This window comes from Emticicia sp. MM, from assembly GCF_001649495.1.
Map to the genome: position 1 here is coordinate 1 of NZ_LXHX01000024.1, position 57,671 is coordinate 57,671.

39 protein-coding genes (1 of these 39 running past the window's edge) are annotated in these 57,671 nt (G+C 36.9%); 14 read left to right on the forward strand and 25 right to left on the reverse strand.

Features of this window, described 5'->3' with window-relative positions; all coding sequences use genetic code 11:
• Together A6M55_RS17390 and A6M55_RS03405 are read left to right on the forward strand one after the other, a co-directional pair.
• Window positions 1-246: hypothetical protein (locus A6M55_RS17390; RefSeq protein ID WP_197491651.1), on the forward strand; the 246-nt coding region annotated here is incomplete at its 5' end.
• A gap of 403 nt (window positions 247-649) precedes the next feature.
• Window positions 650-1,681: a glutamine synthetase beta-grasp domain-containing protein gene (locus tag A6M55_RS03405; protein WP_064196470.1), complete on the forward strand. Its 1,032-nt coding sequence runs from the start codon at window positions 650-652 to the stop codon at window positions 1,679-1,681.
• A 168-nt stretch (window positions 1,682-1,849) separates the two neighbouring features.
• Here A6M55_RS03405 and purL read toward each other — a convergent pair whose 3' ends face one another.
• Complete coding sequence (gene purL, locus A6M55_RS03410) at window positions 1,850-5,518, reverse strand: phosphoribosylformylglycinamidine synthase (protein ID WP_064196471.1); 3,669 nt, start codon at window positions 5,516-5,518, stop codon at window positions 1,850-1,852.
• A 278-nt stretch (window positions 5,519-5,796) separates the two neighbouring features.
• On the opposite strand from purL, the gene mtaB reads away from it, so the two are divergent.
• Window positions 5,797-7,128, forward strand: coding sequence for a tRNA (N(6)-L-threonylcarbamoyladenosine(37)-C(2))-methylthiotransferase MtaB (gene mtaB, locus A6M55_RS03415; RefSeq protein ID WP_064196472.1), 1,332 nt, complete (start codon window positions 5,797-5,799; stop codon window positions 7,126-7,128).
• 86 nt (window positions 7,129-7,214) lie between these two features.
• Here the strand turns inward: mtaB and A6M55_RS03420 are convergent, their stop codons facing one another.
• Both A6M55_RS03420 and A6M55_RS03425 read right to left on the reverse strand, forming a co-directional pair.
• The gene (locus A6M55_RS03420; protein WP_064196473.1) at window positions 7,215-7,844 is read right to left on the reverse strand and encodes an L-threonylcarbamoyladenylate synthase; all 630 of its coding nucleotides are present in this window, start codon (window positions 7,842-7,844) and stop codon (window positions 7,215-7,217) included.
• A 75-nt stretch (window positions 7,845-7,919) separates the two neighbouring features.
• On the reverse strand, window positions 7,920-9,278 hold the full coding sequence (locus A6M55_RS03425) for an amidohydrolase (RefSeq protein WP_064196474.1): 1,359 nt from the start codon (window positions 9,276-9,278) through the stop codon (window positions 7,920-7,922).
• Window positions 9,279-9,952: 674 nt separating this feature from the next.
• On the opposite strand from A6M55_RS03425, the gene A6M55_RS03430 reads away from it, so the two are divergent.
• On the forward strand, window positions 9,953-14,014 hold the full coding sequence (locus A6M55_RS03430; RefSeq protein WP_064196475.1) for a hybrid sensor histidine kinase/response regulator: 4,062 nt from the start codon (window positions 9,953-9,955) through the stop codon (window positions 14,012-14,014).
• Between the two features lie 20 nt (window positions 14,015-14,034).
• On the opposite strand, the gene A6M55_RS03435 is transcribed toward A6M55_RS03430, so the two are convergent.
• The 5 genes from A6M55_RS03435 to A6M55_RS03455 all read right to left on the reverse strand — a co-directional run bounded on the left by A6M55_RS03435 (window position 14,035) and on the right by A6M55_RS03455 (window position 20,250).
• The gene (locus A6M55_RS03435) at window positions 14,035-14,910 is read right to left on the reverse strand and encodes a glycerophosphodiester phosphodiesterase family protein (protein ID WP_064196476.1); all 876 of its coding nucleotides are present in this window, start codon (window positions 14,908-14,910) and stop codon (window positions 14,035-14,037) included.
• 40 nt (window positions 14,911-14,950) lie between these two features.
• Window positions 14,951-16,279, reverse strand: coding sequence for a hypothetical protein (locus A6M55_RS03440; RefSeq protein ID WP_064196477.1), 1,329 nt, complete (start codon window positions 16,277-16,279; stop codon window positions 14,951-14,953).
• Window positions 16,280-16,396: 117 nt separating this feature from the next.
• On the reverse strand, window positions 16,397-17,575 hold the full coding sequence (locus A6M55_RS03445; protein ID WP_064196478.1) for an acetyl-CoA C-acyltransferase: 1,179 nt from the start codon (window positions 17,573-17,575) through the stop codon (window positions 16,397-16,399).
• Between the two features lie 30 nt (window positions 17,576-17,605).
• Window positions 17,606-18,829 (reverse strand): sugar MFS transporter, encoded by a 1,224-nt coding sequence (locus A6M55_RS03450; protein ID WP_064196479.1) that lies wholly within the window; start codon window positions 18,827-18,829, stop codon window positions 17,606-17,608.
• A gap of 77 nt (window positions 18,830-18,906) precedes the next feature.
• The gene (locus A6M55_RS03455; protein ID WP_064196480.1) at window positions 18,907-20,250 is read right to left on the reverse strand and encodes a Gfo/Idh/MocA family protein; all 1,344 of its coding nucleotides are present in this window, start codon (window positions 20,248-20,250) and stop codon (window positions 18,907-18,909) included.
• 335 nt (window positions 20,251-20,585) lie between these two features.
• Between A6M55_RS03455 and A6M55_RS03460 the strand changes: the two genes are divergently transcribed.
• The 4 genes from A6M55_RS03460 (at window position 20,586) to A6M55_RS03475 (ending at window position 23,535) form a co-directional block, all read left to right on the forward strand.
• Window positions 20,586-20,981: a 6-carboxytetrahydropterin synthase gene (locus tag A6M55_RS03460; RefSeq protein WP_229235471.1), complete on the forward strand. Its 396-nt coding sequence runs from the start codon at window positions 20,586-20,588 to the stop codon at window positions 20,979-20,981.
• A complete protein-coding gene (gene folE / locus A6M55_RS03465) occupies window positions 20,962-21,642 on the forward strand; it encodes a GTP cyclohydrolase I FolE (protein WP_064196482.1) in 681 nt (226 codons plus the stop codon). The genes A6M55_RS03460 and folE overlap by 20 nt, the downstream gene beginning before the upstream one ends.
• A 135-nt stretch (window positions 21,643-21,777) precedes the next feature.
• Entirely contained in the window at window positions 21,778-22,479 is a 702-nt protein-coding gene (locus A6M55_RS03470) for an SDR family NAD(P)-dependent oxidoreductase (protein WP_064196483.1), read from the forward strand.
• A 126-nt stretch (window positions 22,480-22,605) separates the two neighbouring features.
• Window positions 22,606-23,535 (forward strand): SPFH domain-containing protein, encoded by a 930-nt coding sequence (locus A6M55_RS03475; protein ID WP_064196484.1) that lies wholly within the window; start codon window positions 22,606-22,608, stop codon window positions 23,533-23,535.
• A 68-nt stretch (window positions 23,536-23,603) separates the two neighbouring features.
• Here the strand turns inward: A6M55_RS03475 and A6M55_RS03480 are convergent, their stop codons facing one another.
• Entirely contained in the window at window positions 23,604-24,224 is a 621-nt protein-coding gene (locus A6M55_RS03480) for a LysE family translocator (RefSeq protein ID WP_064196485.1), read from the reverse strand.
• A 1-nt stretch (window position 24,225) separates the two neighbouring features.
• The gene (locus A6M55_RS03485; RefSeq protein ID WP_064196486.1) at window positions 24,226-24,774 is read right to left on the reverse strand and encodes an NUDIX hydrolase; all 549 of its coding nucleotides are present in this window, start codon (window positions 24,772-24,774) and stop codon (window positions 24,226-24,228) included.
• A 194-nt stretch (window positions 24,775-24,968) separates the two neighbouring features.
• Here A6M55_RS03485 and A6M55_RS03490 point away from each other — a divergent pair, with 194 nt between their 5' ends.
• Window positions 24,969-27,563, forward strand: a complete 2,595-nt coding sequence (locus tag A6M55_RS03490; protein ID WP_064196487.1) for a glycosyl hydrolase family 95 catalytic domain-containing protein — start codon at window positions 24,969-24,971, stop codon at window positions 27,561-27,563.
• Window positions 27,564-27,565: 2 nt separating this feature from the next.
• Here A6M55_RS03490 and A6M55_RS03495 read toward each other — a convergent pair whose 3' ends face one another.
• Both A6M55_RS03495 and A6M55_RS03500 read right to left on the reverse strand, forming a co-directional pair.
• On the reverse strand, window positions 27,566-29,041 hold the full coding sequence (locus tag A6M55_RS03495) for a DUF1501 domain-containing protein (RefSeq protein WP_064196488.1): 1,476 nt from the start codon (window positions 29,039-29,041) through the stop codon (window positions 27,566-27,568).
• Window positions 29,038-31,791 carry a DUF1553 domain-containing protein gene (locus tag A6M55_RS03500; protein ID WP_064196489.1) on the reverse strand — a complete coding sequence of 918 codons (2,754 nt, stop codon included), beginning with the start codon at window positions 31,789-31,791 and terminating at the stop codon, window positions 29,038-29,040. Before A6M55_RS03500 ends, A6M55_RS03495 begins: the two co-directional genes overlap by 4 nt.
• 153 nt (window positions 31,792-31,944) lie before the next feature.
• On the opposite strand from A6M55_RS03500, the gene A6M55_RS03505 reads away from it, so the two are divergent.
• The 5 genes from A6M55_RS03505 to A6M55_RS03525 all read left to right on the forward strand — a co-directional run bounded on the left by A6M55_RS03505 (window position 31,945) and on the right by A6M55_RS03525 (window position 41,818).
• Window positions 31,945-33,261: a Gfo/Idh/MocA family protein gene (locus tag A6M55_RS03505; RefSeq protein WP_064196490.1), complete on the forward strand. Its 1,317-nt coding sequence runs from the start codon at window positions 31,945-31,947 to the stop codon at window positions 33,259-33,261.
• A gap of 81 nt (window positions 33,262-33,342) precedes the next feature.
• A complete protein-coding gene (locus tag A6M55_RS03510; protein WP_064196491.1) occupies window positions 33,343-34,884 on the forward strand; it encodes a S10 family peptidase in 1,542 nt (513 codons plus the stop codon).
• Between the two features lie 235 nt (window positions 34,885-35,119).
• A complete protein-coding gene (locus A6M55_RS03515) occupies window positions 35,120-38,374 on the forward strand; it encodes a TonB-dependent receptor (RefSeq protein ID WP_064196492.1) in 3,255 nt (1,084 codons plus the stop codon).
• A gap of 27 nt (window positions 38,375-38,401) precedes the next feature.
• Entirely contained in the window at window positions 38,402-40,165 is a 1,764-nt protein-coding gene (locus tag A6M55_RS03520; protein WP_064196493.1) for a RagB/SusD family nutrient uptake outer membrane protein, read from the forward strand.
• A 141-nt stretch (window positions 40,166-40,306) separates the two neighbouring features.
• Complete coding sequence (locus tag A6M55_RS03525; protein ID WP_064196494.1) at window positions 40,307-41,818, forward strand: c-type cytochrome domain-containing protein; 1,512 nt, start codon at window positions 40,307-40,309, stop codon at window positions 41,816-41,818.
• Window positions 41,819-41,840: 22 nt separating this feature from the next.
• On the opposite strand, the gene A6M55_RS03530 is transcribed toward A6M55_RS03525, so the two are convergent.
• The 13 genes from A6M55_RS03530 to A6M55_RS03590 all read right to left on the reverse strand — a co-directional run.
• Entirely contained in the window at window positions 41,841-42,263 is a 423-nt protein-coding gene (locus tag A6M55_RS03530; protein ID WP_064196495.1) for an FdtA/QdtA family cupin domain-containing protein, read from the reverse strand.
• Window positions 42,264-42,538: 275 nt separating this feature from the next.
• Window positions 42,539-43,570: a glycoside hydrolase family 43 protein gene (locus A6M55_RS03535; protein WP_064196496.1), complete on the reverse strand. Its 1,032-nt coding sequence runs from the start codon at window positions 43,568-43,570 to the stop codon at window positions 42,539-42,541.
• A 31-nt stretch (window positions 43,571-43,601) separates the two neighbouring features.
• Window positions 43,602-44,405 (reverse strand): SDR family NAD(P)-dependent oxidoreductase, encoded by an 804-nt coding sequence (locus A6M55_RS03540; RefSeq protein ID WP_064196497.1) that lies wholly within the window; start codon window positions 44,403-44,405, stop codon window positions 43,602-43,604.
• Window positions 44,402-46,510, reverse strand: a complete 2,109-nt coding sequence (locus A6M55_RS03545) for an alpha-glucuronidase family glycosyl hydrolase (RefSeq protein WP_064196498.1) — start codon at window positions 46,508-46,510, stop codon at window positions 44,402-44,404. The genes A6M55_RS03540 and A6M55_RS03545 overlap by 4 nt, the downstream gene beginning before the upstream one ends.
• A gap of 25 nt (window positions 46,511-46,535) precedes the next feature.
• Complete coding sequence (locus tag A6M55_RS03550) at window positions 46,536-46,931, reverse strand: VOC family protein (protein WP_064196499.1); 396 nt, start codon at window positions 46,929-46,931, stop codon at window positions 46,536-46,538.
• The gene (uxuA, locus tag A6M55_RS03555) at window positions 46,928-48,142 is read right to left on the reverse strand and encodes a mannonate dehydratase (RefSeq protein WP_229235472.1); all 1,215 of its coding nucleotides are present in this window, start codon (window positions 48,140-48,142) and stop codon (window positions 46,928-46,930) included. Before uxuA ends, A6M55_RS03550 begins: the two co-directional genes overlap by 4 nt.
• 89 nt (window positions 48,143-48,231) lie before the next feature.
• Window positions 48,232-49,398, reverse strand: a complete 1,167-nt coding sequence (locus A6M55_RS03560; protein WP_064196500.1) for a Gfo/Idh/MocA family protein — start codon at window positions 49,396-49,398, stop codon at window positions 48,232-48,234.
• Window positions 49,399-49,486: 88 nt separating this feature from the next.
• Window positions 49,487-50,866 (reverse strand): Gfo/Idh/MocA family protein, encoded by a 1,380-nt coding sequence (locus A6M55_RS03565; RefSeq protein WP_064196552.1) that lies wholly within the window; start codon window positions 50,864-50,866, stop codon window positions 49,487-49,489.
• A gap of 127 nt (window positions 50,867-50,993) precedes the next feature.
• Window positions 50,994-51,887, reverse strand: a complete 894-nt coding sequence (locus A6M55_RS03570; RefSeq protein ID WP_064196501.1) for a PmoA family protein — start codon at window positions 51,885-51,887, stop codon at window positions 50,994-50,996.
• 81 nt (window positions 51,888-51,968) lie between these two features.
• Window positions 51,969-53,303: a putative oxidoreductase C-terminal domain-containing protein gene (locus A6M55_RS03575; protein ID WP_064196502.1), complete on the reverse strand. Its 1,335-nt coding sequence runs from the start codon at window positions 53,301-53,303 to the stop codon at window positions 51,969-51,971.
• Between the two features lie 187 nt (window positions 53,304-53,490).
• Window positions 53,491-54,861, reverse strand: coding sequence for a hypothetical protein (locus A6M55_RS03580; protein ID WP_064196503.1), 1,371 nt, complete (start codon window positions 54,859-54,861; stop codon window positions 53,491-53,493).
• On the reverse strand, window positions 54,861-57,536 hold the full coding sequence (locus A6M55_RS03585; RefSeq protein WP_064196504.1) for a sialate O-acetylesterase: 2,676 nt from the start codon (window positions 57,534-57,536) through the stop codon (window positions 54,861-54,863). Before A6M55_RS03585 ends, A6M55_RS03580 begins: the two co-directional genes overlap by 1 nt.
• 52 nt (window positions 57,537-57,588) lie before the next feature.
• Window positions 57,589-57,671, reverse strand: partial view of a glycosyl hydrolase 115 family protein gene (locus A6M55_RS03590; RefSeq protein WP_156510973.1) — the 3' end only. The gene runs 2,494 nt beyond the window's last position; the window shows 83 of its 2,577 coding nt (coding positions 2,495-2,577); the start codon falls outside the window, past its right edge; it ends in the stop codon at window positions 57,589-57,591.

Consider the following 57,671-nt stretch of genomic DNA (forward strand, 5'->3'; position numbering starts at 1 on the left):
GAGGAAGAAGAGGAAGAAGAGGAAGAAGAGGAAGAAGAGGAAGAAGAGGAGGAAGAAGAGGAGGAAGAAGAAGAAGAGGAGGAAGAAGAAGAGGAAGAAGAAGAGGAAGAAGAAGAGTATGAAGAAGAGGAAAGTGAAGGGGAAGAAGAGTACGAAGAAGAGGAAAGTGAAGAGGAAGAAGAAGAAAGCGAAGAGGAGGAAGGAAGTAGTGAGGGTGAAGAGGAGTCTGAGGAAGAAGAGCGTTAAAATTAAGTCACAGGTTGAAAAGCCTGTGACTTTTTTATTGAAAACAGAAAACAATTAAGAATTGATTTCTGAGAATATTTATACTATATAAAAATTTGATTTCGTTCAATATAGGTTTAAATTTGAGTGTAAATACTCATTAATATTTCAAATACTCAATAAATAGGTTTGAAATGGTGTAGGTATTTGCAAAAAAAATGCAAGTTTTTTAAATAATTGGCTTAGATGTTACCTTAGAAAAATAACAAAACCAAACAAATCCTACAAAAAGTTGTACTTTATAAAGAATTTAGAATATTCCACTAAAATAATTGCCTTTTGAAGAATAATATATTGTTTTCGTATTATATATTTGTATCATATTCTTTGATTGATAACCGCAATACATTAAAAAATTACAACAATGGCAAACGTTCCAGTAGCAAAATTAGAGTACATTTGGCTTGATGGTTACAAACCAACACAAAGCCTTCGCAGCAAAACTAAAATTGAAAAAGACTTCAGTGGAAAATTAGAAGATTGCGGAATGTGGTCTTTTGATGGTTCATCTACACAACAAGCCGAAGGTGGTTCTTCTGACTGTTTATTGAAGCCAGTATTCATTTGTCCAGACCCAACTCGTCTTGGTACAGGCTTCTTAGTAATGTGTGAAGTTTTGAATGCAGATGGAACGCCTCACGAATCTAACGGTCGTGCTACCATTGATGATGAAGATAATGATTTCTGGTTTGGTTTTGAGCAAGAATATTTCTTGTGGAATCCAGAAACTAATAAACCACTTGGTTTCCCAGCAACAGGTTACCCAGCTCCACAAGGACAATATTATTGTTCAGTTGGTGCAGCCAATGCTTTTGGTCGTGACATGGTTGAAGAACACCTTGAAGTTTGTTTACAAGCGGGTCTTAACATTGAAGGTATCAATGCTGAGGTTGCTGCTGGTCAGTGGGAATTCCAAGGTTTTGCTAAAGGTGCAAAACAAGCAGGTGATGAAATGTGGATTGGCCGTTATTTATTAGAAAAAATTGGTGAAAAATATGGCGTAGCTATTAACTGGCACTGTAAGCCATTAGGCGATACAGACTGGAATGGTTCAGGTATGCACGCTAACTTCTCAAACACCTTGTTGAGAACTTCAGGTAAAAAAGAAGATTACGATGCAGTTTGTCAAGCATTTGCTCCTTTCGTAAAAGAACACATTGCTGTTTATGGTGCAGATAACCACTTACGTTTGACAGGCAAACACGAAACACAATCAATTGATAAATTCTCTTATGGTGTTTCTGACCGTGGTGCATCAATCCGTATTCCGATTGCAGCTGTACAAAAAGGCTGGAAAGGATGGTTGGAAGACCGTCGTCCAAACTCAGCTGCTGACCCGTACAAAGTTGCAGCTCGTATCATCAAAACTGTTAAAACAGCCAAAGTACCGGCTTAATAATAAAGACTTTTTTTCGAATAATATTTTGTTCACAAAGCCCCATGACTCTGTCGTGGGGTTTTTGTATTTATATCTGTGAACAAACTTCCGAATTTACCGATATAAAAAACGTCGGCAGCGTTCAAAACGCTGCCGACGTTAAACAACTTATGAAAATATGTATAATTACTTCACTGCCTCAACCCACTTACGGGCATTCACGAAAGCTTCTAACCATGGTGTAACTTCATCATTCTTGCGTTCAGGATAATTTGCCCAATTCCACGGGAATGTTGAACGTTCAATGTGAGGCATCATTACTAAATGACGTCCAGTTTTATCACACATCATGGCAGTATTATAATCCGAGTCGTTTGGATTGGCTGGATATTCGGCGTAACCGTATTTTGCTACAATATTATATTGGTCTTCTGAATAGGGAAGATTGAATTTCCCTTCTCCGTGCGAGACCCAGACTCCCAAAGTTGCACCTTCGAGTGTCGAAAGCATTACTGAATTATTTTTCTGCACTTTCACCGAAGTAAAAATACTTTCGTGTTTATGAGATTTATTGTGGTGGAGCTTGCCATGAATTTCGTGTTCAGGGTTAATTAATTCCAACTCCATTAACAGCTGGCAACCATTACAAATACCAACCGAAAGTGTATCTTCACGTTCAAAGAAATTTTTGAGTGCTGTATTTGCTTTTTCGTTGTATAAAAATGCTCCAGCCCAGCCTTTTGCCGAACCTAAAACATCCGAATTAGAGAATCCACCAACCGCACCAATGAACTGTATATCTTCGAGCGTCTCACGACCAGAAATTAAATCGGTCATGTGAACATCTTTTACATCAAAACCGGCCAAATACATAGCATTCGCCATTTCTCGCTCAGAGTTACTGCCTTTTTCACGAATAATAGCTGCTTTTGGTCTCGGTTTGCTCGCATCAATTACTGGTTTTTTTCCATCAAATTGAGTTGGGAAAGTAAACTTCAATGGTTGATTTTTATAATTATTGTATCTTTCAGCTGAAACTCCGTTTTTAGCCTGTCTGGAATCAAGTAAGAAAGAAGTTTTATACCAAGTATCTCTTAGCTGAGGAATGTTAAATATTAGCTGATTTATGTTTAATTCAGTTCCGTCACAAGTAGAACCAATTTTGAAAATCTCAATATTATTTTCAGCAAAAACAGACTCAATTTCTTCACTTGCTTGAATTACAACTGCAATATTTTCAGCAAATAATACTTTCACAAGGTCAGTTTCTCCCAAATTACTCAAATCAATCGTTGCACCGAGATTTACTTCAGCGAAACACATTTCGAGCAAAGTCGTAATCAAACCACCACTACCAACATCATGTCCTGCTGAAATTTTATCTGCTTTAATCAAATCTTGTAGTGTATTGAAAGCTTTTTTGAAATATTCTGCATCTTTGATTGTAGGTACCTCACTACCAACTTTATTCAAAATCTGAGCGAAAGAACTTCCACCCAATTTAAACGAATCTTGCGACAGGTTCAAATAATAAATATTTTCACCGTTTCTTTTTAAAACTGGCTCAACAACCTTTGTAATATCTGAACAATTTCCACCTGCGGAAATAATCACCGTTCCTGGGGCAATCACTTCATCATTTGGATATTTTTGCTTCATCGAAAGCGAATCTTTTCCTGTTGGAATATTAATTCCGAGTTCAATGGCAAAATCTGAACAACCTTTTACTGCTTCATAAAGTCGAGCATCTTCACCTTCATTTTTGCAAGCCCACATCCAGTTTGCTGAAAGTGATACTGATTTTAATCCTTCTTTCAAAGGGGCAAAAACAATATTTGATAATGATTCTGCAATGGCGGTTCGAGAAGCAGCAACTGGGTCAACCAAAGCCGATACAGGCGAATGACCGATTGTTGTGGCAATTCCTTCCTTTCCTTTAAAGTCCAAAGCCATAACACCAACATTGTTCAAAGGCAGTTGTAAAGGCCCCGCACATTGCTGCTTTGCAACCCTTCCGCCTACACAACGGTCAACTTTATTGGTCAGCCAATCCTTACACGCAACGGCTTCGAGTTGAAGTACTTGGTCTAAGTAAATAGCTATGTTTTCGGTAGAATATACTAAATCTGAATAGTTTCGTTCTACAGTTTTGTCGTCCATGATGAACTTTGGCGAACTACCAAACATATCTTCAATCGCAAAATCCATTGGTTTTATACCAGTCGATTTTGATTCAAACGTAAAACGATGGCTTCCTGTAATATCACCCACTTCATACATCGGCGAGCGTTCACGGTCGGCAATGCGTTTGAGGGTTTCAATATCTTTTTCTCCAATCACAAGGCCCATTCTTTCTTGCGATTCATTTCCAATAATTTCTTTGGCCGAAAGGGTAGGGTCGCCAACTGGTAATTTATCCAAATCGATCAAACCGCCTGTTTCTTCTACTAATTCAGACAAACAGTTGAGGTGTCCACCTGCACCGTGGTCGTGAATCGAAACGATTGGGTTGTGGTCACTTTCAACCAAGCCACGAATGGCATTAGCAGCACGTTTTTGCATTTCTGGATTTGAACGTTGAATGGCATTTAACTCAATTCCTGAACCAAAAGCACCTGTATCTGCTGAAGAAACCGCTGCACCACCCATACCGATTCGGTAGTTTTCACCGCCGAGAATTACTACTTTATCACCAACACTTGGTTTTTGTTTAATAGCTTGTTCGGCTTTCCCGTAGCCAATTCCACCCGCCATCATGATTACTTTATCGAAACCAAGTTTTCGTGCATCTTCCTCATGTTCAAATGTCAAAACCGAGCCAGTGATGAGCGGCTGTCCAAACTTATTACCAAAATCAGAAGCACCATTTGAGGCTTTTATCAAAATATCCATTGGAGTTTGGTACAACCACGGGCGTTCTGACATACCTTTCTCCCACGGGCGGTTTTCTTCCAAACGAGAATATGAAGTCATGTAAACTGCTGTTCCTGCCAAGGGTAAAGAACCAATTCCACCAGCCAAACGGTCACGAATTTCACCTCCCGAACCAGTAGCAGCACCATTAAAAGGCTCAACTGTTGTCGGGAAATTATGCGTTTCTGCTTTTAAAGAAATCACAGAATCAAATTCTTTTTCAGCATAAAAATCTGGTTTATCGGCACTTAAAGGAGCAAATTGCGTTACTTTCGGCCCTTTTACGAAGGCAACATTATCTTTATATGCTGAAACAATATCATTTGGATTGGTTTCGGATGTTTTCTTGATTAATTTGAAAAGTGAAGTCTCTTTCGCTACTCCATCAATGACAAATGTTCCATTGAAAATTTTATGGCGGCAGTGTTCTGAATTAACTTGTGAGAAACCAAATACTTCAGAATCGGTTAATTTTCTGCCCAGTTTTGTAGAAAGGTTATTTAAATACTCAACTTCTTCAACACTGAGCGAAAGCCCTTCTTGTTTATTGTAAGCAGCAATATCTTCGATTTCAATGATTGGTTCAGGCTTAATATTAATGGTATAAATTGTCTGATTAAGCTGAGTATATTTCTGCGAAAGCATTGGGTCGAAGCCCGTAAAATCTTCTGTAACAGTTTTAAATTCTTCGATACGAATAATGCCCGAAATTCCCATATTTTGAGTGATTTCTACGGCATTCGTACTCCAAGGTGTAATCATTGCAGCACGTGGGCCAACAAAATAGTCGTTTAATGAAGCGTCTTTGGTATTTGTAAGCGTGTATTTGTGGTCTGCTTGGCTATTAAAAAGCCAAAGGAGTTTTTTGATGTCTTCATTTGAAAGGTTGTCTTGCGTTTGAACCGCAAATACTGTGTCTTGGCTTCCGAAGAAATGAATCATTTTGTTGCTATTTTGTAGAGGTTTTTGAAAACGCAAAATTAATTCAATTAAATGAAGAATGCGAGAAATAAAACATTAGAAAACTTCAAAATCTGAGATTCATGGAATAAGAAAAGTTTGTTTATAATTCTTCTTGGAATAATACATTTTTTGTTTTTGCTGAATATCGAAAATCAGATTTTCTGCTAAAAACGAACTGTTTTTTAGCTAACTTTGTAGTTTGAAAGAGAAAAAGGAAGTTTTCACTCGAAGTGAAGACTTCCTTAATCATTTGAAACATGAAAAAAGTAGCATTTTATACACTGGGTTGTAAATTAAATTATTCAGAAACTTCGACAATCGGACGAATGTTTGAAAGTCGTGGGTATCAGAAGGTAGAATTTAATGAAACTCCAGATATATTTATTATCAATACTTGCTCGGTCACAGAAAACGCTGACAAAAAATGTAAAAAAATTGTCAAAGAAGCCAACCGTGTAAATCCTGATGGTTATGTGGCAATTATTGGTTGCTATGCACAGCTAAAACCGCAAGAAATTTCGGAAATTGAAGGTGTTGATGCCGTCTTAGGTGCAGCTGAAAAATTTCGTTTGGTAGATTTATTGGGCGATTTTGTAAAAGAACCTCGTGAAAAGTCTGAAAAAGCGACAATTTTCAATTCTAAAATTGAAGAAGCCGTTGATTATCATACATCTTATTCCCTTAATGACCGTACTCGTACTTTTTTAAAAGTGCAAGATGGTTGCGATTACCCTTGTTCGTACTGTACAATCCCATTGGCTCGTGGAAAAAGTCGCTCTGATTCGATAGCAAATGTGGTAAAGGCTGCGAAAGAAATTGCACAGAGTGGTGTAAAAGAAATAGTATTAACAGGAGTAAATATCGGTGATTTTGGCTTACAGAATGGTATCAGAGTTGAAACTTTCTTTGATTTGATTAAAGAATTAGACGAAGTTGAAGGAATTGAAAGATTCCGCATTTCGAGTATCGAACCTAATCTTCTGACTGATGATATTATTGAATTTGTAGCAAAATCAAAGAGATTTGTACCTCATTTTCATATTCCATTGCAATCGGGTTCGAGTAAGGTTTTGGCATTGATGAAACGCCGTTATAAACGTGAACTTTATGTTGAAAGAGTCAATAAAATCAAACAATTAATGCCAGATTGTTGCATTGGTGTTGATGTAATTGTTGGACATCCAGGCGAAACTGAAGAAGAGTTTTTGGAAACCTATAATTTCTTGAATGAATTGAATATCAGTTATTTACACGTATTTACTTATTCGGAAAGGCCAAACACAACGGCAATTTCCATTAAGCCTACTGTGCCACAAAACAAACGTGCCGAACGCTCAAAAATGCTTCATATTTTATCAGATAAGAAAAAAAGATATTTTTATGAAAGTCAAATCGGAAAGAAATTTTCGGTGCTTTTTGAAGAAGATATTGAAGAGGGAAATATGCACGGATGGACAGAAAATTACGTGCGTGTAACTGCCAAATACGACCCAATGCTCATCAACGAAACAAAGCAGGTAAGTTTATCTTCGATAAATGATAAAATGTTAGTTGAGGTGGAAGAGGTTGAAGAATACATAACTCATTAAAAACAGTTGTGCCACATCTCATAGATGTGGCACAACTTAAAGCTTTTTAACACAGTTTGAGAAGCGTTCCTCAGACTACAAATACATTACAAAAACTCGCTCAAATCTCCCACGCCTTCACGTATTACTTCAAAGTCGTCATCAACTGCCAAAACTACGGTTGAAGGTTCGATTCCACACCAGCCTCCATCAATAATAATATCAACTTTTTCGGCATTCTGCGAGTAAATTACTTCAATTTCGTTAGGGTATTCTAAAATATCATCAATGTCATCTTTTACTGAAGTTGTGATGATTGGATTACCCAACATTTCAATAATTTTTAAAGGAATTTCGTGGTCAGGAATTCTGATACCAATTGTTTTACGTTTAGTTTGAAGCGTTTTGGGTAAATCGCTTGTTGCAGGAAGAATAAATGTAAAAGGGCCAGGTAAAGCTCTTTTTAAAAGCCTGAATGTATTATTTGAAACTTTGGCATAAGTTGAAATATTACTTAAATCATGGCAAACAATCGAAAAATTATTATGTTGCAGTTTTATTCCTTTGATTTTACTCAATTTCTCTACTGCTTTGGTATTGAAAATATCACAGCCCATCGAATAGACAGTATCAGTCGGATAAATGATGATTCCACCATTTTTAAGGCATTCCACTATCTGACGAAGTTTTCTTTCATCCAAATTCCCTTGATATAATTCAATAATTTCTGCAGACATTTTTAGTCGATGGTCAATAGTTGGCAGTCCACGGTTTGAAAGACAATTGACCGTGGACTGTTGACTATGGTCTAATTATTTACTCTTTTTTGCTTTTTTGTTACCGATGGCTGTTGCTTGATTATCTTTTGGAGCATTCATTTCCATGTAATCTACTGTCAAAGCAGCTAAAGATTTGATACCGAGTGTAAAACCTGATTCGTCGATATAAAAATCTGGTGTATGGTGTGGGGCAGGAGTGGTGCTTCCTTTTGGTTTTCCTCCTAAAAAGTAGAAGAATCCTGGTACTTTTTGTTGGAAGAAACTAAAATCTTCTGCTCCAGTTTGTACTGGCTGTACTTTTACATTTTCTTTTCCTGCAACGCCTTCAACCGAAGCAATCATTTTTTCAGTCAAAGCTGGGTCATTATACGTTACTGGATAACCAGTGTCGATAGTAACATCAGCTTTTGCACCTGCACTTTCTGCAATATTTGTAGCTACTTCTTTAATTCTACGATGAACCAATTCTCGTTGTTCAGTTCCAAAAGTTCTGATTGTGCCAATCATATCTAAGTTTTCTGAGATAATATTTTGGCGAATTCCACCATGAATTGCCCCAACTGTTACGATTGCTGGGTTTTCTGTAATATTTACATTTCGGCTAACAATTGTCTGCAAACCCATTACGATTTGTGAAGCCGTGGTGATTGGGTCGATACCAGACCAAGGATTCGCACCATGTGTTTGTTTCCCATTTATTTTTATAGCCAGTTGGTCAACGGCCGCCATAGTAGCACCTGGACGGTAGCCAATAGTGCCGACTTCGGTAACTGAACTAATGTGCAAGCCAAAAACTGCATCAACTTTTGGATTTTCCATAACACCTTCCATGACCATTAATTCAGCACCTGATTTTCCATTTTTCAAAAGTTTTGGGTCATAAACGCCCTCTTCTGCAGGCTGAAACAAAAATTTAACTGTTCCCGCTATTTCGCTTTTCATCGAAGCTAATACTTCGGCAACTCCCATTAAAATAGCTACGTGAGAATCGTGACCACAAGCGTGCATAACGCCTGTTTTTTGGCCATTATAAATGGTACTAACAGTTGATTTGAATGGAATATCAACTCTTTCGGTTACAGGAAGTCCATCCATATCAGCACGAAGAGCTACTACTGGGCCAGGTTTTCCGCCTTTCAAAATTCCAACTACACCTGTTACGGCCACATTTTCTTGTACTTCTATACCCAATGAACGCAGATGGTCGGCAACGATATTTGATGTGCGAAACTCCATATTGCCTAATTCAGGATTTTGGTGAAAATCACGACGCCAAGTAATAACTTTTTTTTCAATAGCATCAGCTCCTGCATTAATTCTTGGTTTTAGAGAAGATTGCCCGAAAGCTAATCCATAAGAAATTGCTAATAAGGTGGTTAAGGTTTTTTTCATTGGTAAGTTTAGTTTATGATTGTTCAAATTTAGTCAAAAAAAAGTATTTTAGCTTAGTAAAACACCTATTTGTTGAAATTTATGCTCAGTTCATTAATAATGTAAAAGAGTTGATAAACAAAGACATTATTTTTTAGAAATGAAATTTTATTAAAGAATATTTACGTATAATATAGTGCATATTACAATTATTGAACCGCCATGAATGAATTAGTATTACAATGTTTTTAGTTTTGACTATTGCAAAGAATATATCTTGTTCTCAAGGTAGTCGAATATTTTACTAAGAAAAACTAATTTTAATCTTCCTATGAGGAGGAATTAATCGGCCAAATTAAATGATTTATACACTAATAAAGACAACAAAATATTTCATATTAAAAACACATTTATATTTTCTTATCAATACGCTCAGAAGAGAATTAGAACAGTACGCTTGGCATAATTTTTGCTATATTTTTCCTGATAAATGTTATATTTTTGGTTTATCTTTTAACTTTGTGTCTTAGAAATAAATTTGCCTTGCTTTTTTTAGAAAGTGCGTGCTATTGAGTTTATTATTAATGTTTTCCTTATTAATGCCTGCTTTCTTACCTATGAAATATTCCTTCCTTTTCTTTTACTTATTATTTTGCCTTCATTCATCATGGGCACAAAACCAGAAGTTTTCGTTTATGCGGATTTCTACGAACGAAGGACTTTCTCAAAGCCATGTTAGTGCAATTCTTAAAGATAGACAAGGTTTTATGTGGTTTGCAACGGAAGAAGGGCTAAATAAGTATGACGGTTATCGTTTTACTACATACAAGCACTCACACACTGACCATTCGACCCTCAATGATAATTATGTATATGATATTTTAGAAGATAATCAGGGAAATTTATGGGTAGCTACTGCCAGTGGATTAAATAAATTTGACCGAGGAACAGATAGTTTTTCTCATTTTTTTAGCGAAAATACAAAATTATCTATACGTGATATTTTTCAAGACAGCAAGCATCGAATTTGGTTAGGAACCACCACAGGCCTTTATTTACTTAATGTTCAAAAAGGAACTTTTACCCTTTTTCAACACCATTCAAACCAACCAAATAGTTTGAGCAGTGATTTTATTTTTCAAATAGGAGAAGATAAATTTGGTAACATTTGGGTTGGAACAAGAAATGGATTGAACAAATTTGATTTTGATAAAAAACAATTTACGCAGTTTTTCAATGACCCTAAAAATCCAAAAACCATTGGTTCGAATTGGGTTAGAGCCATATACAAAGATATAAATCAGAACCTTTGGATTGGTACTACGAAGGGTGGTATTTCAAAATATAATGCAAATGATAATACGTTTACAACTTTTAAACATGATCCCAAAAACCCCCAAAGCCTTGCTTTTAATACTATCCTTTCTTTCATGAATGACAATGAAGGGAATTTGTGGATAGGGACAGAAAATGGGGGTTTAAGTTTGTATAATGAGAAAAACAATAAATTTACAACCGTTGAGTATGATATCAACGATAATAATAGCCTTAGTAACAACTCAGTTTATAGTATCTATTTAGACGATATTGGAAATATGTGGGTGGGAACATATTCGGGAGGAATAAATTTCTTGCCAAAATTTGGTAAAAAGTTTACGCTTTATAAGCAAGAAAAAAAAGGACTGAATTCAAGCATCATCTTATCAATCGCTGGAGAATCAGACAATGAAATTTGGTTGGGTACTGACGGTGGTGGATTGAATTATTTTAATAGAAAGAATAAAACTTTTGCAGCCTATAAGAAAAATCCCAATGATAAGAATAGTATTGGTTCAGATTATGTGGTGTCGGTAATTGAAGTAGAAAAAGATATTTTAGCTGTAGGTTTATATTTGGGTGGTTTTGATTTGTTCAACAAGAAAACAGGGCAATTTACGCATCACTTACAGAATAGTAAAGACCCAAATAGTATATCTGCTTCAAGTGTGTTTACTATTCTCAAAAGTAAAGATACAAATCTTTGGTTAGGCACTTGGACAGGCGGTTTAAACTATTATGACCGAAAAACAAATCGCTTTACATCATATATGCACAATCCAAATGACCCTACCAGTATTTGTGATAATTATGTGAAGGCTTTGTGGGAAGATGAAGAAGGTAATTTGTGGGTAGGTACCGAAAACGGTTTGGATTATTTTAACAAAAAAACAAAAACATTTACCCATTATGTCAATAACCCTGCCGATAAAGAAAGTTTGAGTAATAATAATGTACAGACAATTGTTGAGGCTGGAAAAGGTTATTTGTGGATAGGTTCAATGGATGGATTAGGTTTGTTTAATTTGAAAACAAAGAAATTTCAGACAATAACCGATAAGGATGGATTAGCAAATAACCTGATTCACAGTATTTTAAAAGATAAAAAAGGCAATCTTTGGATAAGTACAAATAAAGGTATATCCAAGTATAATCCTACTACAAAGGTTTTTAGAAATTATGGTGTTTCAGATGGCTTACAAGGAAATGAATTCAAACCTCGTGCGGCTTTCCAAACACGAGATGGCGAAATGTTCTTTGGTGGAACCGATGGCTTAAATACTTTTTACCCTGAAAATCTGCATGACAATACTTTTATCCCACCAGTTTATATTACTGATTTTCAGGTTTTTAATCAATCAATTATTTCACGCAAGCAAGGCTCTGGCTCTCCTCTTACTAAGCCCATCAGCGAAACTAAAGAAATTACGTTATCTTATAAACAATCGGTTTTTTCATTTGAATTTTCGGCATTAAACTATACATTATCCAATAAAAATACCTATGCTTATAAATTAGAGGGTTTTGATAAAGATTGGAATTATATTGGGAATCGACGAACTGCAACTTATACTAATTTGGACGCTGGCACGTACACATTTCGTGTAAAAGCTGCGAATAACGATGGGTTGTGGAATGAACAAGGTACATCTCTTACTTTGATTATTTTGCCACCTTTCTGGGAAAATTGGTGGTTTAGGTTACTAATAATTTCTATTGCTTTGGGTTTAATTTATTTTTACTACAGATATCGACTTAATTTAATAGAAATGCACAAGAAGCGTCTTGAAAAACAGGTCGAATTGAGAACAAAGCAACTGAATAAATCTATAATAGAAGAACTCAAAGCAAGAGAAGAAGCTGAAATGGCTAATCGGGCTAAAAGTATTTTTCTGGCTACGATGAGTCATGAAATTCGTACACCCTTGAATGGGATTATCGGTATGACTTCTTTGTTAGAAGAAACAGACTTAAATGAAGAGCAGAAAGGCTATACCGACACCATCCAAATATGTGGAGAAGGGCTTCTAACGGTGATTAATGATATTCTGGACTTTTCCAAAATTGAATCTGGAAAGATGGAATTGGAAGAAAAAACCTTTGACCTAAGAAATTGTATCGAAGAAACATTAGATGTTTTTGCGGCCAAAGTTGCTCAATTAAAAATTGAGTTATTATATCAAATTGATTTGGATGTGCCTACTCATATCATTGGTGACCAATTACGCTTACGTCAAGTGTTGCTGAATTTGATTGGAAATGCGATTAAATTTACTGATGAAGGTGAAATTTTCATTAAAGTATTCTTAAAAGAAACGTTTGATAACAATCAAGTTAAATTAGGTTTTAAAGTTAGAGATACGGGCATCGGAATACCAGCAGATAAATTAGATAAGTTATTTAAGGCTTTTTCTCAAGTAGATTCTTCCTCAAGTAGAAAGTACGGTGGCACTGGACTTGGCTTGATTATTAGTGAAAAAATAGTAAATTTAATGGAAGGCGATATTAGCGTTGAAAGTGAAGTTGGAAAAGGGACAACTTTTACTTTCACTATAAAAACAACGATGAGCGAGGTTGCATTTTCAATTCCTCCTTTTAATTTAGAAAGTTTAGAGAATAAAACAATATTGGTTATTGATGATAATATTACCAATTTAAGTATTTTGAAAGGGCAGTTAGAACGATGGAAAATGATTCCTACTTTGACTGATTCTCCTCAGGAAGCTTTAAAACTCGTGAAGGAAAACCATGTATATTCTTTGGTCATTGCTGATATGCAATTTCCGACCATGGATGGTTTAGAACTGGCTTTAGAAATTAAAAAAATTAATCCTCAACTACCGATTATTTCACTAAGCTCTATTGCTGATACGTATTACAAAGAGCATCCAGATTTGTTTTGCTCGGTTTTGACAAAACCTGTCAAACAACATATTTTATGCCGAACCATTCATAATGAATTAGCACCGAAAGTAGTACCGATATTGGTAGAAAAAAATGCTGAAAAAAAATCTGAAAATAGACTTTCTGTCGATTTTGCAAAAGAGTTTCCAATGGAAATTTTAGTTGCAGAAGACAATAAGATGAATCAGAAATTTGCCTTAAGACTCTTGAGTAAATTAGGTTTTGAAGCAGATTTGGCCGAAAATGGCGAAGAAGTATTAGAAGCAATTTCTAAAAAAGAATACCAAGTTATATTGATGGATGTGCAAATGCCAAAATTGGATGGTTTACAAACAACCACCCAAATAAGGACTCAAAATATTGAACAACCCATAATCATTGCAATGACAGCAAATGCTTTACAAGAAAGTAGAATAGAGTGTGAAGAGGCTGGTATGGATGATTATATCAGCAAGCCTATCCAAATGGAATTATTTATAAATATGTTGGAAAAATGGGGCAAAGTGATAAAACAAAGACTCAAAACTTGGAGATAGTGACAATGTGATGATAACTACTATTTTTTATTAATAGCATTGAAGGCTTCGATAGCTCTATCAGTTGATAGAATATCAGCCCCATTTTGTACCCAGTCGTTATAAATCTTATCTCCTTTAGTAATTGCCATTTTGTCCAAATTTCCTAAAGTTCCTAAAATCGTGCAGATGCCTTTTTTGTGCAAAAAATCATTAAATTCTTTGTTTGGCTCACGAGTTCCGATAAATGCTATCATATTTTCATCTGGAATTCCAGCGTTTTGGTAGCGTTCATATTCTTTCAAATCACGTATTGTTACCGAAATCATCAATTTTGGATTAAGTTTATAAACCTCTTTCGCTTGATTGACATCGTAAGTTATGATGACAGAATATTCTTCGGCTTTCAATTTTTCAACCATTTGTATTACTTTTCGGTAAGGTGTATTTCGTTTTACATCAAGTGTAAAAATCACCTTGTTCCTGCCCCAATTTAAGACTTTTTCAAGCGTCGGAATTTGAAAATTTGTCAATTTTCCGGCATTATCTTTCAATTTTGCATCTTTAAAAGTTACCCAATTTTGTTCAATAATTTTCCCTGTTCCAGTTGTTGTGCGATTCAGCGAATTATCGTGCATCATAATCAACACACTATCTTTCGTATATTCAATGTCACATTCAATAATTACAGGCATTTGTTTAGCAAGAAAATCAAACGATTCTATACAATTTTCAGGATAACCAGCAATATCGCCACCGCCTCGATGAGCCGAAATCATAGGCTTGAAGTTTTCGTTGTATTTCAAAAAAGACATTAAGCCTTTTTTGGGTACAGGTACATAAGTGCTTGATTGTGAGGTTTTACAACCATAAATCAACACAATTAATACGAATGCAGATGTAAATATTTTTTTCATTTATGTTGCGAAGTGTAATGTAAATAGTGGATTTCGGCAATTACTCAAAGAAAACTAAAGAACTCTGATTAGTTTGTTGTTGATATTCTTCAAAAAGTTGTTTGGCTGATTCTAAACCTTTTTGGCCATAAACCATCAAACAAACAGTTCCACCACTACCTCCACCAGTAATTTTTGCTCCGTAAATATTATTTTCAATACCTTTCTGTCTTGCCATGGTTACAATTTTGTCGGTCATTTCATTGCCCAAACCACAATTATTATAACTTTCATGCGACTGAAACATTAATTCTCCCATCAATGATAAAATATCTTCATAATTTGTTACATTAATTGATTTCAAAAGTTGTGTAAAAGATTTTACGCGATGATTTTCGTAAATTGGATGCTTGGCACAGGCTTTGATATTGTAAAAGGTGTCAGGTTTTATGATTGAAAGTTTATCGGTTACAACGCCAAAATCATTGATAAAATCTTTACCGTACATTGAGTTGAGACTTCGAGCAAAGTCGGCTTCAAATGATGATGGACTAATATTACTCAAAAAGCCACCAAAAGGTAATTTGGAATGTATTTGTGTGCCTAAAATATCTTTAGAAAAGCCTAATTTTTGAGCTATTATCGAATAACCCATAAAAGCTGCCGTACGAACTTCGCTGTATGATGCTCCACTAACTGCATGTTTTACGCCACTATCAATTCCCACAAAATATAAATCTTGCGGAATTGCCACCAAATCATAGAGTTGGTCAGGTTGACACAAAATAGGTAGTAATTTATTATTATCACCAAAATAAGATGCCAATTGATCCATCAAACCGCATGGGGCTCCTACTACTAAATTTTCGGCTTTTTGGGCTAATTTTGGAAGTTCGGTATCAAACAATTCGATATTGAAAAGTTCGGTAATCGCTTTTAAAGTAGCTACTTCAAGTGCAGCTGATGAAGAAACACCTTTTCCTACTGGTACATCTGACTGAATCAGAATATCGAGTCCACCCAGCTTTGTTTTTTTCTCATTAGACAGAACTAAGTAACAACCAATAATATACGAAGCCCAATCTCCACCTGCAATACTTTTGAGGTATTTTTGAGCTTCATCGTAATTATTCGGTAATTCGTCTAAATCAACATAAAGCTCATTTTGGGAAGCAATATCTAAACTCTTGATGTGAAGTTGATTATAGTTTCTGATTCCGATTGTAACAGTAGCTTTTTGCGAAATTGACTTTTGAAGAACCAATGAGCCTGAATAATCGGCTATACCACCCATTACGTCCATTCTGCCTGGGGATGTTGCTTGAATTACAACTTGGTTTGGACCAAAAAACTTTTGTAGAATACTACTTGAATCAGAATTTACTTTCATTTTGAACAAATGATTGAAAAGATAAATAGGTAAAATCTTTTCGTTAATAATTATTAATACGAAAAAACCTTACAAGATTGGTATTATCCTGCAAGGTTTGAATTTTGTTTATAAATATCAAATTTTTTCTATAATAATGGCACTGGCACCGCCTCCGCCATTACAAATGGCTGCCATTCCATATTTTGCATTTTTATTTTGAAGCACGTTTACGAGCGTAGTTACGATTCTCGCACCTGAGCAGCCAAGTGGATGTCCAAGTGAAACAGCACCACCAAAAATGTTTAGTTTATCGTAGCTAATGCCAAAGTGTTTAGCAAATGCCATCGGAACTACTGCAAACGCTTCGTTTACTTCAAAATAATCAATATCTTCGATTGTCAAACCAGCTCTTTTTAGCGCTTTTTCGGCAGCTATAATTGGAGCGGTTGTAAACCATTCTGGCTCGTGTTCGCCATCGGCATACGAAATGATTTTTGCAATTGGTTTTAAGTTTTGACTTTTTATAGCTTCATCAGATGCTAAAACAAGTGCGGCAGCCCCATCATTAATTGTTGAAGCATTAGCGGCCGTAACTGTTCCCTCTTTGGTAAAGGCTGGACGTAAAGTTGGTATTTTATCAAAATTTACGTTTTTAAATTCTTCATCCTCCGAAATTACTTTTACATTTCCTTTACGATCAGTTACTTCAACTGGCGTAACTTCATTGGCAAACATTCCGCTCGCCCAAGCTTCTGCTGAGCGTTTGTATGATTGAATTGCAAAGGAATCTTGTTCTTCTCTACTTATCTCAAATTTGCTGGCAGTAGCATCAGCAAAACAGCCCATTGCCTTATTGTCATAAACATTGACCAAACCATCTTTCGCTAAACCATCAATCAATTCACCATTGCCATAGCCGTAGCCATAGCGAGCTTTTGATAGATAAAATGGAATATTTGACATACTTTCCATACCACCTGCTACCACAATATCATTTTGCCCCAACTCAATAGATTGGCTTCCTAACATGATAGATTTCATGCCAGACGCACACACTTTATTGATGGTTGTTACATTAGTTTTATTGCTCAAGCCAGCTCCAAGCGTGGCCTGACGAGCTGGTGCTTGACCAACATTTGCCTGACAAACATTGCCATAAAGCACTTCCTCGACTTGATTTGGTTCGATACCTGCTTTTTCGATGGCTGCTTTTATTGCCGTCGCACCGAGCGTTGGGGCAGAAATACTTGAAAGTGAACCGCCAAAACTGCCAATTGGCGTACGAACTGCTGAAATTATATAAGATTGTTGCACAAATATGTTGGTTTATAGAATTGATGAAAATTACCAAGTCTTCTTTTTGTAACCAAGCATAGCAAAATATAAAACAAATCCGTATAAAGGTATCATGATAGCATAAGCAGTTTGCGAACTATTCAAATAATCTGCTAAACTGCCATAAACAAGTGGTAAAATCGCACCGCCCGCAATCATCATAATTAACCAAGCTGAACCTGTTTTTGTAAATTTCCCGAGTCCATCAATGGCCAATGGCCATATCGCTGGCCACATAATGGCATTTGCCAAACCTAAAATTGCTATACAAAGCACAGACGTAAAGCCCGTAGTTACTAACGCAAATATAGTAATGATTATGCCAAAAATAGATGAAAGTTTCAACCAAGTTTGCTGAGAAACGTATTTTGGAATTAAAACTATACCCAAAACATAGCCCAACATCATTAACCATAGTGTATAAGTACCAAATTGACTCGCTTCTTCGGTCGAAAATCCTAATGAAATACCGTAACTGATGATTGAATCACCTGCGATAACCTCGACTCCAACGTAACAAAACAATGCAATTAGTCCTAAAACCAAATTCGGGAAATCAAATACACTCGTTTTATTAGTACTTTTTGAACCATCAACACTTTCTTGTTCTTCACTAACTTCGGGTAAACCTTTTGAAAGCAAAATCAAAACCGCCAAAATGATTAGCACTACGGTTAGAATCAAATAGGGTGTGATAACTTTAGCAAGTTCAGCTTTGGGTGAAATAGCGGCACCAGCCACACTTCCCGCTAAAAGTATTCCGCCAAAAACTTTTTGACTGATAATCCCCGCCGTTTTATTTGCAATTCCTAAAATACTAATTCTTTGTGCTGCACTTTCTCGTGGGCCAAGAATTGTTGCATAAGGATTTGAGGCTGTTTGTAGTAAAGTTAGTCCGATACCAATGGTGAATAATCCAGCCAAAAATAATGGGTAAGATTCAGCTTTTGCAGCTGGCACAAAAGTGAAAGTGCCGATTGCCATAATTGCCAAGCCAATCGACATACCTTTTTTGAAACCAACTTTTTTTAATACATAGGAAGACGGAATCGCCATGATTGTATATGAAATAAAGAAAGCGAAGGTTACCAAATATGAATTGGCATTACTTAGACCGAAAGCATTTTTGAAAAATGAGATGAGCGTCCCATTAACCCACGTAACGAATCCAAAGACGAAAAATAATAATCCAATTATGATTAATGGGCCAGTATAGTTTTTATTTTCTTGCATAATTTTTTAATAAATGTGTAAATATCGGATTCGTAAATCGTCATCGCAGAAGCGAACCATTTGAACAATTCATACTCTTAGTAATTATCATTCAAACCAAAGATTGGCTTATTGGTCTTCCATTTTCCACGAGTAAAATCTGGAATTTCAACTGGAGAGCTACCACGAGCAATTGAAAGTTCAGAAAGCGGACTGATTGCACTCCAAGCAGCTGCATCATAAACATCAATTGGTGGAGCAACTTTGTTTTTTACAGATTCAATAAACGCACGAAGCACAAAAAAGTCCATTCCGCCATGACCTGCATTTACCGCATCTTGTTCGAAGCGTTTCCAAAGTGGATGGTCATATTGTTTTTGATAGTCGGCAAATGGCTCCCAAGCATCATGTTTTTTAGAAACACCTTCCAAATAAATCTGATTGCCATCGTTCATCCAAATACCTTTTGTGCCTTGAGCTCTAAACCCAAGTGAGTACGGTCGTGGACTGTTTGTATCATGAATAATTACGATATTTTCACCATTGGCACATTGAATCGTGGTAGTTACAATATCGCCACATTTAAAATTAACTTTGGCATTTGGGTGGTCTTTTCCGCCATTTTCAACAATATAATTGTGCATTCCACGAGACTTTGTGGCAATTGATGTCAAGAAATCAAACTTATTTCCACGATTAATATCCATCCAATGTGCAACTGGCCCGAGTCCGTGAGTAGGGTAGAGGTCACCATTTCTATCGACCGAATGTTGTGTTCTCCAGCGTGCTTCGCTGAAACCTTTTTCTCCGAACTCAACGCCTTTTCCGTAGGCCGATTTTCCATCATTCAATTTTACAAAACGCAAATCATGTTGGTAGCCGCAATGACCGTAGAGCATTTCACCGAACATATTTTTTCGCACCATATTCAAAACCGACATAATATCACGGCGATAACAAACATTTTCGAGAATCATGCAGTGCGAACCAGTTTTTTCGTAAGTATCAACCAAATCCCAAGATTCTTGGAGTGTAACCGTTGCTGAAACTTCAACTCCTGCATATTTTCCCGCTTTCATGGCTGCAACTGCCATTGGTACGTGCCATTCCCACGGAGTTGAAATAATGATTCCGTCGAGGTCTTCTCTTTTTACATAATTTTCAAAATCACGCTCGCCTTTCATGTAGGCAATTGGCTCTTTTTTACCAAATTTTTGAAAAATTTTATTGGCTTCTGCAATTGAATTGGGGTCAATATCGCAAATTGCTGGAATCTCAACATCTGAGCGATAAAGTGCTTGTTGCAGATGCGTACGTCCACGAAGTCCGACTCCGATAAATCCGAGCCTGATTTTTTTATCCTCAGATAGATTTTTTTTCTTTACTATAAACGGAATGCTTGAGGTTGCCAAGCTGGTTGAAAGAAAATTTCGACGGTTCATATTTAGGTTGGTTTGAAGATTTTGTGATTCAAAGATAAAATAAAATATTTTTATAAATATACAGTTAATAAAAAAAATAATCTTTTTAGGTTTAAATAGATAAAAAATATTTTAATTGTGGTTATATGAAAATTAAGGTAAATATTTTTTTTGAAAAAATCTTGAACAAAATAAAAATACCACTTGTTAATATATTTGAAACTGTTTCTTTAGAACGATTTAACCACCGTTCGGTAGCCTACAAGTGTTGTACACAACCTTTGTAATGACTGTTTGGCTAACATTTTATTTACTTTTAAACTTCAATTTTGGAATATCAAAAAAAGAGAGTTGCGGTGTTACGAAAAGAACACTTCAATGCGGCTCATCGTCTTCACAACCCAGAGTGGGAGGCGGAAGAGAACGCCCGAGTTTTCGGAAAATGTAATAATCCGAACTATCACGGGCACAACTATGATTTGATTGTTCGACTGTCGGGTGAAGTTGACCCAAAGACAGGTTATGTTTTCGACACAAAGGTTTTAAGTGACTTAATCAAAAAACATGTTTTGGATAAACTTGACCACAAAAATCTAAACTTGGACGTTGAGGAATTTAAATCACTAAATCCATCAGCTGAAAACATTGCTATTGTGATTTACGATATTTTGAGAGAAAAAATATCAAATGATTATGATTTGAAAATTACACTATTTGAAACTGAACGAAATTATGTCGAATACCCAATTTAAAGAAAAAACTTTTGTGAACGAATTATTACTTGATGACCAAGACCACCCGTTTACTAAACTCGAAACACCACTTCGTGATGATGCGTTTGATTTGAACGACGATGAAAAAATTGAAATCATAGAAAAACATTTCAAAGAAATTATGCTTACGCTCGGGCTTGATCTGCAAGACGAAAGTCTTCGTGGAACGCCAAAACGTGTAGCAAAAATGTATGTTAAAGAGTTGTTTTCGGGCCTAAATCCTGAAAATGAACCTGCTATGACGCTTTTCACCAACGAATACAATTATAATGAAATGTTGGTTGAGAAAAACATTCAATTTTACTCATGTTGTGAACACCACTTTGTGCCAATCGTTGGGAAAGTTCACGTGGCTTATATTTCCAATGGAAAGGTAATTGGTTTATCGAAACTACACCGAATTGTAAATCATTTTGCCCGTCGCCCACAGGTACAGGAGCGTATGACAATTCAAATCGGAAACGCCATCAAAAATGCTTTGATGACTGACGATGTAGCCGTTTTTGTTGATGCCGACCACCAATGTGTTTCATCTCGTGGCGTAAAAGACCAAACAAGTTCAACTATTACTTCATTTTACAGCGGTGCTTTCAACAAAGAGGAAAAACGTAGCGAGTTTTTGAAGGTACTTAGTATTTAATTGATAATTGAGAATGTATAATTGAGAATGGATAATGTATAATTGAGAAGGAGCTAAACATTTTAACCAACATTCGGTTTAAAGTTATAGAGGATAAAATTATTCATTTTCAATTATTCATTATCCATTATAAAAATGTCTTTCAAAGGAAAAAATTATCTTATTGTTGGAGCAAGTTCAGGAATCGGATTTGCTCTTGCTCAGTCATTATTAGAGGCTGGAGCGAATATTTATACTGCTTCTCGTACACAACCCGATTTGCAATCTACACATATCACTTGGGATGCAGCAAGTCCTAATAATCTAGCTTTTGCTTCACTCCCTACTACAATTGATGGGCTTGCCTATTGCCCAGGAACAATTAATCTAAAGCCATTTAATAGATTTACGAGTGAAGATTTTCAGAAAGATTTTCAAATAAATGTTTTGGGGGCAGTTAATGTGATTCAAGCTGTTTTACCCAAATTAAAAGCTTCTACCAATGCTTCTGTTGTACTTTTTAGTACAGTTGCAGTTCAAACTGGTATGGGATTTCATACCTCAGTGGCAACATCAAAAGGTGCTATTGAAGGTTTAACTCGCTCATTAGCAGCCGAATACGCTTCATCAAAAATTCGGTTTAATGCTATTGCTCCATCTTTGACTGATACACCTTTGGCAAAAATGTTACTTTCTTCTCCTGAAAAAATTGATGCTTCAAACAAACGTCATCCACTCGGTAGGGTTGGAACGAGTGCCGATATTGCGGCAGCCGCTAAACTTTTGTTATCTGACGAAGGCAGTTGGATAACTGGACAAATACTTCATATTGATGGTGGAATGGGTAATTTAAAGTAGAAATTTTACCAATAAATATATTTTTTACAAATATTCCTTGTGATTTTACCATTTGTCAAGATTTTAGCTTAGGTTGCTGCTTTCATTCTACATTTGACTAAAATTTAACTAAAACCGTAAAACACAATGGTAACAATTATTTTACTCGTAGTAGCCGCAGTCATTTTATTTTTGTCAGTCGTTATTGTTCAACAAGGCAATGTTGCCGTGATAACAGTGTTCGGAAAGTACAGCCGAATCATGACTCCAGGTTTGAATTTCAAAATTCCATTTATTGAGTTTGTTTTTCGTACAATTTCAATTCAAAACCGCTCGGCAGAATTGCAGTTTCAAGCAATTACCAACGACCAAGCCAATGTTTACTTCAAGGCAATGTTGCTTTATACTGTCACCGACCAATCGGAAGAGCAGATAAAGAATGTTGCGTTTAAGTTTATTGACCAAGCAAACTTTATGCAAGCTTTGGTTCGCTCAATCGAAGGTTCGATTCGTAGTTTTGTTGCCACCAAGAAACAAGCAGAGATTTTAGGTTTAAGAAATGAAATTGTGACAGATGTGAAATCTAATCTTGACCATACATTGAACGGTTGGGGCTATCATTTGCTTGATTTACAGATAAATGACATTACGTTTGATGAAGAAATTGTAAAATCAATGTCGAGAGTGGTGGCTTCAAATAACTTAAAAGCAGCTGCCGAAAATGAAGGACAGGCTTTATTGATTACAAAAACTAAAGGTGCAGAGGCCGATGGAAATGCCATCAGAATTTCGGCTGAAGCTGAGCGTGAAGCTGCTCGTTTGCGTGGACAAGGCTTGGCTCAATTCCGTGAAGAAATTGCGAAAGGTATGGCAGTTGCTGCCGCCGAAATGGAAAAAGCTCACCTCGACCCATCAATTATTTTATTCTCATTGTGGACAGAAACCATGCGTCAAGTTGCACAAGATGGCAAAGGTAACGTAATATTTATGGATGGTTCGGTTGAAGGTTTTGATAAAACCATGAAGCAAATGATGGCTTTGAATCAAAATTCTGAAAACAAGCAAAAAGGAAAGTAAAACAAGTTTCCAACTTATGAATTTAAAAAAACGTGTGCCACAGCTAAAAGGATGTGGCACACGTTTTTTTACGAAATTACTATTTTATAAGCATCCCAAACCATTTTTAGGCCTACACCTATGAAAACCAAACCAGAAACATATTTAATATAGAGAATTGTATTTTCATTGAGTTTTGTTTTGATTCGGTCCGCAAAAATGGCAAAAGCAGATTCCACCACAAAAATCATAACTATACAAGTGCTAAAAAACAGGATTTCGTCAAGTGAATCATATTTATAGCCTTTCAAAGTTGCCGAAACGAGCATCCAAGATATAAAATTGACAGGATTGATGACATTCAGAAGAAACCCTTTTCCAAAAAAATAAAAGAATCTGGCTAATTTAAATTCTTGCATTTTAGATGGAGCTTTAGGTTTACGAAACTGCACAAATCCTAAACTTATGAGCAAAAAAGCACCAAAAACACGTGAATACAGACCGAAATTTGGAATATTTGGTAAAAATGAAGTTCCCAAGAAAGCAATGGCAACCATAATAACATCGGCAAAAACAACTCCGAGTGAGATTTTTACACCTGCTTTATAGCCATACTGAATGCTGTCTTGAATGAGGGCAAAGAAAACGCTTCCGAAACCAAAACTTAGCACCACGCCCGTTACGAAACCAAAAACTACAGCTTCAAGCATATCAAAGACCTTTTAAACGTGCAACTTTCAGAATTCCCGCCACACTCATTGAGTCGGTTATTTTATCGGCCAAAACCATTTCAAGGGCTTCTTTGAGCGAAACTTTTTTTACTTGTAGTTGCTCAGTGTCTTCGGGTTGGCTTTCTGATTGGGTTATTTCTTCGGCAAGGAAAATATAGGCAACTTCATTGCAAACCGAATTTGATGTATGAAGCTTGGAAATCAACGACCAATTTTGAGCAATTAAACCCGTTTCTTCTTTCAATTCACGTTTGGCGGTTTCCAAAACTTCTTCGCCATCGGGGCAGCCACCTTCTGGTATTTCCCAAGAATATTCATTCAGTGGAAAACGATATTGACCAACAAGCCATGTATTTCCATCTTTATCAATAGGCACAACGCCAACTGCAATATTTTTAAAATTTACAGTGCCATAAATTCCTTTTCCACCACTCGGATTGATAACATTCTGATGGACAACCTGTATCCAATTATTTTCATACTTGACTTCTGAGTCAAGTATTTTCCACGGATTTTTTTCTTCATTCATGCGGCAAAATTAAGATAAATTCATTAATGTTGAAAACTTTGTGTTGAATGGAAGTATTTGAACTTTTTTCAATTGTATTGTTTTGATACTTTTCAAAGAAATTTTAGAAATTAAGCCGATTTCTTTTGTAACTTTCATACCAATCGTAAAGTGTATTTTACCTTTATTTCTAATCATTGTTAGTTTATTTTATCATGAAAAAAGTAGTGTTTCTGATTTTGGGTGTATTTTTTTTGAATAATGCTTATTTGTTTGCTCAAAACAATGAATTGTGGTATGATAAGCCCGCTTCGGTTTGGACAGAAGCTCTGCCTTTGGGGAATGGTTATATGGGGGCAATGGTTTTCGGAAATCATGAACAAGAACATCTACAACTAAATGAGGGAACACTTTATACAGGAGACCCCAAAGGAACTTTCAAAAACATTAATGTTAGAAAGTCATTTAAGGAGGTCACCGATTTATTGAATGCTAAGAAATATCAAGAAGCTCAAGCAATTATTGCCAAAGAATGGCTCGGAAGAAATCACCAGTTATATCAACCAATGGGCGATTTATGGATTGATTTTGAGCATAAAAACAGTGACGTTTCTGATTACAAAAGAAACTTAAATTTGCCAAATGCTACCGCTACGACGACTTATAGAGTTGGTAAAACTACCTTTAAAAGAACGTTTTTTGCCAGCTACCCAGACCACGTTATTGTTATCAAATTAACTGCCGAAGGTACTGATAAAATTAATTGTACCTTGCATTTTTCGACGCCACACCAATCAACTGCAAATTTTACTTCTAAAGGAAACACGCTGACGATGCAAGGGAAAGTTGCGGGTTTTGGGTTAAGAAGAAGTTTTGAACAAGTCGAAAAATTGGGAGATCAGCATAAATACCCCGAACTTTATGATAAATCAGGCAATCGTAAGCCAGAAGTTGAAAATATGCTTTATGCCGAAAAAATCGACGGATTGGGAATGTCATTTGAGTCGGCCATCAAAACTTACAATAAAGGTGGTATAATTGTAAATAATAAGGATAAAATTGTAGTCAAAAATGCAACCGAAGTTGTTTTGATTCTTTCGGCAGCCACCAGTTTTAATGGTTTCGATAAAAGCCCAGCTTATGAAGGAAAAGACCCGAAAAAACTCGTTGAAAAGTATTTTAAGGCTATCGAAGGCCAATCTTTTGATGTTTTATATAAAAATCATCTTTTAGATTATAAAAAATTATACGACAGGGTTGAACTTCAACTGGCCGCTGAGACACCACAATCTAAATTACCAACCGATAAACGAATCGAGTTATTTACTAATGGAAAAGACCCATCTTTTCCAGCATTGTATTTTAATTATGGTCGATATTTAATGATTGCAGGTTCGAGAATAGGCGGTCAGCCACTTAATTTACAAGGAATTTGGAATGACCAGATGACTCCGCCTTGGAATGGAGCTTACACAATTAATATCAATGCTCAAATGAATTATTGGCCAGCCGAAATTACCAATTTGTCCGAGTGCCAAGAACCATTTTTTCAAGCAATCAAAGAATTGGCTATCAATGGGCATGAAACTGCTCGAAATATGTATGGTAATGAAGGTTGGGTGGCTCATCATAATACTGATATTTGGCGACATACCGAGCCAATTGATAACTGTAATTGCTCGTTTTGGCCAATAGCAGCGGGTTGGTTGACGAGTCATTTTTGGGAGAAATACTTGTATAACGGAGATAAAAAGTTTTTAAAAGAAGAAGTTTTTCCGCTTTTGAAAGGTGCGGTGCAGTTCTATGAAGGTTGGTTGGTGAAGAATGAAAATGGGTATTTGCTTACTCCAGTAGGACATTCGCCAGAACAAAACTTTTTATACGAAAATAATAAACAAGGTACATTTAGTGCTGGACCAACAATGGATATGGCCATTATTCGAGAATCAATGTCTCGGTATGTTGAAGCTTGCAAAATACTTGGAATTGAGGAGCCTTTATTGAAAATAGTGCAACAAAATTTGACTCAACTTTTGCCGTATCAAATTGGCAAGTATGGCCAGTTGCAAGAGTGGCAAGAGGATTTTGAAGATGCCGATGTGCAGCATCGCCATTTTTCTCATTTATATGCCTTTCATCCAAGTAATCAAATCAATCAATTTACACCAGAATTAACCTCGGCTGTGAAGAAAGTAATGGAACGCCGAGGCGATTTAGCCACTGGTTGGTCGATGGGATGGAAGGTGAATATTTGGGCAAGGCTTCACGATGGCGACCACGCTTTAAAGTTATTGACTAATTTGTTCAAATTAGTTAGAAGCCATACGACTCACATGGAAGGTGGGGGAACTTATCCTAATTTATTTGATGCACATCCGCCATTTCAAATTGATGGAAATTTTGGGGCAACAGCAGGAATTGCTGAAATGCTTGTGCAAAGCCACGCTGGGGAAATACACTTATTGCCAGCCCTTCCGAAAGAATGGCATACAGGTTATGTAAAAGGCTTAAAAGTTCGTGGAGGATTTGAAATTGATATGAATTGGCAAAATGGGAAATTGATAAAGGCTACTATTTACTCAAAAATAGGTGGAAATTGTCGAATCAGATCTAATGAGTCATTGATGGTCAAAAACGTCGAAACGAAGACAGCCAAAGTTGAAAATCCAAATCAGCTTTTTAACTTTGTTAAAGTCGATAGACCGATAATTAAAGATCCTTCAAAACTGTTAAAGTTTGAAGAACCAAGCGGGTTCTCAATTGATTTTGTAACTGAAAAAGGGAAAAAGTATAAAATTATAGCACAATAATCTTATAAAATCTCCCGAATTACTTTCCCAGAAACATCGGTTAATCTAAAATTTCGCCCTTGAAAAGGAAACGTGAATTGTTCATGATCAAAACCCATGACGTGCATGATGGTTGCTTGTAAATCGTGGATGTGGGTTTTTCCTTTTACGCCATAATAACCAATTTCATCGGTTTCGCCGTGCGAGTAACCCTTTTTGATGCCAGCACCAGCCATAAACATTGTGAAGGCATCAACGTGGTGATCACGGCCTTTGAGTGGGGTGTTATTATCACCTGCTCGGTTTTCCATCATGGGTGTTCTGCCAAATTCGCCTCCCCAAACAATCAAAGTTTCATCCAAAAGTCCACGTTGTTTGAGGTCTTTTATAAGTGCCGTGATTGGTTTGTCAACGTATTCGACATTTCTGCGTAAACCAATATCAACACCACTACCTTCGTCTGTACCATGATTATCCCATCGTCGGTCGAAAAGCTGTACTACTCGCACGCCTTTTTCAATTAATTTTCTGGCTAACAAACAATTATTGGCAAAACTGGCTTTGCCGACTTCCGTACCATACATTTCGTGAATGTAGGCTGGTTCGGTCGAAATATCCATTGTTTCGGGTACTTCGGCTTGCATTCGGAAGGCCATTTCGTATTGCGAAATTCGAGTGAGGGTTTCAGGGTCGCCAATTTCTTTATAAGTCAGTTCATTGATTTTATTAATAGTTTCGATTGATTTTTTGCGGAGTTCATTATCTATTGTATTCGGGTTATTGATATAAAGTACTGGGTCGCCCTTCGACCTGCATTGTACACCCTGATAAACCGAGGGCAAAAAGCCATTTCCCCACAAATATTTGCCTGCACTTGGCTCAGAACCCGACACCAAAACAACGTAGGCTGGTAAATTTTGATTCTCCGAACCTAAACCGTAAGTAATCCATGACCCTAAACTTGGGCGACCAACTCTTGCACTTCCTGTGTGCATGAAAAGTTGAGCGGGAGCATGGTTAAATTCATCGGTATGCATGGCCTTCAAGAAAGTCAAATCATCAGCTAATTCTGGTAAATGCTTAAAGTAGTCAGAAAACCAAGCCCCCGATTGTCCATGCTGCTGAAATGTTGCTTGCGGACCGAGCATTTTGGGTGTTCCCTTAATAAACGCAAAACGCTTTCCCTCCAAAAGTGATGGCGGACAAAGCTGTCCATCCAGCTTTGCCAATTCGGGTTTATAATCAAATAGTTCGAGCTGCGATGGAGCTCCCTCCATGTGCAGAAATATGATATGTTTGGCTTTGGCAGGAAAATGCGGAGGTTTTACGGCAAACGGGTTTTCTTCAACCGTTTTCTGTTCAGATTGGAAACAACCACCGAGAATCGACGAAAGTGCAATTCCGCCCAAACCTGAAGTGCATTGTTTCAGAAAATGGCGACGAGTGTTGAAAGTGGCTTGCTCAAAAAAGGCTTCTTCAAAAATAGTTTTTCTGTTCATTTTGTAAGGAATTCGTCTAAATTCAACATTGTATTTGCCGTAAGGGTGAGTGCCAGAAGCTCCGCTTTTGTACTTTTTTTCTTTCTGAAATCAATCAAAGCCTCGTTATAAAGGTTTTCGAGTAGAGTAGTTTTTGATTGACTTGGCTGTTTTTGAAAAATATGCATATAGCCCGCTCGAATTTTATCTTTAATAGTTTTTGCTTGTGAAAGTTGCATTTTTAGGGCAATATTCTGAGCCGCTGCGTAATAAACAGTATCATTGAGCGTAGTAAGTGCCTGCAACGGAGTATTCGTGCGAACCCTTCTCGAAACACAAACATTGCGTTGCGGGCTATCAAAAGTAATCATTGAAGGATAGGGATTTGTACGCCTCCAATACGTATAAATGGCTCTTCGAAATTGATTGCCACTTTTTTCTCTTCGCCAAGCTCCATCAGTTGGATTAGGTGGACGAACACTCGGCCCGTACATCGTTGGATTAAGCAAACCACTAATTGCCAATGCTTGATCACGAATTTGTTCGGACGAAAGTCTAACTCTCGGGCCACGAGCCAAAAGTAAATTTCGAGGGTCTTTCGCCTCTAATTCTTTTGAAATTAAGGAAGATTGCTGATAAGTGGCCGACATAACGATGGTTTTGAGCAAACTTTTTACTTTCCAATTATCTTCATTTACAAATTTTACAGCCAGCCAATCCAGAAGTTCGGGGTGCGTTGGCTTTGACCCCATACTTCCAAAATCTTCTAAAGATTCTAAAAGCCCTGTTCCAAATAATTGTTCCCAAAAACGATTGACAATCACTCTTGAAGTAAGCGGGTTTTGTTTGTTTACTAACCATTCCGCAAAACCGAGTCGATTTTTAGGGTAGTTTTTCATATTTGGCAGAATTGCAGGTACATCGGGCTGGACTTCGTTGCCTTTTACCATCCAATTTCCTCTAATAAAAACATGAGTTTTACGAGCTTTATTTTGTGGACGTTCGACCATAATTGGCGTTGCAATCGCATCAATCGTTGCCAATTTTTCAATCGAATCTTGCACTGGTTTTGGTAAAGTTCTGATTGGCATTTTGCTTGATTGCAGTTCCATCCAGTCGAGGTGCATTAGGTCGGTCCAGAAGTTTTTTCCTTTTCTGAACACCAAATAAATATCATGCACGCCCTTTGTTGGTTTAATTTTACCTGATGAAGTAGTATATTGATTCCATCTTGACCAACCGACATTTACTTCTTTCTCGCTGCATTTGGTTTCAACTTTGCTTATTAGTTCTCCTTCTGAGCTGCCAAGACGCATTTCTATGAACGCATTTTCTGCACCACTTTGGTAGCGATATTTCACAGCTTCAATGTTGGTTAAATCAATGTTTTCATAAACCGTATAGGCACCTTCGGTGGTTTGCATAATTTCTTTCTGATTATTCCAAAGTTCGATATGCCGACTTGTACTATCAAACGATTCAGCTTCGATGCGATAAAAGCCCAATTTTCTCAGATAATCGTTTGTTTTTTCTGCTAAAAGGGCTTTTTCTGAGTGTTTGATGTTTGAAAGATTGGTTGGAAGTTTAGTATTTATCCAATTTGTAAGACGAATTACTTCTTGTTCTTTATCTTTAGCATAAGTCTTGAAATGTGGTTTTTCATTATACAAATCTCGATCTTGGGTATTATTGAAAAAGGCCGCCAGTTTATAGAAATCTTCGTGGCGAAAAGGGTCATAAGGGTGGCTGTGACATTGCACACATGCCATTGTTGTACCTTGCCAAACTTCCATTGTTGTAGAAACTCGATCGATGATGGCCATATTTCTAAACTCTTCATCGTTTGTGCCACCTTCGTCATTGGCCATTGTATTTCTATGAAAAGCGGTAGCAATGTAGCGGTTTTCGAGTGATTCGATGCTTTCGTTGGGAGTTTTGGGAAGCAAATCACCCGCCAATTGATGAATCGTAAATTGGTCGAATGGCATATCTGCATTAAAGGAGTTGATTACCCAATCTCGGTATTTCCATATACTGCGGTCGAGGTCTTTTTCATAGCCTTTTGAGTCGGCATATCGAGCTAAATCGAGCCACATGGAGGCCCAACGCTCGCCAAAAGCAGACGACTTTAATAGCCTATCTACTTGTTTTTCGTAAGCATTTGGTGATTTATCATTGAGAAAGTCGTTAGTTTCTTGTGGTGTTGGTGGTAGACCAATCAAATCTAAACTTAATCGACGTAGTAGAGTAGGGCGGTCGGCTTCTTTTGATGGAGAAAGTCCTTCCTGTTTTAATTTTTCAAATACAAAATTATCAATTTCATTTTTAGCCCATTCTTTACCATTATTTGGGACATCAATTGATGTTTTGGGCGGAGAATATGCCCAATGATTTTCCCATTTTGCGCCTTGATTTATCCATTTTTCTATTTTCTTAATTTCTTCATTACTTAGTGGGTCTTTATCTTTTGGCATTCGTTCTTCGGGGTCGTGAGATTTGATGCGTTTCATTACTTCCGAATTTTCTGCATCGTATGGAATAATCGCAAACTTTCCTGATTTTGCTTTTGCGTAGGCTTCTTCGGGAAAAAGTAAACTAAAGTTTCCATTTTTTTTTACGCCACCGTGACAGACAATACATTTTTTATTAAAAATTGGACGAATTTCTTCATTGTAACTGATTTCATCGGAAGACCAGCGGTTATATAAATAGTAAATCGTAGAAAGTGGTAATGCGGCGATAAAAATCCATTTGAAATACGAAGCATTCATGTGTTTTTGAAAATGTATTATTTCAATGATAAATTGCACTAATATAATTATTAATTTGGAAAGTATTTTAAATTTTTTTAATAATTTTGAAGAATAAGACTTACTTAAAGTTTTTTTTGAAATTACATAGTAAAAACTCTAATCTAATTTAAAATGTCAACTAAAAATAATAATATCTCACGCCGTGATTTTATGTCCAAAGCATCGTTGGCTTTGGGAAGTTTTATGATTGTGCCTCGTCATGTACTTGGTGGAATTAACGGCACTCAATATTTAGCCCCGAGTGATGTAATCTCATTGGGTTTTATTGGTACAGGAAAACAGGGCAGAGGACTCACTACATCATTTCTTAATACAAACGAGGTAAGAATTGCTGCCATTAGTGAAGTTTATCAAGCTAAAGCTCAATTAACAATCGACCGCATCAAAACTCATTATGAGAAAAATACCCAACTCGGCAACTACGCAGAAATACCAGTCTATCAAGATTTTAGAGAATTATTAGCCAGAAAAGACATTGATGCTGTTGTGATTGCCACGCCTGACCATTGGCACGCTGCTATGTCGGTGCGAGCAGCCGAAGCAGGAAAGGATATTTACTGCGAAAAACCACTTTCATTAACTGTTCGAGAAGGGCGAGCAATGGTCAATGCAGCTCGGAAATACAAAAGAGTTTTTCAGACGGGTAGTATGCAGCGTTCTTGGCCAGAGTTTCGTCAAACTGCCGAACTAATCAGAAATGGATATATTGGAGAAGTGAAAAGCATTAAAGTGAATGTTGGAGCACCGCCAGTTGCTTATAATCTGTCGGAAGAAAAAATGCCAGATGGACTTGATTGGTCGAAATGGCTCGGGCCTAACGAACCAGTAGTGTTTAATTCAGAATTGGCTCCTCCTACCTCAAAAGATGTGTTCCCGAATTGGCGTTTATACCGAGAATTTGGTGGGGGAATGGTTTCCGATTGGGGAGCTCACATGTTTGATATTGTGCAGTGGTCACTTGGCATGGACGAGAGTGGCCCTGTGGAAGTATTCGCTCCCGATGGAAAAGATATTAAATTTCTTACTTTTAAATATGAAAACGGTATTACGATGACCCACGAAAAATGGGATTGGAATAATGCCATTCATTTTATGGGAACTGAGGGGGAAATAAAAGTTCAGCGAAAGAAAATCGAAACTACGCCAGTTTCTTTGAAAGATAAAATAATTGGAGAAACCGAAAAACACGTTTACAAGTCAGATAATCATTATAAAGATTTCTTAGATGCGATGAGAAATCGGAATAAACCTATTTGTGATGTTGAGGTTGGGCACCGTACTGCCTCGGTTTGTAATATTGGAAATATTGCCTATCGTCTGAACCGTTCGTTAAAATGGAATCCCAAAAAAGAAGTATTCATTGATGATAAAGAAGCAAATTTGTTGCTTGGACGACCAATGAATAAAGAATGGGGTATTAAAATTTAAAATTATTAAATATATTTGAAGTCGCTTTGTAAAAATGTAAAGTGACTTCATCTTTTTACTTCAATTAACAAACCTCAACCAATGAAAATTAAATTTTTACCTTTATTTTTTCTGAGTTTTTGTGCTTTTTCACAGAATCAAGGTGCAAAAACGCCAACTACTCCAGCTTCAACTTCTACTCCTAAAGAAGAGAAATCATCTTCTTTGACAATTCCCTTCAACCCGGATTCGTATGTAACCACCGAACACATCACGACAATCAAAGGTCAGAAAGTACCATTTCAGGCAATGACAGGCACAATGCCAGTTTGGGATGAAGAAGGCAAAGCAATTGCAGGATTGTTTTACACGTATTATGAGCGTTCTGACGTAAAGGATAGAGCAAATCGCCCCTTGGTTATTTCGTTCAATGGAGGCCCAGGGTCTGCTTCTGTTTGGATGCACATTGCTTACACTGGCCCACATTTGCTTAATATTGACGATGAGGGTTATCCACTTCAACCTTATGGAATCAAAGAAAATCCTTATTCGATTCTGGATATTGCTGACATTGTTTTCGTAAACCCTGTTAATACTGGCTATTCTCGTCCGACCAGCAAAGATATTCCAACTTCAAAATTTTTTGGAGTAAATGCTGATATTAAGTATTTAGCCGATTGGATTAATACTTTTGTAACTCGTACTAATCGTTGGGCTTCACCGAAATATTTGATTGGTGAAAGTTATGGTACAACTCGTGTTTCGGGCTTGGCTTTACAATTACAAAATGCTCAGTGGATGTATCTGAATGGTGTAATATTAGTTTCACCAACCACACTTGGTATTGAGCGTGGAGCTGCCTCGGGTGCAGCTTTAAAATTGCCTTATTTTGCAGCAACAGCATGGTATCATAAAATGTTACCCGCCGATTTGCAAAAGAAAGATTTAACTCAAATGCTTCCCGAAGTGGAAAACTTTACCGTAAATGAACTTTTACCAGCAATTAGTAAAGGTGGTTTTTTAGAAGAATCAAAAAGAAAGGAAATTGCCGCTAAAATGGCGAGGTATTCAGGTTTGTCTGAAAAAGTGATTTTACAGCAAAATTTAGATATTCCGCTCGAATTTTTTTGGAAAGAATTATTGCGAGACAAAGGATTCACAGTTGGTCGTCTTGATTCAAGATATAAAGGTATTGATAAAAAAGAGTCGGGTGATAAACCAGATTTTAATTCTGAACTTACTTCGTGGCTTCATTCATTTACACCTGCCATCAATATTTATTTAAGAAATGATTTGAATTATAAAACCGATCTCAAATATTATATGTTCGGCCCGACCAGTCCGTGGGATAGAACTGGCGATAATACAGGAGAAAACCTTCGCCAAGCAATGGCACAAAATCCAAATCTGCATGTCATGGTGCAATCTGGCTATTATGATGGGGCTTGTGATTACTTCAACGCACAATATAATATGTGGCAAATGGATCCAAGTGGCAAACTTAAAGACCGAATGTCGTGGAAAGGTTATAGAAGCGGCCACATGATGTACTTGCGTCGTGAAGATTTACAAACTTCAAATGAAGATATTCGTGAGTTTATTAAGAAGTCACTACCGAAGCCGAATCAGCCAGCTAAGTATTAAAACTTTAGAATATATTTTGAGATAGCTAACGGCTATGGTTGAAGACCATAGCCGTTTTTTTTCACTTATTAAAATAATATTTATTAAAGTAAATTTAATATAAAAAGCTTTTTTTGCCTTAAAAATGAAGAATTTGTTATTGTTTTTATTTTTTTTTAATAAAGTTTAGATATTGAAATTATAATATTTTATATTTGAAACTTAACATTTTAAACCTAATCTTTTATATCTATTTATGAAACACTCATACCCCATTCCAATCAGGGCAAGGGCTTTGATGCTTTTACTTTTCTTCACAAGCTCATTGGTTTTCGCTCAAAAAAAAATCTCAGGTAAAGTTACAGATGCTGAAAGTGGTATTGGCTTACCTGGAGCCACAATTCAAGTAAAAGGCACTAATAAAGGTACATCTTCAGATGCTAACGGTGCTTTTTCTTTGGATGTCCCATCGGGTTCTACAATTGTTATTTCTTCTATCGGTTATTTAGTTGTGGAAGAAGTAGTTGGTAATCGTTCAGTGATTGAAGTTGCGATGCAGTCAGATGCAAAAGCATTAAGCGAAGTAGTTGTTACAGGGTATGCAACACAACGCAAGAAAGACATTACTGGTGCTGTAACTGTTGTTGGTGCGAAAGAATTGACGGCTGTACCAGCAGCAAGTGTCACCCAAATGTTGCAAGGTCGTGCAGCTGGTGTGACTGTCGGAAATGATAATTCACCTGGAGGTGGAACGATGGTTCGTGTACGTGGTTTTGGTTCAATTAATAATAATAGTCCGCTTTATATTATTGATGGCACACCTACTCAAGGCTCTCTCAACCAAATAAATCCAAATGATATTGAAACGATGCAAGTATTGAAAGATGCTTCTGCTGCTTCAATTTACGGTGCTCGTGCGGCCAACGGTGTTGTTATCATTACAACCAAAAAAGGCTCTTCGGGTGAACCAAAAATTACGTTTGATATGTACACGGGTACACAACGTGTGGGTAGAACGCTTGATTTATTGAATACAAAAGAGCTTGGCGAATTGTATTATCAATCAGAAATTGGTGCGGGTAAGACCCCAGGTACTTCTCCATCTGCACAGTATAAGTTTTCTCCAACTGGCGAGCAAACAATAGCAGATTATATTTATCCAAATGTTTATGGTGCATTGCCAGCAAACTATACCTATACTAATGATATTGCTGACCCAAATCTTGGAAGAACAGCATTTAATATCACAAAAGCTAACAAAGAAGGTACAGACTGGCAAAATGTAATTTTCGGACCAGCCAAAATCTCAAATTATCAATTAGGAGCAACGGGTGGTTCAAAAAATGGCAAATATGCCATCTCAGGAAGTTATTTCGACCAAGACGGTATCTTGAAATATACAGGTTATAAGCGTTATTCGGTAAGAGCAAATACAGAATTCACTAAAAATCGTTTGACTTTTGGCGAAAACTTTACAGTATCTTATGATGAAAGAGTCGGTGTACCAAACGGAAATCAAAATGAAAGTAATCCGATTTCATTTGCCATTCGTATCCAACCAATTATTCCTGTTTTTGATATTACGGGTGGTCCAGTAGCGTTAGGTGGAACAAATACATCAAACTTAAATGGTTTTGCAGGAAGTCGTGGCTCAAACCTCGGAAACGCACCTAATCCATTAGCGAGACAATGGCGTGAAAAAGATAATATTATTAAAGGAACACACATTTTTGGTAACGTGTTTGCCGAATTGGCAATCTTGAAGGATTTGAAATTCCGTACAAGTTTGGGTGTTGAGTTTAATAACTACAACTTTTCACAGTATTTCAATCGTGATATTGAAGCTGCTGAGCCACGTAATGCCAATAGTTTAACAGTATCAAACAATTTTGATCGTGCAATTACTTGGTTTAATACTTTAAATTATTCAAAGAAAATCGGCAATCACGATTTCAATGTTTTACTCGGAACGGAAGCCGTGCAAACTTATGCAGTAGGCTTTAGTGCTTCACGTAGTAATTTTGCTTTTGATGATGAATCGTATCGCTACCTAAACTTAGGTTCTGCTGCTGGTTTATCAAATGCTGGTGCTGGTGCAACTCCGAGTGCATTATTTTCAACATTTGGCAAAGTTAATTACTCTTTCAAAGATTTCTTGTTAGCTGACTTTACGATGCGTCGTGATGGTTCTTCTCGTTTCTCTCAATCTTATCGATATGGAGTGTTCCCAGCATTTTCAGTTGGTTTACGTATGACTGAGTTTGATTTCATGAAGAAACTTACTTTCTTAGATGATTTGAAAATTCGTGGAGGTTGGGGTAAAACTGGTAATCAGTTGATTCCGAACGTATTCAATGCTTACACGCTTTATATTCCAGACCCATTAAACAATGCTTATGATATTTCAGGTTCAGGTAATTCGATTGCTAACGGATTTGACTTAGCTCAGTTTGGTAATCCAAATGGTCGTTGGGAAACTAATACTTCAACTAATATTGGTATTGATGCCACTTTGCTTAAAAGTAAATTAGAAGTAATCGTTGATTTATATTCACGCCTTACCTCAAATATGCTTACGCAAGTGCCAATTCCAAGAACCGCAGGTACAGGTTCAATTCCTTATGTAAATATCGGTGAAGTGAGTAATAAAGGTGTGGATGTAAACATTACATACCGTGATAAAATAGGTCAATTGAGATACTCAGTAAGTGGAATGATAAGTCATTACAAGAATAATGTAGAGAAATTGAACGATGACCCTAATGCATCAATCTTTGGCTTTACAACTCGTCTCCCTGCGATTTCATTGACAAGAGCTGGTTTACCAATTTCGAGTTTCTATGGATACCAAATTGATGGTGTAATTAAAGATGATGCAGAAGCTGCTGCTGCACCAAAATTTGGTTCATACACAAGAGCGGGTGTTTTCAAGTTTGTTGACCAAAATGGTGACAATGTAATTACTGCGGCTGACAAAACAATCATCGGAAACCCTCATCCTGATTTTACCTATGGTTTGAATATCAATTTAGGTTATAAAAACTGGGATTTAGCAATTTTTGCACAAGGATCACAAGGAAATGAAATCTTTAACTATCAAAAATTCTGGACTGACTTTAATACTTTCCAAGGAAACCGTTCGGCTGATATGTTATATAAATCTTGGAAAAAACCAGGAGATGATGCATTATTACCACGTTTAAATTCGCAAGATGGTACAAGTCAGCAAATTTCATCTTACTTTGTTGAAGATGGCTCATACATGCGTATCAAAAATATTCAATTGACTTATAATTTCCCAGCAACTTGGGTGCAAAAAATCAAGTTGAGTACTGCACAAATCTATATTCAAGGACAAAACCTTTTCACTTTCACAAAATACAAAGGTCTTGACCCAGATATTAACTTAAGAGCCTCTGGAAATGATAACCAAGATACGCACATGGGTATTGATGAAGGTGCATTCCCAGTTGCAAAATCTTATAACGTTGGTGTAAGAATTGGATTTTAATTTGACAAACATTTTTAAAGAAATACAATGAAAAAATTATTAATAATAGGTTTGATTGGAATAAGCGTATCTTGTTCGGAATCATTCTTTGATATTCAACCGCAAGGTGCTGCCTCATTGGCATCACTTAGCAATAAAAATGGCGTTAACTCTGTATTGATAGGAGCTTACTCACTTTTGGATGGTGTAGGTGCTGGTAATACTGGCCGTCAATCAACTATCTCAAACTATGTATTTGGAGGAATTACCAGTGGAGATGCCGTAAAAGGAACTGACATCGGTGACCAGCCAGAACAAGAATACATTGAGCAGTTCAACTGGCTTTCAGATAACACTTATTTCTTAGGAAAGTGGCAACATTCTTATGATGGTGTTGCACGTGCAAACGAAGCAATTCAGTTGGTGGGTAGTCCAGATGTGAAAGACATGACTGAGGCAGAAAAAACTCAAGTTATTGCAGAATCTCGTTTCCTACGTGGTCACTATCATTTTGAGGCAAAAAAAATGTGGAATATGGTGCCTTATATTGATGATAAAACATATAATGCGGCTGACCCTAATTCTACAAAAATTCCAAATGACCAAGATATTTGGCCTAAAATCGAAGCTGATTTTCAGTTTGCAGCAGATAATTTACCTGCTACTCAAGCACAAAAGGGTAGAGCTACCAAATGGGCTGCGAAAACCTATTTAGCAAAAGCTTTGATTTTCCAAAAGAAATGGGCTGCAGCTAAAGCATTATTAGAAGATGTTTACAAAAATTCAGGTAAGAAACTCGCACCGAATTACCATGATAATTATCGTAACATTACTAATAACAATATTGAATCAATTTTTGAAGTACAGTTTTCGGTAAATGATGGAACAAATGGTAATAACGGAAATGCTGGTGATAACCTAAACTGGCCATATTCGGCTGGTGCTCCAGGTCGTGGATGTTGCGGCTTTTATCTTCCATCACAAAACCTCGTGAATGCTTTCAAAACCGATAAAGATGGTTTGCCACTTATTGGTTCATCTCCAGATGGTACGGCTGATACCTATAACCAAGTTGACTTACCTAACGACCAAGGTCTGAAGTCAGACCAAGCATTCACACTCGATAAAACTGTCCCTGTTGATCCTCGTCTTGACTGGACAGTTGGCCGTCGTGGAGTAAACTTCCTTGATTGGGGGCCGATGCCTGGCTATGTTTGGATTAGAAATCAAAACTATTCTGGACCATATACAGGTAAAAAATGGATGTATTATTTGGCAGATGAAGGAAGTTCGACGCACTCAACTTCAAAACGTAACGTAAATAATAACTACCGTTTACTGAAAATGTCTTCTGTAATTCTTTGGTTGGCAGAATGTGAAACTGAATTAGGTAATTTACAAGCTGCCGAAGATTACGTGAATTTAGTTCGTAATCGTGCAAAAACAGGTTCTGTACAAGATGCTTCCATCAATTATGTAGTAAATCCTTACCCGAAAGGTACTTTTTTAGGTAAAGGAGCAGATTATGCACGCAATGCAATACGCATGGAAAATCGCTTAGAATTTGCTATGGAAGGCCACCGTTTCTTTGATTTAGTACGTTGGGGAATCGCAGAGAAGTATCTTAATAAATACTTAGCTGAAGAATCTATCGATGGTAAAGATTTGACTGGCAGAACTTACAATAAGCGTGGATACTTAAAAGGTAAAACCTTTACAGCCAAAAATGCATATTTCCCATTACCAAATGACGAAATCTTGAATAGTCAGAAAAATGGTCAACCAACTTTAAAACAAAATCAAGGTTATTAATTTTTGATTAGCTTCGTTACAAAATTGCCAAAATACAGCTGTGTTTTGGCAATTTTTTTTAATCTACCATTATCTAAATTGTTTACTGTCATAAGTTTATTTATTTTTGAATAATCAATCTTCTATTCAACCTTACACATTATGATTTTTGCTTCTGTTGCAGAGTGGATGTCTTTTTTTGGTAGATTCCACCCCTTGGCTGTGCATCTTCCTATTGGCTTTTTAGTCCTAATTGTGATATTTGAACTTTTAAATAAATTTCAAAAAAATCAAGTCCCTCCCGAAGTTATTACTATTGCTCTTTTAGTAACTGCTATCAGTGCGTCAAGTGCTTGTTTGTTGGGGTATTTTCTCTCACTCGAAGGCGGCTACAATGAAGAGATATTAGGAGAACATCAATCACAAGGGATTGGATTGGCAATCATTAGTTGGATTTTATGGATAACTCATTCTAAATGGTTTCTTTCAAAAATTAGTTTTGCGAAGTACTTTTATTTACCATTACTTAGCTTTTCGGTTTTACTCATGATAATTACTGGGCATCATGGTGGAAATCTCACTCATGGTGAAACATATTTGACCGAAAACACACCAAATCCATTAAGAAAATGGATGAATTTGCCAGAAAAAGAAATAAAAATAGATGTGAATCAAGTTGAAAACAAAATAGCAAATATCAATGAGGCATTTGTTTACGAAGATATTGTTAAGCCTATTTTCAAACAAAAGTGTGAACAATGTCATAATGCCAGTAAAATGAAAGGAAATTTGCGTATGGATGAAATTTCTTTACTGCAAAAAGGTGGAAAACATGGTGTAATTTTTAAAGCTAATAGCGTAGAGGAAAGTGAATTTTTGAAGCGTATTTTACTACCAGAGTCAGAAGAAGAACACATGCCACCGAAAGGTAAAAGTCAAATTACTGAGCAAGAATTAATTATTTTAAAATGGTGGGTTCAACAAGGAGCTTCTTTTGATAAGAAAGTCTCTCAATTAGTACAATCAGATGAAATAAAGCCAATATTAATTTCGATGGGAGGTGCTTCAAATGTATCTAATCAAGTGATGCAGGATAGATTTGTGATAGAAGAAAGTATTTTATCAAGAAATGTTGGCGAAGTTAAGCAATCCGATATTGAAAAAATAAAAAAAATAGGAGGTTTAATTTTGCCATTATCTAAAGATAATAATTATGTAGAATTAACATTCTTGAATAACCCTAAGTTTTCAGATGATGACTCGCCCTTGATAAGTATTTCGCCTGAACAGACTTTATGGTTAAAACTATCGAATACTCAGATTACCGATAAGTCATGCAGCGAAATTTCAAAATTGACTAATCTGACAAGATTACACCTCGAAAACACAAAGATTACAGATAATGCCTTGATTTCTCTTGGGGGGCTTCAAAATTTAGAATATTTGAACCTAACCAATACCGCCATTTCTGATAATGGTATTTCGGCACTTGTTAAGCTAAAAAATTTAAAAAAGATATATCTCTGGAAAAGCAAGGTTACGTTGGTCGGCGTTGAAAATCTAAAAAAGAAAATGCCAAAGCTTTCGGTGGAAATTGGATTAAGCGAACAGCAAATGGACGAGCTGTCAAAGCAAAAAGTAAACGAAAAAAGTGATGATGTTTACAAAAAGTAGCAAAAAAAAGGATTGACGTTCGTCAATCCTTTTTTTTGCTACTTTTGATTATTTGGTATGATTTTTCTTCATTTAAACTATCACTATAACTTGGGTAGATATAATCTTCGGGGTCATAATTTTCATTAGAAACGACTAATACAATTGCATTATCAGAAAAGTTTTCTAAAGTATGCCAATCTTGTGGTTCAAGTATTAAAACTTTGTTAGGCTCATCCAGTCCGAAAACCATTTTTTTATCAGGAGTTTCCACATAAATATCGCATGAGCCTTGCAAACACATTAAAGCTTGCCAAGCCTTTATGTGTCTATGTCCTCCTCTTGTTTCACCATCAGCGTTAGTTATGTAAAAAATACGCTTTAATGAACCAGGCAAAATGTTTTCAAAAACTGTTAAATCTCCTCTGTTACTTGAGTGAACAGGCAGAGTAAAAATTTTAGGCATGGTGGCTATTAAAGTTTGTACGTATATACTTTCGTACTATTAGTTTGTTGATTCAAATGTAAACATAGTAAAATCTTGTCTGAAATCACAGAAATCAACTCATTTTTTAACTATCAAGAACTAAAATGCTTCCATTTATTAATATTATTCTTTTTTATAATATAATTTTACGATTATTTGCAAAATATTTAGTAAGCGGTTGAGCTTTGTTTAAATTTTACTAAATAATTCGACATTTTAGAAAGTTATTAGATTTGGGTCGATGTCAATTATTCTTATTTGTAAGCTTCAATCGTCTTGATACTCCCATCGGTATTATAGTTCAATTCTGTTACTTTTATATTTCTTAGATGAGTTTTCCCGGAAATTTCAGTATCATGGTAATAAATATACCATTTACCTTGAAATTCTACAATTGAATGATGATTTGTCCAGCCTAAAACTGGTTTTAGAACAATCCCTTTGTAAGTAAAAGGACCATAAGGATTATCTCCGATTGCGTAGCAAATATTGTGGGTATCGCCCGTTGAGTAGGAGAAATAATATTTCCCTTGATATTTATGCACCCAAGCAGCCTCAAAAAAACGTTTGTCATTATTATCTTCCATGAAAAGATTACCATTTTCATCAAGAATTTTTACTTCTTTCGCATCTTCAGCAAGGTTTTTCATATCTGCCGATAATTTAGCAACTCTTGGCAAACGTGCAGTTTCTCCTTTTTTCGGATTGCTCATTTTTCCTTGATATTGATTATCCTTCCAACTTTGAAGCTGTCCACCCCAAATTCCACCAAAATATATATAGTGATTTCCATCAGAATCTTTAAAAACCGCAGGGTCAACACTATATGTTCCTTTTATTGGTTCAGGCTCAGCTTTAAATGGTCCAATTGGACTTTTACTTGTCGCAACACCAATTCTGAAAATATCTTCCCTATCTTTTACCGGGAAATACAAGAAATAAGTACCATTTTCATAAGCAGCATCAGGAGCCCACATTTGTCGATTTGCCCACTTAACATCCTGAATAGCAAGTGCTACGCCATTATCTTTCACTTCGGATTGTGGAGAATTCATTGATAAGACATGAAAATCTTTCATATCAAACATCCCTCCATCTTCTTTTTTTGCCGTTGGCGATTCTATATCATGCGACGGATAAATATAGATTTTTCCATCGAAAACATGAGCAGAAGGGTCTGCAGTAAAAATATGTGAAACTAATGGTTTTGAAATTGGCGTTTTATTTTGGCCAACAACCATTATCGAAAATAATAGGAGAGTAAAAACGGGTAGTAATTTATTCATTATGCTGATTAGAAACCTTTAAAGTCATAATTTAGAAACCTATTGAATTGCCACCATCAACTGGCAATGAAACACCAGTGATATATCGAGCGGCATCTGATGCCAAGAAAACAGCCGCCCAACCAATGTCTGAAGGTTTACCAAATTTGCCAATTGGAGTTCGGTTTAAAGCACGGTTCATGCGGTCGGGGTCGCTTCCCATGGCTGTTTTCATCATGCTTGTTTCAATAAAACCAGGGGCGATGGCATTGATTCTTACATTTTGTGGCGAAAATTCAGAAGCCAGGACTTTTACCATTCCTTCAACGCCAGATTTTGATGCCGCATAAGCTACAACTCGGTCGATGCCATAATAGGCTGCCATTGACGAAATCATGATGATTGAACCATTTTTTCGAGCCAACATACGTGCTGCACAAGCACGAGTGAGTGCAAAAACTGCACTTAAATTGGTTTGAATGATGCGATTGAAGTCTTCATCGGACACTTCGAGTGCTGGACGTTTCAAGTTTACCCCCGCATTGTTTACTAAAATATCAATCGGTCCATGAGTTGTTTCAATGTCATTTACTAAACCTTCGAGTGAAGATAAATCTGTTACATCGTTTACGAAATAGTGAGCGTTTTTACCCAGTTCGGCTACTGCTGCTTTTAACGGGGCTTCTCTTCTTCCTGTGATGATAACTTTTGCACCCGAAAATACCATACACTTGGCAATATCGAAGCCGATTCCGCTTCCTCCGCCTGTAATTAAGCACAGTTTTTCGTTGAGTGCAAAGGCCGTACTATGTGAAATGTGTTTACTTTCTTCTGTGAAAATTGATCTTTCTGTCATCTTAAATGGTAAATTTCTACTAATTTTTTAACTTCTTCTAAACTTCTATTGGGTGGGGTGAGTGAACTAGGTATTGGCATTTTAGCAAAATCCTTAAAATATAAAACACAGGCATCTCGCCACCAAATTGCTTCTTTTTCTTGAGTTTTGAGTCTGGCTGATACACTTGCAAAAGTTTCAGTATCAATATATGGTTTCAGATTTGCCCAATCTTTTTGTAATTTTTGTACTTCGACAACTCCATTATAATAGCGATAACAAAGCTCTTCCCAAAGCGTATTTCCCGTGCTGAGTTTTTTATTCCAGGCAATATGGTGAAACCACATTAAATAATTCAAATTGCATTTATCGGGATTCCCCCACATTTCACGGACTTCTTTCGAGTAAAGATTTAAAGCATTACTCACTTTACCAGTTCGGTCAAAACCCAAGCCAATAGAATCGGCTCGGTGGTAATATAGTGAAGTCCAATCGGGTCTTGCAGCTTTGGTTAGCCACGGTTCTGGTCCGTAATGATGCCCTTCGCCCATCATGTGACTTAAACCTAATGGGTAAGTATAACTAATATAAGTTGGTAATGATTTTTGCATTATCTCATTGATTTGAGTTTTTGCTTTTTCGTCATTTGTCAAAGTCATACCGATCCATTCTTTGGCGATTTTCTCTGAACTTAAGGTATTATCCCAAGCTAAACGTCCAAAAGCATACCAATTGGCTTGATTGAACGGATGGCCACACCAGTTAACATCCGAGCCAGTATTGGCTACGCCAGCCATCAACGAAACTTGATTATTGTATAAACTTCCATCAATGACTTTGGCAACAGTTGAGCCTTTTCCCTTGGCGTATGTATCGGTATCAAGGCATTCTTTAAACATAGGAGCTAAATAGGTGAGGTGCGTCGATTGTCCCAAATATTCTTGCGTAATCTGAAATTCCATCGCCAATTTAGTATTCGAAAAACCGCCAAACATTGGGTGAAATGGCTCCCGAGGCATGAAATCAATTGGACCATTTTTTACTTGCACAATCACTTTTTCATCAAATTTGCCATCGAGTGGCTTAAATTGTTCGTAAGCTTCTTTGAATCTATCGCCATTTGGGTCAGCGTTATAAACAAATGCTCGCCAAATAACGATTCCAGAAAACGGTTTCATGGCCTCGGCCAGCATATTGGCTCCATCGGCGTGCGTGCGACCATAATCTTGTGGGCCAGGTTCGCCTTCTGAATTGGCCTTTACCAAATAACCACCAAAATCTGGTATATATTGGTGAATTTCTTTGGTTTTTTCGTTCCACCATTTTCTTACTTCGGGGTCGAGGGGGTCAGAAGTTTTTAAGCCTCCAAGTGTGCGTGGCGAACGGAAATTTACAGAAATAAATACCCGAATTCCATAAGGACGAAGGACATCGGCAACGGCTTTGATTTTTTCAAGATACTCAGCTGTCAAAAACCTTGAACTTGCATTGACATTATTTATAGAAGTAGCATTGATACCAATTGCGGCATTTGCACGAGCATAAGCAATGTATCTTGGGTCAATTCTAAATGGCAGTTCATTCCATTTCCACATGGATGACCCAGCGTAGCCACGCTCGACAGTTCCGTTGGCATTATCCCAATGGTTGAGCATTCGGATTTTTACTTTTGGGTTGCTAATAATATTTTGTCCGATTGGTTGGAGAGTTTGAATATTTCTTAATAATTCAAAAGCACCATAAAGTACACCAAATGCTGATTTTGAGGAGATTACGATATTGCCATTTCTGGTAAAAATAGCAAATCCATCTTCATTTAAGGATTGAGTAAGTGATTGATTATTAGATACTTCAAGAATAATTCCCCCAGTGAGAGTCGTGCTTTTTGGTGAAATTATTGTTTTCGTACCCAAAAGTCCAGCAAAGCCTGATTGTAATTCTTCGGCAGCTTTTTGAAGGGTTGGATTTTCAGTGTTTCCTGCAATAAATTTTGAGAATTTTGCGTAAGAAAGTTTTTGTTTTTGGTCTTTAATTAAATCATATTTCAACCAAAGTCTTGAGCCATCATCGGCAAATGCAATGACAGTTAAAAGCGAATATATGATTGATAAAAATGTTTTTTTCATCTATAATTTGCTGAATATTAATGTTTTATTTATTTTTAGGTTCTAATAAATCCCAAAGGTTTCCGTATAAATCTTCAAAAACTGCAACAGTTCCATAAATTTCTTCTTTTGGTTCTCTAATAAATTTGATGCCTTTTTCTTGCATCTGATTATAATCTCTCCAAAAATCATCGGTATAAAGAAATAAGAAAACTCTGCCACCTGTTTGGTTTCCTACCCGACTTTCCTGCTCTTGGTTGGCAGCTTTTGCGAGTAAAATTGCGGTTTCGGTCGCACCTTTTGGTTTTACTACAACCCAACGCTTTTCTTCGCTTTGTTTGGTGTCTTCAATGAGTTCAAAATTGAGTTTTTGGGTGTAAAAATCAATTGCTTCATCATAGTCTTTTACAACTAAAGCAAATTGGGCAATGTATTGTTTCATACAGATAAATTTCGTTCAATCGCCATTTGTAAACCTCTGATTTCTGCCAAACCTTTCAGCCTTCCGATGGCCGAATACCCAGGATAAGTTTTACGTTTCGTGATTCCTTCTTGTAAATCATCAAGCATTTGGTGTCCGTGGTCGGGTCGAACTGGAATCTGATTATCGGCTTGCCCAATTATTTTTCTGCGGTTTTGCTCTTCAATGATAGCCTTTACAACCTCGTACATATCAACATCGCCTGTTAGATGTGCTGCTTCGTGAAAATTTAGCGGGTTTTCTTCTCTTTTCGTTGTACGCAAGTGCAAGAAATGAATACGATTCGCAAACTTTTTAACCATTTTCGCCAGTTCATTATCTTCACGCACACCCAACGAACCTGTACAGAAAGTAATGCCATTGGCTGAGACTTCACAAGCGTTCATGAGTTGTTCTAAATCATTTTCGGTGCTTACTACTCGTGGTAAACCTAATAAAGATTTCGGAGGGTCGTCGGGGTGAATGCAAAGATTTATACCAATTTCTTGAGCAAAAGGTGCTATTTGTTGAACAAAATAATACAAATTGGCTCTTAGTTCGGCATCTCCAATATGGGCATAATTATCAAGCAAACCTTGAAAAGTATTCAAATCGAAGGCTTCTTCCGAGCCAGGTAAACCTAAAAGGGCAGTGTTTTTCAACGTTTCAATTTCGGATTGAGACATATTTTCAAACTTCTTTTTTGCCGATTCTCTTACCTCAATTTCATAGTCTTTCTCGGCATTTGGACGTTTTAGGATATACAAATCAAAAATTGCAAAATCTTCCCAAACAAACCTAAGTGCTTTTGAGCCATCAGGCATTTCGTAGTTTAGATTTGTACGTGACCAGTCCAAAACAGGCATAAAATTATAGCAAACTGTTTTAATGCTACATCTTGCTAAGTTCGCCAACGAAATTTTGTAGTTTTCAATGAATTTTTCTCTTGATGGCAAGCCTTTTTTTATGTCTTCGTGTACAGGTAAACTTTCAACCACTAACCATTTTAGAGGCGTGTATTGAGTATTGTCTTTTTCAATGATGTTTATTCTTTCTTGTATGGCTTCAACTGACCAAACTTCGCCGACCGGAATCTGATGCAATGCCGAAACAACACCTGTGCAGCCCGCTTGTCGAATATCCATTAATGAAACTGGGTCATTTGGCCCAAACCAACGCATTGTATGTTGCATTTAGAATTACGAATTTAGAATTACGATTTACGAATTACACGTTCATAGGTTTTTCTCCATATTCGTCATTCGTAAATCATCATTCGTCATTATTTTGTTAGACTTATTTTTTGTGCATTTTTTTGTGCTTTTAGAGCTAATTCGGTGGCCAGAAAGCAGTGTTCTTGGGTCATGGCTGTTTCGGTTCTGTTTAAAATATCATCAACCAATTGTGGGCCATAAGGCAATGTTTGGGCAGTACAATCAAAATATTTTGTTTCTTTATTATCAGTTAAAAACAAATGGCTTCCACCTTCACGGCCTGCCAAATCAATGTTTTTTCTGATTTCGATAAAACCTTCTGTACCGAGAATCGTCAAACGACCATCTCCCCATGTTTTTAGGCCATCAGGTGTAAACCAATCGACTCTGATATAGCCCATTCCGCCATCTCCTCGGAGCATGGCATCGCCAAAATCTTCAAATTTTGGGTATTGTGGATGGTGTACATTACCAATTTGCGAAGCCACAACTTCGGCTTTTTTAGAGTTTGTAAAATACAAATATTGGTCGAATTGATGTGAGGCAATATCAGTGATGATTCCGCCAAACAAATCTCTATCAAAAAACCATTCTGGGCGAGTTTTTGCATTCATTCGGTGCGGACCGAGTCCGATTGTTTGAATTACATTACCGATTGCCCCAGCTTTTACGAGTTCCCCAGCTTTTACAGTTGCTTTATTCTCAAAGCGTTCGCTGTACATAATCGAATAGATTCGCCCAGTTGTTTTCTGTACTTTTCGTACTTCCGCTAATTGTTCGAGTGTTGTGATGCCAGGTTTATCAGACATAAAATCTTTGCCCGATTTCATTACTCTGATGCCCAATGGAGCTCTTTCGGAAGCAATCGCCGAACTCAAAACCAGTTGAATTGACTTATCTTCTAAGATTTCCTTTTCGTCTTTCACCAATTTTGCATCAGGGTAACGTTTGGCGAAAGCCGCAATTAAATCGGCTTCTTTGGCAAAATAAGCCACCAATTCTCCACCACCTTTTTTGACAGCTTCAACTTGGCTGTAAATATGCCCATGATTCATGCCAATTACCGCAAATTTTATTCGTGGTGAATCATAAATTTCTTGTCTTGAACTTTTTACAATTTCGGTCGTATAGTGTCCAAAATCTTTATTTTGAAACATCGGGAAAGCCATTAAGCCTGCGGCAGTCGATGCTGCTGCTGCCGATGTCTTTTTGAGGAAATTACGTCTGTTGTTCATCTGAGATATGAGATTCTGGATACGAGAGTCGAGAAATGAGAATGAAGCATTTTCTTCTATCTCGAATCCCATATCTCGTATCTCAATTTTACATTTTTATATAATCAGTACCATATGGTTTTCTTTGTGTCCGTGAAAGCATAGCGTTTGCTTCATCGTCATTTACAAAGCGTTCGGTAGTCGGATTCCAAGTTAGTTTACGAGGAAGTTTCATGGCAATATGGCTAATCAAACAAACAGAACAAGCTCTGTGACCAATTTCTACCGGCGAAATTGGCTCTTTTCGGCTCTGAATACAGTCGAGCCAGTTTCCGTGTTGTTCAGCACTTTTGTATAAATGGATTTCGTTTTCTCCGATAACAGATTCCAAAATTTTTGGGTCACTGGCATCGAGAGCTTTGCTACTTTTTGCTTTAGAAACTGGGTCGCTGGCAGAAGCAACATAATCTCCACGAGATACAAAAATCCAACCTTCTGTTCCTTCGTATCTAATTCCATTCGGGAAGCCTCCACTGGTGTACATCGTTACACCGTTTGCGTAATCTGCTTTGACCATAAAGTCTCCGTGTACATTCCAATTTCCACTTTTTGGAAATTCAGCTACTGCTTGCAAGGTTGTTGGGCCTGTATATTCAGTATCCATTCCCCAAGCGGCTGAGTCGAAATGGTGTTGTCCCCAACCTGTAATCATTCCTGCTCCAAATTGCTCGATACGTAACCAACCTGGGCGACCGTAACCGACCTGTGGATGTACAGCGTTTTCAGTATATGGCATTTCGGGAGTTGAACCGAGCCACATATCATAGTTAAATCCTTTGGGAACTGGCATGGCTGGGAAAGAAGGCCCTGCTGGGTCGCCTGGAAGGCCAACTTTTACGGTATGTAATTTCCCGATACGGCCGTTACGCACTAATTCAGCAGCAATTCTAAATTGGGGAGAAGAACGTTGTTGTGTACCCACTTGCAAAATTCTGCCTGTTTTTTTGATGACATTACTCAATAATCGACCTTCAGTAATTGTCAATGAAGTTGGTTTTTGTAGGTATATGTCTTTTCCTGCCAGAGCAGCTTCGATGGCTGGTTGAGCGTGCCAAAAGTCGGGTGTACTGATAATTACGGCATCAATGTCTTTGTTGAGAAGCATTTCACGATAATCGTCGTACATTTTTACATCAACATATTTATCTTGTCCTGTTTTTTTCTTATAATAATTTTCTACGAGAAGCTTGCCATCTTTTAGTCGATTTTGGTCTAAATCACAAACGGCCATCATACGAGCCACATCATGCTGCATGGTGCCAACCATATCGTGGTCACGGCCGATACGACCACAACCAATTTGACCAATATTAATTTTATTACTGGGGGCATTTTTACCGAAAACCGTTGAAGGCACGATTGTCGGAATGCCAAATGTTGCGGCTGCCACACCAGTGAGTGCTTGACCAATAAATTTTCTGCGTTCCATGTTTTTATGATAGGTTTGAATGATATTTTTGTGTTTAAGCCATTTATAAATCGGCAATTGTTTACAACCAGATTTAAAATCTGAGAACCGTATTTAACTTGTTTTCCAGTAACCAATTTCCCAATAACTACTCTGTCTTATACTTTTCAAATTGTTCGGCAATTTTTGCAGTTGCAGTATCGCCTGAATGAACCAAAACTCGGTATTTCAATTTGATTGTTTGTCCTTTTTTTAAAGTCGTTTCTTTATCATTTTGTGGCCAATACATTGGAGTTGGCGAGAAAAAACCATAATCACGAGTAAACCACGGCGATGGATACCATTCGTTGGATGGATGTTGTAAAATTGCCATTCCTTCGATTTTATTGCCACGATTTCCGTAAAAATCAATCCAAGGTGATTTTTTGCCGAAAGTTTCTTTTTCTCCCTTTTCTCCATTGGCGTTTATCATAGTTCCGCCATTGATAACCGCCAAATCTGCATCCATTCTACCGCTGAAAAGAGAGTGGTTTGTTTTTTCAATCGCTACATCCATCAACATCTCCATCGTAATCTCAAAGTCAAGTTGATAAACATCTTTCGATGGGGCAGTAATTGTAATTTTACGAATATCTTTTACTGGAGAATTTGCATTTGGTCGTCGCCAAATACATTCATCTTGAATCACAACTTTATCAGCACCCGATTCGATGATATCAGCTCTTAATGAAATTATTTGTCCTCTTTCGAGTCCTTCTTGCCAATAATTACCACCATTTACTTTATCGCAACCAAAAAACAACGAACTATGATGCGGATAATTTCCATTTCGCATTGAAGTTACACTGGCATTTGAAGGCCCATTTACAGGAAAAAAGAACGGGTATTTTTCGTCTTGTGAAAAAATATAGCTCGTGAAAAGGTTATTATTGATAAGAATATCAATTTTTGAATTGAATTTTTGGGCTACAATTTTGGTTTGGGCGAAAACATCAAAATTTAGAATTGACAAAAAAATGAGTAAAATATGTTCTTTTTTCATGTATAATAATTAATGTTTTGCAATGTGTCATAATGGATAGGTACAGGTCATGCCCTGTACCTACGAAAATTGGGAAATATTTTATTTTTTCTTTGCCAATTCCAACGCCTTGGTCGTTGTATAATATTTCACGAGCATATTTGGGACTTCCCAAACTGGTAGTTGATTTTTTGCCTTGTAATCTAAAAATCTATCCATTACTTCACCAAAATGTGCTTCATGACCTGTGCGATACACATCTGGAATTTCAACTAACCATTCTAAGCCTTGCTTTTTTAGATTGATTCCTGCAAACTTTGCTTTTAATGTTTCAAAAGCACTTGTGAGTTCAGAATCACTTAGATTTAATGGTTTTATGTAGAGTTGAGGTACAAATTTCTCGTCTTTTCCTTGTCTAATTTCAAGATTTGCTTTTGTACCTTTCATAATTGAATAATGAGTATCGCCACCTTCAGGTGTGCTATAATTCCACAGAACTTTCACTTTTGCATTTACACCTTTCAAACGATAATTGATTTCACCATTGGCAAAAATATTGAGTGTAGTATCATTTTTTAGGTCTTTTTTCAAGAATTCAGGGAAATTAGAACTGCCCGTAATCAACGAAAACTGACTGAGTGTCATGCTTGTTGGCCAACGTTTGGCCGATGTAAGTTCCACATCTTTCGTTGATAGTGTTATATTCGGAAAGGCTGCCCATTGTACCAAGTCAACTAAATGCGTGGTTACATCAACAATTCCTTCGCCTTGTTGTGAAACATCCATGAACCATGTTGGGCGTTTAAGTGGACTTCCTGAAACATATTTATAAAAATGATGTACGCTTTCTTTGATGATTGATGGGTCTGCTGGCGTTCCTTTTTTGATTGTTCCAAAAATAGTAGAAATCTGCGACAATTCTTTTTGAAGAACCGTTGTAATTTCCGAACGTTCGGTCATAATATCATACAATAAAACATTGTTTTTCTTGGCAGCTTCAAAAGCTTTTTGTAACTGAGCATAGCCCTTTGCATCAATACACATAGGCTTATCAGCTAAAATATTAATACCTGCATCTGCGGCTTTCAAAATGTATTCGGTTTTCTTTTTATTATTTCCTGCAATTATCAAGACATTGCCTTTTTTCTCGGTAAGCATTTTTTCCAGGTAATCACTGCCTTGATAAACATTTTCTTGCCAGTTGGTTGGGTTTTTGGCACGAGTATTATAGCTCTCAATTCGCTTGAGATGGTCTTGTAAATCTTGTCCAGCGGGTGCATAGACATTTACAACTTTTTCGACATTGTCGTAGGTTTTATTCTGAACCAAAGCAGCATGAAAATGCCCAGGGTCGAGCGTAATAAACTGAATAGGTTTATTTTGTGCAATCACGGTTGAGCTGATAATTGAAAAAAGGAAAAACGATTTTTTTAACATTTTGTATTTTGTTTGTTTAATACACTAAGTTCTAAAAATAATTCAACTTTTGTGTTTTTATTTACTCTTTTTGCAAAAAATGTATCAAAAAAAGATTGTATTTAATTGTCAACAGTGAATAGTAGATAGTCCACAGTTATCTATCAAAGAAAACTAACTCAACACTTTGAATTTGAATTTGCTTAATTTATTTACAATCGCCCCAATATCTGCACGCCCACGCTATCCAAGTACTCCAGTTCGGGCCAGTACTATGTCCACCAGCGTGTTGTCTGAAAGCAATTTCTCCATCTACCAAAGGCATTCCCAGCTTAGGAAAATCCATTGTTCCTAAATCTTTTTTATTGAATAAGTGATAGACCGAACCAGCATAAGCAGCACCCAGAAACATACCTTTGGCATCTACCCATTGGCCTTCAACTTGTGGTGAACCCGAACTAATAAAAACTGGTCGAGGTGCAACTAAAGCTACTAATTGATGAGCATCAACTGGTAGGTCGTTGGGAGTGAGTTTACTGGCATATTTGATAAAATTGCCCGCAAACCAATGATATTCGGCTGATGAAGCAAGGTTTTCAACTTGTTCACCGAAAACTCTGCGGAGAATTTTTACACCACCAGCTCCAGATGAACCAATGAAACCCAATGAGAAGCGTGGTTCAAAAGCCATAGCAACGATAGCGGCTTTTCCATAACGTGAAAGACCTTCAATAGCAACACGCTTGGCATCGACATCTTTATCAGTTTCAAAATAATCTAAAGCTCGGCTGGCTCCCCAAGCCCATGCTCGTAAGGCTCCCCAATCGTCAGGTTTTCTGAAATTTCCTTTGTTAGTTAAGCCAATGATTCCTTTTGTTAGTCCTGCACCATTATCGGCCTGAACGCTGCTTGGGTCGATGATAGCGTAACCCCAGCCACGTGAAATAAGTTGTTCTTTCCAAGTAGGTTCGCCTGATGAACCTAAACCAATAGGTTGAGTTGTATTGGGCCCGAAAGGGGAGCGGATAAAACCAAATTCCAAAACAACAGGCACTTGTTTGGGTGTTTGGGCGGGTGTTGCGACCAATAAATTTATCTCAACTTTGATGGCGGGATAAGCTGAATTATCGACAGTGCCTTTGAGCGTTTTTTCTTTAATCGCTTGATTTCCAATCATTGTGTCTTTCACTGAAATCACTTTCCACGTAACTGATGGGATATTTTTCGGTAATTGGCCATATATTTCACTTTCAAAATTTTCTACTATTTCAGGCCTTCTTTTTTCAAGCCATTCTTGGGCGGTTTTTACTTTTTTCCCATTCTTCAAAACTAAAGCATCAGGTAAAGTATATTGATTTACTTTTTCTTCCGAACTATTAGCTGCATTGGCATCTTTCGGATTTCCCGAAGGCCCCCTACGAAGTTGCGTACGCTCAATGTTCAGTTGCATGAGCATATTATTGTGGTCATTGGTTGTGAGTTTATTGATACTGTCTCGCTGGGCAGGAGAGAGTCCAAATTGAGCAAAAGTAGAAAGACTGATACTGCTAAAAAGGACAATTTTCGTAATAGTTTTCATTATCTTTTTATTTGTTTAATATGCTCAGCTACATTGAGCATGGTATCAATATAAATATCTTTTTCGTTTTCTTTAAGATAATGAAGAAGCTTGCTGTGAGCCTCCTTTGAAACATTCAAACCATGCTCACCGCCAACGCCATGAAATAGGAAAACGAGTAATTTGCCAGAATTTTGAGCCTGTTTTGCTAATTCAATCATTTGCTCGCCCGAAGTTCCTTCCATGCTGTAACAATCAATATCCATCAGATTTTGCTCATCAATGCTGTGCATTTGACTTCTGACCGAACGTGCCGCTACAAATTCATTTGTAAGTGTTTGAATAAACTCGCCTTCGATCACTTTCTTATGTCCGCAAGTGAAAGCAAAAGTGCGTTTGTCTCTTCCATCAATTGATTTTAAGTAAGCGTTGCACATTTTTACTTCATCTTGCATTTTTCGTAAACTATACTTGCTTAAATCATATTCGGGTTTTACCCAACTCATGCCTGGCAATGAAGCATCGCAAGGATGATAAAGCGTATGATTTCCCAATTCATGACCATTCATTGCCGCTCTTTTCCACCCACTAATTCTTTTGGTGGCTGCATCTGATGAAGCAGTTAGGTAAAATGTGCCTTTAAGATTCAGAGAGTCTAACGCAGGAATTACATTGTCAAGATGAACATTTAGAGCGTCATCATAAGTAAGTACAACTGAGCATTTTTTGCCTTTCCATGCTTTTGTTTCATCTAATAACTCAATATCGGTTCGGAATGGTGAAGCTGGTAAATCGACCGAATTATAAAAGTTTACACCTTCGGGGTTGTCTTGCCAAGCATAGCGAACGTATTTTGGACTTTTGATTGCTTCGTTCCAAACTTCAATTTTATCTTTTCCAATTACTTTGGTTTTTGCCCAAACGAATTTTTTGTCATAGTCGGCAATCGAAAACCATCTGAGTTCTTCGCCGTCTATGGAAGTGATGCCGTCGGCTACATTGCTAAATGTGAGTGTAATTTTGCCATTTTCAATGTTTTGTGCTGATAAAGTTGGTCCAGAATGCACTAAATCTTTTTCGCCATAAGCAATATTTCTTGCCGAAAGTGCGAGTCTCTTGCCTATGTCTTTTTTGTTAAGCGGGTGAATGTCATTCCATTCACCCAAATCAATCGTAACCGTTACAGCAGTGTTAGGTAGTGTAAGTGCTTGATTTTGTGCTTCTCTGAGCAATGCGTTATTACTTTCTGTAGGAGTAAAGTTAATGTCTTGATAATTAGTGAGTTGTACCACGAAAAAGGGTAGGCTTGCGTCATTCCAGAGGTTTCGCCAATCGTTGATTAAAGCTGGTAATAATTGATTGTAGGGTTCTGGATTACCAACATTTGTTTCGCCTTGATACCAAAGAAATCCTTTGATTTTCATAGGTAAAACTGGGGCAATCATGGCATTGTAGAGAGCAGTTGGCTGATTTTGTTGGTTGATTCCGCCACCTCCAAATCCACCTAAATTGGATGGCTGATAAACTTCACCCACTTTATATTGCCATGTACCTTTGAGGTCGATTTCATCGCCATTGACTGTCATGTAGTATGGTTTGTCAGGCACAAAACCACCCTTTCCAGCAGAATTTGTAACTCTGATGACGAATGTATTTTTACCTTCTTTCAATAGCTCGGCAGGAATTTCATAACGACGTGGCGGGTATTGATAAGTGATATTTCCAATTTTTTTGCCGTTCACATACATTTCATCCGCATCAATGATTCGACCCATGAAAAGTTTCACAGGTTTACCGAGCCAGCTTTTAGGGACGTCAAAAGTTCTTCTGAACCAAACTACACCGTTCAAATCTTTGATTCCTTGGTCTTCCCAATAGCCTGGAATATTCATATTTCGCCAGCCTTTTGGTTGATACTCTGGGCTTTCCCAATGTTCAATAATTCCTAAGTCTTTTATTTGGGGAGTATTGCTTCTTGGAAAAGAAGGGCGACGATTAAACGAATTTACATAGCTTGTATCTTTGTTTCGAGCAATGGTTCTTTGAATATCATTGAAGTTTTTGTATCCACCCTCACTAATCCATGCCTCGATAGGTGTTCCACCGACAGAACTATTGATAATTCCAATCGGAACTTTATATTTTTCGTGAATTTCTCGGGCAAAAAAATAAGAAACCGCCCCAAAAGCAAGAATATCTTTAGGATTTGCCGCTTTCCATTGACCTTGTGGAAAATCATCTTTTGGGGTGTTCAAATCAGTTAGGGTTTGCACAAAGAAATTACGAATGTCAGGGAAATTGGCATTAGTAATTTCGTCAGGATATTTTTCTTTTACCCTTTCCATTGGAGTAACCATATTGCTTTGCCCACTACAAAGCCAAACATCACCAAATGCAATGTTTTTGATAGAAATTTCATTTTTCCCCTTTAATAGCATTTCAAAACCTGTTCCAGTTGGTTGGGCTGGAAGCATGATTTCCCATTTCCCATTTTCAGCGGTTATGGTTTTAAAGTTTTTTTTGTTGAAAGTCAACGTGATTTTTTCTTTTGGCTCTGCCCAGCCCCAAATTTTGATGGGTTGTTCACGCTGCAAAACCATATTATCCGAAATCAGTTTTGGTAATCTAATTTGTGCTTTTACGGTGCAAATGCTGGATAGACAGAATAATAGTGCCGAAAGTTTTAATAGTTTCATTTGTAAGTTTTATGTAAAAGTGTTTTCTAAAAGCAATTTGTAAAATTCTTATTTATTTTACCATTTTGCTTTCAACTGGCCCCAAATGATTAGGAGTTAAGCCACCTAAATCTACAATTATTTTTTGAATAATGA

What these genes read in the sequence shown, in the direction of transcription:
- A6M55_RS03450 (WP_064196479.1), bottom strand. Translation starts at nt 18,829, where the DNA reads ATGCAAGAAAATAAAAACTATACTGGCCCATTAATCATAATTGGATTA.
- A6M55_RS03440 (WP_064196477.1), bottom strand. Translation starts at nt 16,279, where the DNA reads ATGAAAGTAAATTCTGATTCAAGTAGTATTCTACAAAAGTTTTTTGGT.
- A6M55_RS03520 (WP_064196493.1), top strand. Translation starts at nt 38,402, where the DNA reads ATGAAAAAATTATTAATAATAGGTTTGATTGGAATAAGCGTATCTTGT.
- A6M55_RS03585 (WP_064196504.1), bottom strand. Translation starts at nt 57,536, where the DNA reads ATGAAACTATTAAAACTTTCGGCACTATTATTCTGTCTATCCAGCATT.
- A6M55_RS03475 (WP_064196484.1), top strand. Translation starts at nt 22,606, where the DNA reads ATGGTAACAATTATTTTACTCGTAGTAGCCGCAGTCATTTTATTTTTG.
- A6M55_RS03550 (WP_064196499.1), bottom strand. Translation starts at nt 46,931, where the DNA reads ATGAAACAATACATTGCCCAATTTGCTTTAGTTGTAAAAGACTATGAT.
- A6M55_RS03455 (WP_064196480.1), bottom strand. Translation starts at nt 20,250, where the DNA reads ATGAACCGTCGAAATTTTCTTTCAACCAGCTTGGCAACCTCAAGCATT.
- A6M55_RS03510 (WP_064196491.1), top strand. Translation starts at nt 33,343, where the DNA reads ATGAAAATTAAATTTTTACCTTTATTTTTTCTGAGTTTTTGTGCTTTT.
- A6M55_RS03525 (WP_064196494.1), top strand. Translation starts at nt 40,307, where the DNA reads ATGATTTTTGCTTCTGTTGCAGAGTGGATGTCTTTTTTTGGTAGATTC.
- mtaB (WP_064196472.1), top strand. Translation starts at nt 5,797, where the DNA reads ATGAAAAAAGTAGCATTTTATACACTGGGTTGTAAATTAAATTATTCA.
- purL (WP_064196471.1), bottom strand. Translation starts at nt 5,518, where the DNA reads ATGATTCATTTCTTCGGAAGCCAAGACACAGTATTTGCGGTTCAAACG.
- A6M55_RS03480 (WP_064196485.1), bottom strand. Translation starts at nt 24,224, where the DNA reads ATGCTTGAAGCTGTAGTTTTTGGTTTCGTAACGGGCGTGGTGCTAAGT.
- A6M55_RS03575 (WP_064196502.1), bottom strand. Translation starts at nt 53,303, where the DNA reads ATGTTAAAAAAATCGTTTTTCCTTTTTTCAATTATCAGCTCAACCGTG.
- A6M55_RS03505 (WP_064196490.1), top strand. Translation starts at nt 31,945, where the DNA reads ATGTCAACTAAAAATAATAATATCTCACGCCGTGATTTTATGTCCAAA.
- A6M55_RS03470 (WP_064196483.1), top strand. Translation starts at nt 21,778, where the DNA reads ATGTCTTTCAAAGGAAAAAATTATCTTATTGTTGGAGCAAGTTCAGGA.
- A6M55_RS03435 (WP_064196476.1), bottom strand. Translation starts at nt 14,910, where the DNA reads ATGAAAAAAATATTTACATCTGCATTCGTATTAATTGTGTTGATTTAT.
- A6M55_RS03425 (WP_064196474.1), bottom strand. Translation starts at nt 9,278, where the DNA reads ATGAAAAAAACCTTAACCACCTTATTAGCAATTTCTTATGGATTAGCT.
- A6M55_RS03515 (WP_064196492.1), top strand. Translation starts at nt 35,120, where the DNA reads ATGAAACACTCATACCCCATTCCAATCAGGGCAAGGGCTTTGATGCTT.
- A6M55_RS03430 (WP_064196475.1), top strand. Translation starts at nt 9,953, where the DNA reads ATGCGGATTTCTACGAACGAAGGACTTTCTCAAAGCCATGTTAGTGCA.
- A6M55_RS03580 (WP_064196503.1), bottom strand. Translation starts at nt 54,861, where the DNA reads ATGAAAACTATTACGAAAATTGTCCTTTTTAGCAGTATCAGTCTTTCT.
- A6M55_RS03565 (WP_064196552.1), bottom strand. Translation starts at nt 50,866, where the DNA reads ATGGAACGCAGAAAATTTATTGGTCAAGCACTCACTGGTGTGGCAGCC.
- A6M55_RS03405 (WP_064196470.1), top strand. Translation starts at nt 650, where the DNA reads ATGGCAAACGTTCCAGTAGCAAAATTAGAGTACATTTGGCTTGATGGT.
- folE (WP_064196482.1), top strand. Translation starts at nt 20,962, where the DNA reads ATGTCGAATACCCAATTTAAAGAAAAAACTTTTGTGAACGAATTATTA.
- A6M55_RS03500 (WP_064196489.1), bottom strand. Translation starts at nt 31,791, where the DNA reads ATGAATGCTTCGTATTTCAAATGGATTTTTATCGCCGCATTACCACTT.
- A6M55_RS03420 (WP_064196473.1), bottom strand. Translation starts at nt 7,844, where the DNA reads ATGTCTGCAGAAATTATTGAATTATATCAAGGGAATTTGGATGAAAGA.
- A6M55_RS03560 (WP_064196500.1), bottom strand. Translation starts at nt 49,398, where the DNA reads ATGAACAACAGACGTAATTTCCTCAAAAAGACATCGGCAGCAGCAGCA.
- A6M55_RS03535 (WP_064196496.1), bottom strand. Translation starts at nt 43,570, where the DNA reads ATGAATAAATTACTACCCGTTTTTACTCTCCTATTATTTTCGATAATG.
- A6M55_RS03490 (WP_064196487.1), top strand. Translation starts at nt 24,969, where the DNA reads ATGAAAAAAGTAGTGTTTCTGATTTTGGGTGTATTTTTTTTGAATAAT.
- A6M55_RS03570 (WP_064196501.1), bottom strand. Translation starts at nt 51,887, where the DNA reads ATGAAAAAAGAACATATTTTACTCATTTTTTTGTCAATTCTAAATTTT.
- A6M55_RS03485 (WP_064196486.1), bottom strand. Translation starts at nt 24,774, where the DNA reads ATGAATGAAGAAAAAAATCCGTGGAAAATACTTGACTCAGAAGTCAAG.
- A6M55_RS03540 (WP_064196497.1), bottom strand. Translation starts at nt 44,405, where the DNA reads ATGACAGAAAGATCAATTTTCACAGAAGAAAGTAAACACATTTCACAT.
- A6M55_RS03530 (WP_064196495.1), bottom strand. Translation starts at nt 42,263, where the DNA reads ATGCCTAAAATTTTTACTCTGCCTGTTCACTCAAGTAACAGAGGAGAT.
- A6M55_RS03545 (WP_064196498.1), bottom strand. Translation starts at nt 46,510, where the DNA reads ATGAAAAAAACATTTTTATCAATCATATATTCGCTTTTAACTGTCATT.
- A6M55_RS03495 (WP_064196488.1), bottom strand. Translation starts at nt 29,041, where the DNA reads ATGAACAGAAAAACTATTTTTGAAGAAGCCTTTTTTGAGCAAGCCACT.
- uxuA (WP_229235472.1), bottom strand. Translation starts at nt 48,142, where the DNA reads ATGCAACATACAATGCGTTGGTTTGGGCCAAATGACCCAGTTTCATTA.